Source organism: Aromatoleum buckelii (assembly GCF_012910785.2).
Lineage (GTDB): Bacteria > Pseudomonadota > Gammaproteobacteria > Burkholderiales > Rhodocyclaceae > Aromatoleum > Aromatoleum buckelii.
Genome location: NZ_WTVH02000001.1, coordinates 286,793 through 334,342, shown reverse-complemented (window position 1 = coordinate 334,342; position 47,550 = coordinate 286,793). Strand labels below are relative to the sequence as shown.

Annotated in this window: 33 protein-coding genes and 5 pseudogenes (1 of these 38 running past the window's edge); 22 read left to right on the top strand and 16 right to left on the bottom strand. The window is 63.7% G+C overall.

Translation table 11 applies throughout. The features are described from left to right. Positions 1 to 252: 252 nt before the first annotated feature. Entirely contained in the window at positions 253 to 1,251 is a 999-nt protein-coding gene (locus GO608_RS01525) for a UPF0149 family protein (RefSeq protein WP_211159606.1), read from the top strand. 292 nt (positions 1,252 to 1,543) lie between these two features. Here GO608_RS01525 and GO608_RS01520 read toward each other — a convergent pair whose 3' ends face one another. Together GO608_RS01520 and GO608_RS01515 are read right to left on the bottom strand one after the other, a co-directional pair. Continuing rightward, positions 1,544 to 1,918 carry a hypothetical protein gene (locus tag GO608_RS01520; protein ID WP_169200330.1) on the bottom strand — a complete coding sequence of 125 codons (375 nt, stop codon included), beginning with the start codon at positions 1,916 to 1,918 and terminating at the stop codon, positions 1,544 to 1,546. A 132-nt stretch (positions 1,919 to 2,050) separates the two neighbouring features. Further along, the gene (locus GO608_RS01515; protein ID WP_169200329.1) at positions 2,051 to 2,455 is read right to left on the bottom strand and encodes a nuclear transport factor 2 family protein; all 405 of its coding nucleotides are present in this window, start codon (positions 2,453 to 2,455) and stop codon (positions 2,051 to 2,053) included. 432 nt (positions 2,456 to 2,887) lie between these two features. Between GO608_RS01515 and GO608_RS01510 the strand changes: the two are divergent. Both GO608_RS01510 and GO608_RS01505 read left to right on the top strand, forming a co-directional pair. Further along, positions 2,888 to 3,112, top strand: a pseudogene (locus tag GO608_RS01510) (LysR substrate-binding domain-containing protein); the annotation flags it as partial. Between the two features lie 189 nt (positions 3,113 to 3,301). Further along, on the top strand, positions 3,302 to 7,054 hold the full coding sequence (locus GO608_RS01505; RefSeq protein ID WP_169200327.1) for an FAD-binding oxidoreductase: 3,753 nt from the start codon (positions 3,302 to 3,304) through the stop codon (positions 7,052 to 7,054). A 30-nt stretch (positions 7,055 to 7,084) separates the two neighbouring features. Here the strand turns inward: GO608_RS01505 and GO608_RS01500 are convergent, their stop codons facing one another. After that, on the bottom strand, positions 7,085 to 7,354 hold the full coding sequence (locus GO608_RS01500) for a DUF4197 family protein (RefSeq protein ID WP_169200326.1): 270 nt from the start codon (positions 7,352 to 7,354) through the stop codon (positions 7,085 to 7,087). Positions 7,355 to 7,786: 432 nt separating this feature from the next. On the opposite strand from GO608_RS01500, the gene GO608_RS01495 reads away from it, so the two are divergent. Together GO608_RS01495 and GO608_RS19650 are read left to right on the top strand one after the other, a co-directional pair. Then, entirely contained in the window at positions 7,787 to 10,900 is a 3,114-nt protein-coding gene (locus GO608_RS01495; protein WP_169200325.1) for a tetratricopeptide repeat-containing protein, read from the top strand. After that, positions 10,878 to 11,012: an SEC-C metal-binding domain-containing protein gene (locus tag GO608_RS19650; RefSeq protein WP_169200337.1), complete on the top strand. Its 135-nt coding sequence runs from the start codon at positions 10,878 to 10,880 to the stop codon at positions 11,010 to 11,012. The genes GO608_RS01495 and GO608_RS19650 overlap by 23 nt, the downstream gene beginning before the upstream one ends. A 381-nt stretch (positions 11,013 to 11,393) precedes the next feature. Here GO608_RS19650 and GO608_RS01490 read toward each other — a convergent pair whose 3' ends face one another. Further along, on the bottom strand, positions 11,394 to 12,305 hold the full coding sequence (locus GO608_RS01490; RefSeq protein WP_169200324.1) for a bifunctional GNAT family N-acetyltransferase/nucleoside diphosphate kinase regulator: 912 nt from the start codon (positions 12,303 to 12,305) through the stop codon (positions 11,394 to 11,396). A 51-nt stretch (positions 12,306 to 12,356) separates the two neighbouring features. Then, positions 12,357 to 13,229 (bottom strand): hypothetical protein, encoded by an 873-nt coding sequence (locus tag GO608_RS01485; RefSeq protein ID WP_169200323.1) that lies wholly within the window; start codon positions 13,227 to 13,229, stop codon positions 12,357 to 12,359. Positions 13,230 to 14,076: 847 nt separating this feature from the next. Here GO608_RS01485 and GO608_RS01480 point away from each other — a divergent pair. Together GO608_RS01480 and GO608_RS19645 are read left to right on the top strand one after the other, a co-directional pair. Continuing rightward, positions 14,077 to 14,886 (top strand): annotated as a pseudogene (locus GO608_RS01480) (IS5 family transposase); the annotation flags it as partial. Between the two features lie 14 nt (positions 14,887 to 14,900). Continuing rightward, complete coding sequence (locus tag GO608_RS19645; protein ID WP_425532289.1) at positions 14,901 to 15,104, top strand: transposase; 204 nt, start codon at positions 14,901 to 14,903, stop codon at positions 15,102 to 15,104. Between the two features lie 741 nt (positions 15,105 to 15,845). Here the strand turns inward: GO608_RS19645 and GO608_RS01475 are convergent. The 6 genes from GO608_RS01475 to GO608_RS01450 all read right to left on the bottom strand — a co-directional run bounded on the left by GO608_RS01475 (position 15,846) and on the right by GO608_RS01450 (position 23,302). Beyond that, a complete protein-coding gene (locus GO608_RS01475) occupies positions 15,846 to 17,297 on the bottom strand; it encodes an IS1182 family transposase (protein ID WP_247002689.1) in 1,452 nt (483 codons plus the stop codon). Positions 17,298 to 17,526: 229 nt separating this feature from the next. After that, on the bottom strand, positions 17,527 to 18,978 hold the full coding sequence (locus GO608_RS01470) for an IS1182 family transposase (RefSeq protein WP_247002686.1): 1,452 nt from the start codon (positions 18,976 to 18,978) through the stop codon (positions 17,527 to 17,529). Between the two features lie 180 nt (positions 18,979 to 19,158). Further along, positions 19,159 to 20,544, bottom strand: a complete 1,386-nt coding sequence (locus GO608_RS01465) for an FAD-binding oxidoreductase (RefSeq protein WP_169200374.1) — start codon at positions 20,542 to 20,544, stop codon at positions 19,159 to 19,161. 246 nt (positions 20,545 to 20,790) lie between these two features. Continuing rightward, the gene (locus GO608_RS01460; RefSeq protein ID WP_169200373.1) at positions 20,791 to 21,651 is read right to left on the bottom strand and encodes a class I SAM-dependent methyltransferase; all 861 of its coding nucleotides are present in this window, start codon (positions 21,649 to 21,651) and stop codon (positions 20,791 to 20,793) included. A gap of 76 nt (positions 21,652 to 21,727) precedes the next feature. Next, positions 21,728 to 22,264 (bottom strand): DUF3455 domain-containing protein, encoded by a 537-nt coding sequence (locus GO608_RS01455; RefSeq protein ID WP_169200372.1) that lies wholly within the window; start codon positions 22,262 to 22,264, stop codon positions 21,728 to 21,730. 102 nt (positions 22,265 to 22,366) lie between these two features. After that, positions 22,367 to 23,302 carry a hypothetical protein gene (locus GO608_RS01450; protein WP_169200371.1) on the bottom strand — a complete coding sequence of 312 codons (936 nt, stop codon included), beginning with the start codon at positions 23,300 to 23,302 and terminating at the stop codon, positions 22,367 to 22,369. A gap of 307 nt (positions 23,303 to 23,609) precedes the next feature. Here GO608_RS01450 and GO608_RS01445 point away from each other — a divergent pair, with 307 nt between their 5' ends. The 9 genes from GO608_RS01445 (at position 23,610) to GO608_RS01405 (ending at position 38,005) form a co-directional block, all read left to right on the top strand. Then, a complete protein-coding gene (locus GO608_RS01445) occupies positions 23,610 to 24,320 on the top strand; it encodes a response regulator (RefSeq protein ID WP_169200370.1) in 711 nt (236 codons plus the stop codon). 25 nt (positions 24,321 to 24,345) lie between these two features. After that, positions 24,346 to 25,308 carry an ABC transporter substrate-binding protein gene (locus tag GO608_RS01440; RefSeq protein WP_211159615.1) on the top strand — a complete coding sequence of 321 codons (963 nt, stop codon included), beginning with the start codon at positions 24,346 to 24,348 and terminating at the stop codon, positions 25,306 to 25,308. 416 nt (positions 25,309 to 25,724) lie between these two features. Then, on the top strand, positions 25,725 to 27,605 hold the full coding sequence (locus GO608_RS01435; RefSeq protein ID WP_247002684.1) for a hybrid sensor histidine kinase/response regulator: 1,881 nt from the start codon (positions 25,725 to 25,727) through the stop codon (positions 27,603 to 27,605). Positions 27,606 to 29,249: 1,644 nt separating this feature from the next. Continuing rightward, positions 29,250 to 31,250 (top strand): alkyl/aryl-sulfatase, encoded by a 2,001-nt coding sequence (locus GO608_RS01430; protein WP_211159614.1) that lies wholly within the window; start codon positions 29,250 to 29,252, stop codon positions 31,248 to 31,250. A 123-nt stretch (positions 31,251 to 31,373) separates the two neighbouring features. Next, positions 31,374 to 31,964 (top strand): twin-arginine translocation signal domain-containing protein, encoded by a 591-nt coding sequence (locus GO608_RS01425; protein WP_169200367.1) that lies wholly within the window; start codon positions 31,374 to 31,376, stop codon positions 31,962 to 31,964. 19 nt (positions 31,965 to 31,983) lie between these two features. Continuing rightward, positions 31,984 to 33,546, top strand: coding sequence for an FAD-dependent oxidoreductase (locus GO608_RS01420; RefSeq protein WP_169200366.1), 1,563 nt, complete (start codon positions 31,984 to 31,986; stop codon positions 33,544 to 33,546). A 20-nt stretch (positions 33,547 to 33,566) separates the two neighbouring features. Continuing rightward, complete coding sequence (locus GO608_RS01415; RefSeq protein WP_169200365.1) at positions 33,567 to 35,027, top strand: benzaldehyde dehydrogenase; 1,461 nt, start codon at positions 33,567 to 33,569, stop codon at positions 35,025 to 35,027. A 172-nt stretch (positions 35,028 to 35,199) separates the two neighbouring features. Then, positions 35,200 to 37,101, top strand: coding sequence for a sigma-54-dependent Fis family transcriptional regulator (locus GO608_RS01410; RefSeq protein ID WP_169200364.1), 1,902 nt, complete (start codon positions 35,200 to 35,202; stop codon positions 37,099 to 37,101). A gap of 487 nt (positions 37,102 to 37,588) precedes the next feature. Further along, positions 37,589 to 38,005: a cupin domain-containing protein gene (locus tag GO608_RS01405; RefSeq protein ID WP_169200363.1), complete on the top strand. Its 417-nt coding sequence runs from the start codon at positions 37,589 to 37,591 to the stop codon at positions 38,003 to 38,005. Positions 38,006 to 38,025: 20 nt separating this feature from the next. Here the strand turns inward: GO608_RS01405 and GO608_RS01400 are convergent, their stop codons facing one another. The 3 genes from GO608_RS01400 to GO608_RS01390 form a co-directional block, all read right to left on the bottom strand. Continuing rightward, a complete protein-coding gene (locus GO608_RS01400) occupies positions 38,026 to 39,057 on the bottom strand; it encodes an IS630-like element ISAzo33 family transposase (protein ID WP_247002681.1) in 1,032 nt (343 codons plus the stop codon). 273 nt (positions 39,058 to 39,330) lie between these two features. Continuing rightward, positions 39,331 to 39,771 carry a carboxymuconolactone decarboxylase family protein gene (locus tag GO608_RS01395; RefSeq protein WP_011239640.1) on the bottom strand — a complete coding sequence of 147 codons (441 nt, stop codon included), beginning with the start codon at positions 39,769 to 39,771 and terminating at the stop codon, positions 39,331 to 39,333. 65 nt (positions 39,772 to 39,836) lie between these two features. After that, complete coding sequence (locus tag GO608_RS01390) at positions 39,837 to 40,298, bottom strand: carboxymuconolactone decarboxylase family protein (RefSeq protein ID WP_169200543.1); 462 nt, start codon at positions 40,296 to 40,298, stop codon at positions 39,837 to 39,839. Between the two features lie 109 nt (positions 40,299 to 40,407). Here GO608_RS01390 and pdxR point away from each other — a divergent pair, with 109 nt between their 5' ends. After that, positions 40,408 to 41,814, top strand: a complete 1,407-nt coding sequence (gene pdxR / locus GO608_RS01385; RefSeq protein WP_169200542.1) for a MocR-like pyridoxine biosynthesis transcription factor PdxR — start codon at positions 40,408 to 40,410, stop codon at positions 41,812 to 41,814. Between the two features lie 133 nt (positions 41,815 to 41,947). Here the strand turns inward: pdxR and GO608_RS01380 are convergent, their stop codons facing one another. Continuing rightward, positions 41,948 to 42,592 carry a rhomboid family intramembrane serine protease gene (locus GO608_RS01380; RefSeq protein WP_169200541.1) on the bottom strand — a complete coding sequence of 215 codons (645 nt, stop codon included), beginning with the start codon at positions 42,590 to 42,592 and terminating at the stop codon, positions 41,948 to 41,950. Between the two features lie 258 nt (positions 42,593 to 42,850). On the opposite strand from GO608_RS01380, the pseudogene GO608_RS01375 reads away from it, so the two are divergent. The 4 genes and pseudogenes from GO608_RS01375 to GO608_RS01360 form a co-directional block, all read left to right on the top strand. Beyond that, a pseudogene (locus GO608_RS01375) lies at positions 42,851 to 43,021 on the top strand (dihydroxy-acid dehydratase); the annotation flags it as partial. Next, positions 43,019 to 43,446, top strand: a pseudogene (locus GO608_RS01370) (dihydroxy-acid dehydratase); the annotation flags it as partial. The pseudogenes GO608_RS01375 and GO608_RS01370, both read left to right, overlap by 3 nt. Before the next feature lie 356 nt (positions 43,447 to 43,802). After that, positions 43,803 to 44,954, top strand: a complete 1,152-nt coding sequence (locus GO608_RS01365) for a cytochrome P450 (RefSeq protein ID WP_169200540.1) — start codon at positions 43,803 to 43,805, stop codon at positions 44,952 to 44,954. 96 nt (positions 44,955 to 45,050) lie between these two features. Further along, a pseudogene (locus GO608_RS01360) lies at positions 45,051 to 45,285 on the top strand (VOC family protein); the annotation flags it as partial. 231 nt (positions 45,286 to 45,516) lie between these two features. Here the strand turns inward: GO608_RS01360 and GO608_RS01355 are convergent. Beyond that, positions 45,517 to 46,008 (bottom strand): flavodoxin family protein, encoded by a 492-nt coding sequence (locus GO608_RS01355; protein WP_169200539.1) that lies wholly within the window; start codon positions 46,006 to 46,008, stop codon positions 45,517 to 45,519. Between the two features lie 736 nt (positions 46,009 to 46,744). On the opposite strand from GO608_RS01355, the gene GO608_RS01350 reads away from it, so the two are divergent. Then, on the top strand, positions 46,745 to 47,550 hold the 5' portion of the coding sequence (locus tag GO608_RS01350) for an IS5 family transposase (protein ID WP_247002679.1). Its footprint extends 232 nt past the window's final position; 806 of the gene's 1,038 nt are visible here — the first part of the coding sequence; it begins with the start codon at positions 46,745 to 46,747; its stop codon lies off the right edge, out of view.

The following is a 47,550-nucleotide window of genomic DNA, read 5'->3' as shown; positions in this document are numbered from 1 at the left end:
GACAGACTTTCGAGGGGCTGGTTCGCCCCCAGACCTGCCGGATGCTGTACTTCAGCATCTCGGCCAATGCTGACGGCCAGCCTGCGCGGAATGAGCGGCAACAGTGTTGCGGAAAGCTCCCGCACCGCCTTCAGCGTTCTCGAACGGCCGGTCCGCGGTTATCCAAAAGCTTAGCGCCTCCATCCAGCCTGGTCCGCGAGTGATCGTCATCCCAACTGCTACCATGGCGACCTCACACAGGATGCGCACCCCATGTACGACGAACCTGACCTGATCCACTCCCCGCTGCAACGGCATTACACCGTCGGTACTCATACGGTCGAGATCTGCATCTACCGAATGCCGCATACCGCGTGGACACTGGAGGTCGTCGACGAACATGGCAACTCCACCGTTTGGGACGATCAGTTCGGAACTGATCAAGCCGCACTTGATGAAGTCATGCGAACCATTCGTGAGGACGGAATCGAGTCGCTGATTGGCGAACCTAGCCAGGCGGCAGGAAGCTCAGGCATGGGGAGCAACCCGCTACGACTTGCAACCCCTTTGTCGGACGGGGAGCTGGAAGAACTGGATGCCTTCTTGCTGTCTGATGCCACATCGGATGAAACGATGTTGCTCGATCACCTGGACGGCTATCTCACGGCAATCATCGTCGGTCCGACCAGCTTGAACATGAGTCAGTGGTACTCGGGCATATGGGGGAAGCGTGCAGAAGACGCGCCCCACTTCGAGACCATGGACGAGGCGCAGCGAGTCATGCAGATGATCATGCGTCACTACAATGGCATCATCTGGAGCCTTGAGTATGATGCGGACTCCCACGAACCGATCTTCGACATCTTCATTCCTGAAGACAAGTCCAAGGAATTCATCGATGCCGAGATGTGGGCCGCCGGTTTCATGGACGGGGTCGCGCTTTGTCGCGCCGATTGGCAGCCGCTATTTGATGATCCGCGGGGATATGAGTGGCTCAACCCGATTCGTCTGCTAGGCGGTGACGATCTCAGCGAGAACGAGCTGGCGCTCGCGGACAAACCGGCGCAGCGTGAGGATCTCGCCAAGCATATACAAGCATCCGTTGCGTCCATTTACCGTTTCTGGTTGCCTTATCGGCGGGCGATATATGAGCTCCAACAGGCCGGAACCGTCACACGCGAGCACCCGAAGGTTGGCCGTAACGACCCCTGTCCTTGCGGAAGCGGGAAGAAGTTCAAGAAGTGCTGTGGAGCAGCCTCGACACTTCATTGAATATTATGCTTTTGGCGTGACCTGCCGTTCGTCTGCCGCGCCCGATCACACGGCAATGGGCCGGTTACCTGGCGTTCAGCATTGCGCGGCCACGAACAGCAGAATTCCTATACAGCGAACGCGAACTGCCGACCCATTGTCGTCATCGAGGCTGGCGCGAAGTTGTCGTTCAACGTTCCGTACAGGGGCGCGCCGCTTGCGGCGCGTCCCCTGCAAGCGATGGTTGGGCGGCATGCTCGCTAAGCACAGATTGCGGCAGCATTATGGCTGAAGTAGGCGGAGCGCTTCATTCTCACCGAGCGAACCCTGCATAGAACTCATATACGGCAACCGTTCCTCTCCCCAGCATTCGTGCCTTCTGGTGCAGCCGCTCAAGCACCCCCTCGCTAACTCGCCCGTAGACTTCGATCTTCGATAGGTCGATGAGATGCGCGAATTTTCGGAACTCGCCGCTACCTACATCCATGTGGAATTCGAGCGATTCCGAGTTGGGATGAACGGCGACGACGGTCATCTGTGTTTGGGTCTCATCGAGGAAGAAGCCATACGACATTAGCTGCGGCACGTTCGCTTCCACGAACGCGGCCAAGCCTTTCATGGCCACCTTAAGTTCCTCGAGTTTCCCGTCGCGGATCGAGGAGGTGTCGATATAGACGATGGGGTGCATTCATGCTCCTTCGGCGCGCACAAGGCGCCGACGTTCGACTTGGGCGGCAGACGCAAGCAGGCGAAGCTTGCCGGCGGAAGACGTCCGTTCGATGGAAAGGTTGCGCGTCATGGGCTCGGCGCCCCCGCAGACTCAGCGCTTCGGGCTACCGAGAGGCGGACGGTTCTTGCGGTAGGAGTTCTTCAGCACGATCTTGCCGTCTCGAAAGGTGAACAGATCACAACCCTGTACTTCGACGCGAGTGCCGTCCGCCCGCGTTCCCGTGAACGTCCACTCGGACACTCCCCTGTCCGCGTGGACGAAATGGCGCGCGTTGCCCCAGTGAGCATCGGGGAAGGTTGCCCAGACTTCAGCGAAGCCAGCCCGCACTGCCTCACGGCCCGCGTAGCGGGTGCCGTAGATTTCCGGGCCTGCAGAGGCTTCGAAGACACATTCATCGCTCATGAACGACATGAGGGCCTCGGCATCATGGCGATTCCACGCCTCGGCAAAGGCTTGTAAGACCTCGATGGTGACCGCTGCCTTCACGTTCGGCATGACTTGACCTCCTTCGTCGCGCCCACCCACGATGATACTCCTGACGCCCAACGTTCGACTTGAGCGGCAGACGCAAGCAGGCGAAGCTTGCTTGTGGCGGTCCGCTCGATGGAGGGGTTGGACGTTACTCGCGCCAGCACTGGAATTTGCGCTTCGCTTGAGGCCGGGGAGGAAAGCAGACTGCGCGATAGCTCTGGACAGGCTCGGCCCCTCGCGAACACCCCCGGGGGTGGGTTTCCGACGCCGCCGACGGCTATCCACCCGCTCCAAGCAGTACCGTCGGTACGAGTGGCTGCTGCGACGGGTGAAGGCGGCGCAGTAGGTTGCGAGGGTGCCGTGGGTACCGGAGAGGATGATTGAGGCTGCGCGGTCGGCGGTTGCTGTGACGGGCCTTCGGTGTGAGAACCCGCCGCGGCCGCAGGGGACTCGGCCCCCACCTTGCGCGCACTGATCCGACACGGCGCCGCGATCTCCGGGCTGGATCAGTTCAGCGTCGAAGCCGATTTCGCGAGCGGCAACCTCGTTCGCCTGCTGCCGCAGTGGTTGCTCCCGACCGGCGGCGTGTATGCCGTGCACCCGCCCGGGCGGCGTACGCCGCGCAAGGTCAGGTCCTTCATCAAGTTCTGCCGGACGGTATGCGGCGTGAGGCGGGCCTGATTTGGCTCCCGGACCGTCGCTCGCTGTGCGGCTGTCGCGAACGACGGGTGTGTGTGTGGCGCGCGCGAGGTCGCTCCGCCAATCAGGGCGACCGGCCACTTGCCGGTCGCAGCTCATGGTCTATTTTTGGGGTACGTCATCGCGAAGGCGCCGGGACGAGCGCGCGGTGTGCCTTGGCAGGAGACCTTCATGACCGACCGCGACGTATCGAAAGGCATGCGCAGCGACGACTCCAGGGCGCAACGATCTTCTCCGGCTGGCAGGAGTCCGGTCAAACCTGCCCCTGCGTCGCGCGGCTCTGCCATCATTTCGCGCGACCGGCTGGTTGCGCTGGCCGCGCGGGTGCAAAACGTTCCCCTGCGCCACGCCCGCGCCCCGAAGGCTGTCACCACCGCCATCCACGAGTTGAATGCCATTGCGCGGCTCGCGGGCGATGTGCTGGGCGGGAGCAAGGATGCGGAACAGGCGTTGCGGGACGAGCTTGCGCGTCCTGTGCGGGGATTCCTCGGGCCGCTTTTCGCCTCGGCGACGGTCCCCGCAGGAGCCACTCCGGGTAGCACCGACGGCGCCGGTTCCGGTGCTGCGCCAAGAGGGGAAGGCGCGCTGCCGGGCGGCGGCCCGGGTGCGTCGGCCGGCGCCGCGCGCCGCTGCGGCGAGCTGCTGAGCGGCGCCCGCGACGTGCTGCAGGCGGGATTCCAGCTGGATGTGCGCGACGGGGCGAGAAAGCCGGTACACACCACGCAGGCTACGACCTATCTGCGGAACCGCATCGGGCTGGTGGCGCAGTTCGAGCGCGCCCTGTGGCAGGCGACGGGCGAGGGCGGCACGCCGCCCGGCGAGCCCGGTGGTGCGCCGAGTGGCGCGACCGGCGGAGATTTCGGCGGGTTCGGCGACCCAAGCGATCCGAGCGGCGGCTTCGGCGGCCCCTCGGAGCCCATCCTGCCCTCGGACGACGGCGGCCTGCCGCCCCCCGATATCCCGACGCCGCCCGTCTCGGGTGGCCCCGCTGAGCTGGAGCCGGGATGGTGCGAGAACTTGGCCGACCTGTGCGCCACACTCTACGAGGAAGCGGTGGCGGGCGTGCTGGGCGACCCCTATCTCGATCTGCTGGCCTCGGTCGAACCCGACTGCGTGTGCCATGACTACGATCCGAACCGGATCTTCATCGGACGCCCGGCAGCGGGGCGCGAATTTCCGGTGCCGCTGCCGGGCGAGGTGCGCCTGATCTTCCGCGGCCAGGACATCACTGCCGCGGTGGTCGGTGTGACCGCGCAGGAGCTCCGATTCCGTATTCCTGCCAACTCGCGCACCGGCAACGTTTTCCTGCGTGGGCCCTTCGCCACCGGCGGACGCGGCGCGGGCGGTAACCTGGAGCGGCTGTGCGGTTTCGATTTTCCCGATTTCCCGGGCGGCTCGGTGACCCCTGATACGCCCGTGCTGATCAACGTCATCCAGCCGCCGGTGATTGCCTCATTCACGGCAGATGGCGACCCTGGACCGGTGGTGGTGGCCGAGCCCTGCCGGCTGATCAACCTGTGCTGGGAGGTGCGACTGGACGACCCGATGCCCAGCGCGTCGCTTCCGGCTTGCGCGCGCATCGAGGTCGTGATCCGTAATGCCGCAGGCGACATCGTACGGCAGGACGGCGCGCAGGGTTGCGTGGCGCTCGATGCCGCGAGCGAAGAGACGTTTACGCTGGAAGCGCGCAGTCTTGCCGGTGCCCAAGCGTGCGGCCAGGCGGGCCCCTTGGCGCTGACCATTCAGCGCGTGGCGCGCCTCGATCTCATCCGCGACGTGCCGGCCGGCGACGAGCTGGTCGCAGGCAGCAACGGCCGCTTCGTGGTCGAGCTCTCCTGTCCTGCACCAGCCGGCGGGATCGAGGTAAGGCTGCTGTCGAGCCGCCCGGAGGCGCTGCAGGTGGCCGCCGCCGTCACGATCGCTCCGGGGCAGACGCGCATGCCGGTCGACTTTGCCACCGACGCGACGGCGCGCGGCCCGGTCGAGGTGCGCGCGATGGCCTCGGGCCATCTAGAAGGGCGGCTTTTCTTCGTGTTCTTCCAGTCGCCGGCCGAGCACTGCCAGGCCCTCGAGAACATGTCGGGCGCGTGGGCACGGGGCGACCAGCCGTGGAGCAACTGGGGCATCGTCGACTCCGACGAGACCTTCCTCGGCTTTCTGCCGGCCCCCACGCAGTATCGCCCGACGACGCAGTACGAACTCGCCAGCGCCATCCGCGACGCCGAGGCGCAGGGCAAGAGCGTGCGCGCGCTGGGCAGCGGCTGGGGCTTCTCGGAGACCGTGCTGCCGCAAGACACTCCGATGCAAGGCGCGATCCAGGCCGTGGCCGGACCGCTGCGACGGCTGGGGCTCGCCGGCGCGCTCAACGAGGCGCAGCTCCACAGCTTCGCGCGCAATTTCGAGGGCAATTTCGGTCACGCAGTCGAGACGACGACGCTCGACCGCAGCCTGCAGCCGCTTCTCTCCGCGGTGCTCGCCGACGGCCAGGACCCGGCCGGTTTCTTCTTCGTCGAAGCCGGCATGACCATCAACTTTCTCAACACCCTCCTCGACGAGCAGAGCCCTCGCCGCGCGCTGCGGACGATGGGCGGTTCGTCGGGCCAGACCATCGCCGGCGCCTTCTCGACCGGGACGCACGGCGGCGACTTCGATCGTCCGCCGCTCGCCGACGCGGTCCGCGCCATCTATCTGGTCGGCGCCGGCGGCGTGCATCACTGGATCGAACCGGCCGCGCACCTCACCGACCCGGCCCGCCTGCGGCGGGTCTACCCATGCCTTGCGGATACCATTCACTACGACGATGACATGTTCCGCGCGACCCTCGTGTCGATGGGGGCGATGGGCGTGATCTACGCGGTGATCCTCGAGGTCGTGCCGCAGTATTCGCTGCTGCAATGGAACAGGTGGTCGACTTGGGAGGCCTTCAATGCGGAAGCGTCGCCCAACGCGTTTGCCGACTTCTTCAACGGGACGTGGACCGGCATGCGCGACTTTCTGCGCGCCAATCCGAACCTGGGAAACCCCCCCAATCGCTTCGCCCAGGTGGTGGTGAATCCGATCCGCAATGCGGACGGCAGCCACAACTGCTACGCCAGCAACCGCGCCGAAGTGCCGCTCCAGGGCAAGCAGGGCGTGACACCGCTCGCCAACTCCACCGACGTCAGCGCCGACGATATCCGCAACGCGATCACCAACAGTCCTGAATTCGGCCATCACGAGGCGCTCAACTTCCACTTTCACGGCCCTTCGAGCGAAGGCAGCGTGCTCGACCAGCTGCATGCGTTGCTGGTTTTCTGCAAGGAGAACAATTACCCGTGGGCGGTGCGCGCCGTCACCGACCTGGTGATGCGCAAGACCTTTCCGCTGCCCGGCAACCCCGCGGATCCGACCATCGACGTGGGCTACAAGGTGATGGCCGGGGGCAGCACCGAGCGCGCGTTTCCGACGCTGGGCGGCACTTCGGTGGAAGCCGCCTTCAGCTTCTTCCCGCAGGTGCCGAGCCTCGACCAGCCCGGGCTGATGGTCGTGGTGCCCGATGCGGTTTCCTTTGTCGACACCGTGCTCGACGCCTTCGACCAGGGTGTCGCCAGCGACAGCAAGATGTTCCCCGCCGGCTGGCTCTCGCTGCGGGTCACCGGACGCACCAGCGCGTGGCTGGGCATGGAGCGCTTCGATCCGAGCGGCATGGTCGAGGTGTCGCTGATCGGCCGTCCCGACGGGCATGGGCTTGTGCGCCTGGTCGAGCAACTCACGCGCACCGAAGGCGGTGCGCTACATTGGGGGCAGAGCAACGGCATGCTGCGCTTCATCGATCTCGAGAGCACCTACGGCAATCCGCGCATCGACGCGTGGAAAGCTGTTCAGCGCGCGTTGGGGGGCGGAACCTTTACCAACATCTTCATGCGGCGCTGCGGTCTGGCGTGATGGTTCGATACGCCACGCCGCGCGCACGCCTTACACCACACGAACGCCGGGACGTACGCGATCGCAAGGCCTGTATTTTTCCGCCAGGCCGCCCCGGCCCGTCGCCCGAGTGTCGAGGGGCAGGAGTTTTTGGGTGAGTTGGTCGCTCGTAGTCCTGCGGAAATATTCTGCTGCCGCGGTTTCGCCGCCGCTCAGGATGCCTTTCGCATCCTGCATGCTCAGGTTCTCGATGGCAGGCGCGAGCAACGGTATTGCCTTGGTCCCAGCCTGTTTGGTCGCGCGGGTCATGGCACTGACCATTTCAAGCGTCCTGCGGACGCCACCCTGTCCCGTGCGCGGCAATAGCCACTACTGGGTGAAATCTCGACCGTCTCCTTCTGGCCGTTATGAACAACTATTCATAACGGCCATCAGCAGGCGTTCGTTCATTTCTGAAACCGGTTATCTGACTGCCGGCTCCCCTTTGGTAGCTACCGCTCGCTCGCGCCACCGAGGAGACATCAGCCTTACCTTGCGAAGCAGATCTCACCGGCCGTCACTTGTTTCGCACCTGTCCGAGAGAGTGCACAATCTCATCAGCACCTATCGGTTCCGAACCGGTCGTTTGCAATCGCCTGCCGGACCGAATTCAGCCCTGCGGAGGACTGGATGGCTCGAAGTAAGGGAATATTCCGCCCACCCCCGGGCCCAAGAGCAGCGGATGTCTTTACGGATCGCGAGGACTCGCGCAACGTGCTGCGTGCGTTCTTCATCGAACTGCTGGCGCGCCCGTTCATCCTGTCTAAGCCGATCAAGGTGTTCTATGGGGTCGGGGGAGCAGGCAAGACCGCTCTGCGAGAAAAATCGATCAACGATTTCCGAGCGGAGATGCAGGATCAAGGAGGCCCTCCGCTCGCCTTTGCGCAAGTCGATCTCGATTCCGACACGTTCACCCCCGAGTACCCGATCTTCGATTTCTTCTCTCGACACCTGCGGACCGCGCTGAAACATGCGGGCTGTTCGCTTCCTCTGTTCGACATCTACTGCCTTGCCTGGAAGGCGCGAATGGCAGAGTCCGCTGCCTTCAGCCGCGATGAAATCGAGGAATTTCTTGGAGCGCCCGAGAAGGTTTCTGAAGTCGTCGGATCGATTTGGGCCCAATTCACGGATCTTGCCACGTCGATCAAAGGGGTCAATCTGGCGCTCAAGGCTGCAATCGCGTTCCGAGACTCCCGGCGCGCGAAGCGCTATGCCGAGCGTTTTCCCAATCTCGAGCTTGCAGAACTCGCGAGCGCAGACTTCGAGAAGCATGCCCATGATGTCCTTGCCGGGGACCTCCTGGATTTCCTCGAGGCGCAGGGCGAGCGCAACAGTCATCCCTACGCTTTGTGCATTGCCGTCGATGGTTTCGAACGGATTCAGTCCACCACCAACGCCCGCAATTCGCAATGGGCGCTGCAAGCACTGTGCGACCGCCTGGCGACGCACGAACCGCAGCCTCGTTGCGGTTTCGTCTTTTTCGGCCGCAACAGGGTTCTGTGGCGAATCCTTTACGACCACCGGGACGATGCACCGGAGGAAACCTGGGACGCCCTGATTGAACAGCACTGCGTCGGCGGCTTGAGCTTGGAAGACGCACGCCTTTTTCTGGGCCAGGTGATGGACTGGTACACGGCGCACGCGACCGACTCTGTATGCGGGCAGATTCTTCAAATCATGGTCACAAACGGCGATGCGATTCTCGACGCCGCCGAGGAGAGCCCTGCGGAATCGACCGAACGCAGTTTTCACCCTTTCGCACTGGATCTGGCGATCAAACAGATCGGCACGCACCGTGACCACTTCGATTCGCGTGTGCATCTGGGCCATGGGCACAAGGATCTGCAGGAGCGCTTCCTGCGCTACATGCCTGCGTCCCAACTCAGTGCATTGCAATCTCTGGCGCTTGCGCTGGAGTTTGACGAGGGGGTATTTCAGGTGCTGGTCAGCCGGCATGTGATCAAGGGCATCCAGATTCAGGACTTTCACGACCTTGTCGGGCCGGACAACTCCCACGTTCTGCCCATCGGGCAAACCTACCGATTTCACAGCAAGATGCAGGAGGCCTTGCTCTCAAACCTGAAGGACCAACAAAACGGTCCGAAGAAGGCGGAGACGGTGATCAACGTACTCGTCGCGCACTATTCCGAGTTGCTGGCGCAAGGCGTTCGCCAACATGCGACGGGTGCCCTGCTAGCGGCTTTCACGCGAGCCTCCGACATCCTGTTGAGCCACGCCCAAACCGGATTGCTCGATGCCGAGGTATTCCGCTCGGCATTCTTCACCCTGGAAGACTCGCTCCCCATTGGACTCCTTGCGAGTGCCCGCAAGACAGCCTGGATTCGCGCAAGCGCGATACTGGCTGAGCGGCTTGATGCGGACAGCCCTTACGCCTTGGAGGCTCGTGCCAACATCGCTGCCTGGACCGGCCAAGCCGGCGACCCGGGCGCGGCGCTGGCCCTGTTCAAAGCCCTGCTGCCGGAACAGCAGCGTGTGCTGCGCCCCGACGATCCGGACACACTAAGGGCTCGCGGCCATATCGCTGCCTGGACGGGCCAGGCCGGCGACGCGGGCGCCGCGCTGGCCCTGTACAAGGGCCTGCTACCCGATCAGCAGCGTGTACTGGGCCCCGACCATCAGGACACGCTGACGACCCGCGGCAACATCGCGGCCTGGACGGGCCAAATCGGCGAGCCGGGCGCGGCGCTGGCCCTGTCCAAGACCCTGTTACCCGACCAGCAGCGTGTGCTGGGCCCCGACCATCCGAACACGCTGGCGACGCGTGGCAACATCGCTGCATGGACCGGCGCGGCTGGCGACGCGGACGCGGCGCTGGCCCTGTACAAGGCCCTGCTACCTGACCGGCAGCGTATGCTGAGCCCCGACCATCCGGATACGCTGGCGGGCCGCGGCCATATCGCTCACTGGACCGGACGGGCCGGCGACGCGGGTGCGGCGCTGGCCCTGTACAAGGCCCTGCTACCCGATCAGCAGCGTGTGCTGGGCCCCGACCACCCGGACACGCTGAGGACGCGCGGCAACATCGCTGCCTGGACCGGCCAGGCCGGTGACGTGGGCGCGGCGCTGGCGCTGTACAAGGCCCTGTTACCTGATCAGCAGCGTGTGCTGGGGCCCGACCATCCGGACGTGCTGACAACCCGCGGCAACATCGCTGCCTGGACCGGCCACGCCGGTGACGCGGGCGGGGCGCTGGCCCTGTCCAAGGCCCTGTTACCTGACCAGCAACGTGTGCTGGGCCCCGACCATCCGGACACGCTGACAACCCGCGGCAACATCGCTGCCTGGACCGGCCAGGCCGGTGACGCGGGCGCGGCGCTGGCCCTGTATAAGGCCCTGTTACCTGACCAGCAGCGTGTGCTGGACCTCGACCATCCGGACACGCAGGGGACTCGTGCCAACATCGCTGCCTGGACCGGCCATGCCGGCGACGCGTGCGCGGCGCTGGCCCTGTACAAGGCCCTGTTACCTGACCAGCAGCGGGTGCTGGGCCCCGACCATCCAGACACACTGAGGACCCGTGCCAACATCGCTGCCTGGACTGGCCAGGCCGGCGACGCGAGTGCAGCGCTGGCCCTGTCCATGACCCTGCTCCCTGACCAGCAGCGCGTGCTGGGCCCCGACCATCCGAACACGCTGACGAGCCGCGGCAACATCGCTCACTGGACCGGCCAGGCCGGCGACGCGGGCGCGGCGCTGGCCCTGTCCAAGGCCCTGCTAACTGACCAGCAGCGCGTGCTGGGCCCCGACCATCCGGAGACGCTCGGCACGCAAGATTGGATAGTCCATTTCGAGACGCAAAAGCGTTAAGACGGCGTGCCCGCGCAAGGTACTTGGCGAGGGTGCTTTACCGCCGCAAAACAGTCTCTGCCCCTGCGGGTCGGGAAAGCGATACAAACACTGCCATGGCAAGCTCGAGTAGGCGGTTCTTGCGGTATTGCGAGCGCTCGTTGCCGTCGCCAATGACCGTTTCGGCCAGCCCGTTGCATGCTCTTTCTGCCACCGCTGGTCCGTGGCCGGTCGGTCGAGGCAATTCGCAAATGGTCGCAATGAGGTTCAGGTGAAAGGCCAGTCAGACCGACGCTCTGCAGTCTGGTCTTCGCTTGCGGGCGGCAGGTCCACCCTGAAACCCGCCGTTTAGCCTTCGATGATTCGACTGGACCCAATGCAGACCTTAGTATCGCGCGGGATTGAAGATCAGCTTTCAGCAGCAACCGGTCGATTGTGGCGAGGAGCTACCGCCGAATCGCAGCCGGCCCGAGCGCTCACTGCGTGATCTGCGACGGTTGCGCAGCGTGCAGACCTACAGGTGGAAATCGCCCGCAGCTTCCGGTTGATAAAGCACTTTCCCAATCCGGATATGGCAGGTTCGGTTCGGAATCCGCCAGCTAAATGCATCGCCCTCCTTGTAGCCCAAGATCGCGGTGCCGATGCCGGAGCAAACCGATAGTTTTCCGGCGCGATCGTCCGCCTCCTCGGGGTAAACCAGCGCGACTTCCACTTCCTCGTCGTTCACCTGCAGCAAGGCCCGGGAGTTCATCGTGACAACATCCTCGGCCACTTTCCTGGGATCGACGACGATGGCTCGCTCGATCTCATGCTCGAGCTCGAAAATATCGGAGCCCTGTTCGAGGTCGATCAGACTCCTGAGCCGTGCCTTGTCGATCTCGGTGATGTAGATGTCGGCGGTGTGAACCGCAGGGCGTTCGCGCAAGAGCCGGAGATAGCGCCCCGAGCTCATGACCAGGGACTTCCTCGCCGGCGTTTCGCTTTCCGGCAAAAAGCCGCTACGCAGGAAAGCGTTCAGCGATCGCACGTTCTCCGGGTGGATTTTGGCGATGAGCTTCTCCGCGCGCATCTCGAAGAAGGCGAGCTTCATGCCTTCGCGGATGGCGCTGGCGCCGAACTTGCGACCCCAGTTGTCGCGGTCGCCGATGACCAGGACCATCTCGCAGTCCGGGCCCATCTTGACGAGACGCACGAAGCCCACTGGCACGTCGTGCTGATCATAGGCCATGAAGAACCGGCCGCCCTGGTTGAACAGATGGGTCAGGATGGGCAACTGGACCCGACCGATGACCTGCTCGATCGACCGGGAGACGTGGCGCGAATCGCTCAGAAAGCGGGTGACATCCTCGTCCTCCAGCCAGTCCATCAGCGTCAGCGCGTTTGCCCGGGTGATCTCGGGACACAGGGAAACGAAAGGTGTGTTCATTTTTAGAGACTCCTGCAGGGGTATGGGGAAGACAAGGACAAGCCGCGATGCTCAGGACGTGACCGGTGCATGCCAATGGCCGCTGAACAGCCGCTTCGGCAATTCCCGTGCGCGCACCCAGGCGCTGGCTTCCCATACCGCCACCGGCACGCTGAGGCCGGCGTAGATGCCGTAGCCTTCTCCGGCCTGGATGATTTCCTCTGCCGCCAGGCTCTCGCCCGCCTTGATTGCCCCGCCAGCGACGATGGATTTGCCGGAGACGATCCCCCAGGACGCTTCCAGATGCTCGCTGACATCGATACCCTGATTCACCTCGATGCCCTGCGCCGACCAGACGCTGCCACCGACCTTCAGAGCGCCCCGGACGCGGAGATTGCTCTGGCACTTCAGGGCGGCGCCCACCGCGACGTCACCGCCCACCGTCGTCTGGCCGCCAATCGTGCAATCCGTACCCACCTCGACATCCCAGCCGACGCGCAGGTCGCCGCCGCAGTCCAAGCGCTCCTCCACCAGCAGGTTCCAGTCGGCACGAACATCCCCCTCCACTTGCAGGCAGCCCAGCGAGCGGACATTTCCGGCCGCCCACAGGTCTTCACCAACCTGCAGGCTGCGACCGACCCGAATGCCGGACTCGGCTCGCAAGCCGCCCCCGATGCGCAGCACGGTGTCCACATCGATCGGGCCACGAACAAGCAGACTGCCGGCGAACACGACAGCGTCCGCTTCCAGCGCATCGACTTCAAGCACCGCCTTGGTCGGCCCGAACTGATCCATCAGCCAACAGGCATCAGAAATCCGCCCGGCTGCCACGAGCGCGTCGAGCAGGGGCTGGTAGTCGGAGCCTTCCTGAAAATGGCGCATGAACCAGCGGAAACCATCGGCACAGGGATTTTTCTGCCGGACAAATTGACGCGAGATATCCATCGCTCTCACTCCTTATCCGACCGCTTGATCACGGGGGGAGGCGGCATCGTCCGGCAATTGGACTACCGGGAAGATCAGTGCGGCACACACTAATTGCTGCAGCAATGCGCCGTGTCGGGCAGCAGGCGCCGGGTGGTTGAGGTTGCAGGCTCCCGGTGGCGGCCAGATGCTGTGGTTATGGACGTTCATAAAACTCCTGGATGGCAAGTGTTATCCCGCACCAGATGGGGCGGAAAAGGAATCGCGCTGCAGCCGCTGGCAATCGCTGAAGGATCAGGCGAATGGACGCGGCGTGCGGCACAAGCACGATGACGATGTGAAGCAGGGAAAAATGGCGAGTCCTGAAAGCGCGGCACCGACAACGGTCAGCCGCCAGCTCGCTTCAGTTGAGCCCGGCGATAGTTTTGTTGCGCTATTGGGGGAAAAGCGTATCGCCGGGCCTAGGAATCTGCGGCAATCGAGCAGACTCCTGGGCGTTCCGCGTGAAGCGACGCGGCACCACCACCCATCTTCGCGGCAGCACAGGGCGCGAAGACGATTGGGGCGGAGAGGGGGAACAGAGCCATGGGAGGACTATAGTTCGTCTCCAGAAACAGTGTCAAACCGACCCGCTGGGCCTGCCGAGGAATCCTCTGTTGGTTGACCAACGAATCTCATCACATCTAACCACGCCGTAGTCGTCCCAAGTGGCAGACGGCAGCTGACGTTCGTCGCAGAGCTGGCGCCAAGGACTGCTGACCGGCAGTTACCGCCACTCATGTGGCGCCGGTTGGGCGCCTCGAAAAACCTCGACTCGCCCGCCCTTGGTAAAATTACAGCGTCCTCAATCTCGCCATAGCCGACATCGATGAAACCGCGCAGCGCCATCAAGACCGACCTGTTCGCCGATGAACATCACCGCAAGAAGATCGACTCGCTGGTCGAGATCGAGTCGCACATCGACTTTGCGGCGCTGGCGGCCGAGGTTGACGCGAAAGCGCCGCGCCCGGGGAGTGCGCAGGGCGGGCGTCCGCCGTACCCGACCGAGACGATGGTGCGGATTCTGGTGTTGAAGCGCCTGTACAACCTCTCGGACGAGCAAATGGAGTACCAGTTGCTCGACCGCATGAGCTACAAGCGCTTCTGCGGGCTGTCGAACGCGACGAATGTTCCGGACCGCACCACGGTGTGGACCTTCGAGAATCGGATCGGCGAAGCGGGGGCGAAGGCCCTGTTTGACGGGGTCTCGGCGCAGCTGCTCAAGAAGGGTTTTATCGCGCGCGGCGGTCAGATCATCGACGCCACCTTGGTGCCGGCGCCCAAGCAGCACAACCGCCGGGGCGAGAAGGAACTGATCGAGCAAGGCGCAATGCCCGCCTCGTGGCGCCCGGCGAAGCGGCGCCAGAAGGATCTGGATGCGACCTGGACCAAGAAGCACGGCAAGAGCCACTTCGGCTACAAGCTGTCGATCAACGCAGACAAGAAGTACAAGATCATCCGCCGGATCGAGACCGATACTGCCAGCACGCACGACAGCCAGCACTTTGACAACGTCTTCGACACGAGCAACACGAGCCGCGACGTCTATGCCGATCGGGGCTACCCGTCCGAGCAGCGTGAAGCCAGGCTAAAGGAGAACGGCTTTCGCAACCAGATCCAGCGGAAGGGCAAGCGCAACAAGCCGCTGTCCGAGTGCCAGCAGCGACGCAACACACGCATCGCCAAGACGCGTGCGCGCGGGTCGAGCACGTGTTCGGGGCCATCGAGCAGATGGGCGGCAAGCTGCTGCGCACCATCGGTGAGAAGCGGGCGAACTTTGCGATGACGATGATGGCTGCCTGCTACAACCTGAAGCGGCTGGTGTATTTCAGGAAGGCCGGAATCAAGGCCTTCTGACGCCCGAAATGGGTCGAATCGCCGATGCCCGAGGCGATTCGAGGCAAAAACTGAGCGACACCGCGGGAAGAAGCGGTGATTTGCCGAAGGAACTGAACCGAATTCGGTCGCGGTCATCGTTGCGCGGCGGGATTTACTGAAAGCCTCGGGTTATTCGAGGTGCCCGGTTGTATGTCCGCAATGGCCGAGATGCACGTGTAGGCCGTCTGGCAGGTATCGGGGTGGAGCAGCAGTTCCAATGCTGTTCACAGGAAATACCGAATCTCGGCTTGTGGCCGGATGTTCGCTTTCGCGCGTCGTCGCCGTAAACGCCCGATCGCCAGCGATGCGACCTCCCCAACGTCTGGTCTTGACAGTACCCACGACCAAGAATTTACGACCAAGTGCTGCCGTTCTCTTATTCCAGCAAACGGCGATGCAAACGACCGCTGCACTTCGTAACCTGCCAGAAACGCAACTCACACAACTCGGCCTGAACGGCCGTTGGGTCGCCGCGCCCAATCAGGCATCAATGCGCCGGTTACCTGCCGCTCCGCCGTTCGTCACCGCGAACGACAGCTTTCCTATCCGGCGAATGCGACCTTCCGGTCGAGGCTGTGTGGAAACGCAATCGCAATGAACGCAGGCAGGTAGAGTTCAGTCGAGTTCGATAGGCGCGCGTTTTTCCGGCCGAAGGGGCGTGATCAGTGTCTACAGGGCGTCCGCAGGGCAATTCGGGCAGGGAATTGGGTCGGCTCTACATCAAGCTGCGGCCCACCGCAGCACATTCATTGCGCCTTTGGGGCCGTACAGGCTGATGATCCGGCGTAGGTTGTACGCCATCACATGCAAGCTCATCTCCGTCTGCACCCGTGGTCGGGTTTTCGTGAGGAAGTGCGTGGCACCCATCCAGGACTTCAGCGTCCCGAACACATGCTCAACCGTGCTGCGCCGCTGTCGCATCTTGCCGGGGCAGGCATCCAGCCGACGCTGCATGGACTCCAATACGGCCTCATGCTCCCAGCGCCGAACTCGGCGCTCTTTCTCCGCGGTCGTGCACCGCGCCTTGATGGGGCATTGCCTGCATGCACTCAGGTTGTAATAGGTGTGGATGACCAACCCCTGCTCGACAGACTGATGATGGCGTGGCAATAGCTGACCGCTGGGGCAGCGGTACGCATCCTGATCGGGTTGATAGACGAAGTCACGCTTGTCGAACAGGCCACGCGCCTTGTTGTCGCTGGTCATCGTCATGGGCACGAAGGGCGTAATGCCTGACTGCTCGCAGGCCAGAATTTCCGGCCCCTTGTAGTAGCCACGATCGGCAAGCACCTCCAGGGTTTCTTCATCTATCGCCACCTTGGCCTGCATGGCCATCGAGGCGAGTTGCGTACGATCATGGCCGAGATTCACGACATCGTGCGCGACGATCAGGTGATGCTCGGAATCGACCGCGACCTGCACGTTGTAACCGACCATCCCGGTGCCACGACCGCTGGTCGCCATGGAGCGCGCGTCCGGATCGGTCAGCGAGACCTGCTCATCGGGGGCCTGGCGCAGGCGCTCGCCCATCTCCTGCAGGTAACGCATCTGCTTTCTGAGCCGGACGAGTTTCTCTTTCAGGTTCTTCGTCTTGGCTTCCGTCTCCGCAGGCTGCGTGCGATCGGCGGTATCCAAGGCGTGCAGGTAGCGCTCGATGCTTTCCTCGATCTGCTTGATGCGCTGCTCCAGTTTGTGCGGCGTGAAGTTCTTATCCCGGTTGTTCACGGCCTTGAACTTGCTGCCATCGATGGCCACCACCGCATGGCTGAACAGGTCCAGCTCGCGGCACAACGCGATGAACTGCTTGCAGGCGTTGCGAATGCCGATGCCATTGTCTCGACGGAAATCGGCAATGGTCTTGAAGTCGGGCGCCAAGTGCCCCGTGAGCCACATGACTTCAACGTTGCGCTGGGCCTCCCGCTCAAGTCGGCGGCTGGACTGAACCCGATTCAGATAGCCGTAGATGTACAGCTTGAGCAACAAGCCCGGGTGGTAGCCCGGCCGTCCCGTGACGGCAGGCTGTGCAGACGCGAACCCCAGACCCGGCAAATCCAGTTCATCGACAAACAGGTCGATCACCCGCACCGGATTGTCTTCACCAATGAAGTCATCCAGTGATTCGGGCATCAACACCATCTGCGCCCGACTCTTCCCTTCGATGTATCGCTTCATCGCCCACCTCAAACCATGCTTTATGCATAGACAGAACCCTGGCGGGATGGTTCACGGTGTTTTCACACAGCCTCGACCGAGGCTGTGTGGAAACGCAATCGCAATGAACGCAGGCAGGTAGAGTTCAGTCGAGTTCGATAGGCGCGCGTTTTTCCGGCCGAAGGGGCGTGATCAGTGTCTACAGGGCGTCCGCAGGGCAATTCGGGCAGGGAATTGGGTCGGCTCTACATCAAGCTGCGGCCCACCGCAGCACATTCATTGCGCCTTTGGGGCCGTACAGGCTGATGATCCGGCGTAGGTTGTACGCCATCACATGCAAGCTCATCTCCGTCTGCACCCGTGGTCGGGTTTTCGTGAGGAAGTGCGTGGCACCCATCCAGGACTTCAGCGTCCCGAACACATGCTCAACCGTGCTGCGCCGCTGTCGCATCTTGCCGGGGCAGGCATCCAGCCGACGCTGCATGGACTCCAATACGGCCTCATGCTCCCAGCGCCGAACTCGGCGCTCTTTCTCCGCGGTCGTGCACCGCGCCTTGATGGGGCATTGCCTGCATGCACCCAGGTTGTAATAGGTGTGGATGACCAACCCCTGCTCGACAGACTGATGATGGCGTGGCAATAGCTGACCGCTGGGGCAGCGGTACGCATCCTGATCGGGTTGATAGACGAAGTCACGCTTGTCGAACAGGCCACGCGCCTTGTTGTCGCTGGTCATCGTCATGGGCACGAAGGGCGTAATGCCTGACTGCTCGCAGGCCAGAATTTCCGGCCCCTTGTAGTAGCCACGATCGGCAAGCACCTCCAGGGTTTCTTCATCTATCGCCACCTTGGCCTGCATGGCCATCGAGGCGAGTTGCGTACGATCATGGCCGAGATTCACGACATCGTGCGCGACGATCAGGTGATGCTCGGAATCGACCGCGACCTGCACGTTGTAACCGACCATCCCGGTGCCACGACCGCTGGTCGCCATGGAGCGCGCGTCCGGATCGGTCAGCGAGACCTGCTCATCGGGGGCCTGGCGCAGGCGCTCGCCCATCTCCTGCAGGTAACGCATCTGCTTTCTGAGCCGGACGAGTTTCTCTTTCAGGTTCTTCGTCTTGGCTTCCGTCTCCGCAGGCTGCGTGCGATCGGCGGTATCCAAGGCGTGCAGGTAGCGCTCGATGCTTTCCTCGATCTGCTTGATGCGCTGCTCCAGTTTGTGCGGCGTGAAGTTCTTATCCCGGTTGTTCACGGCCTTGAACTTGCTGCCATCGATGGCCACCACCGCATGGCTGAACAGGTCCAGCTCGCGGCACAACGCGATGAACTGCTTGCAGGCGTTGCGAATGCCGATGCCATTGTCTCGACGGAAATCGGCAATGGTCTTGAAGTCGGGCGTCAAGTGCCCCGTGAGCCACATGACTTCAACGTTGCGCTGGGCCTCCCGCTCAAGTCGGCGGCTGGACTGAACCCGATTCAGATAGCCGTAGATGTAAAGCTTGAGCAGCAAGCCAGGGTGGTAGCCCGGCCGTCCCGTGACGGCAGGCTGCGCAGACGCGAACCCCAGACCCGGCAAATCCAGTTCATCGACAAACAGGTCGATCACCCGCACCGGATTGTCTTCACCAATGAAGTCATCCAGTGATTCGGGCATCAACACCATCTGCGCCCGACTCTTCCCTTCGATGTATCGCTTCATCGCCCACCTCAAACCATGCTTTATGCATAGACAGAACACTGGCGGGATGGTTCACGGTGTTTTCACACAGCCTCGACCCAAAGCGGAAGTCGCACTTGCCCGAAAGCTGCCGTTGAGCGCTGCTGGCGGTGAGCAGCGCCGTCACGACGTCCGCTCCATTGTTTGGCGCATGACCTCCTCTCAAACCGGCTTGATGTTCTGGTTCATCCGGAAGAGGTTCGTCGGATCGTACTTCTTCTTGAGCTCCACCAGACGGTCGTACGTCGCACCGTAGGCGAACGCGATACGGTCTGTTTCGTCCTGAGTGAGGAAGTTGATGTACGCCCCGCCGCTGGCGAAGGGCTGTGATTTGGCGAAGAATTCGCGTGCCCAGCCGATGCAGCGTTCGTCCTCGGCGGCCGACTCCCAGCGGGCGTGCACGTTCATCACGTAGTTGGCGTCTCGACCCGAGTAGGCCATCGCCTCGGGCGCTACGCGCGCCGTCTGGCCGCCGATCGTGGCGACGAAGATCTCGCACTGTGGCGACGGCAGCCGGCCTGCGTATTCGATGATCGCGTCGATCGCGCCCGCGCTGAGCTGCGAGAAGTTATGCGACTTCCAGTAGTTGCGCGCACCGCGCGTCAACAGTGGATCGAAAGCCTGCTGCCAGGCGGTGTACGGCTGCACGCCGATGTGCTCGCCGAGCGTCGTGCCGAACCCGCGCAGCGGCTCGATCAGCTTCTCGCCCTCGACCGGGTCACCCGCATAGCATAGTGCGAGCACGACGATCTCTTTCCCGTGGACGTCTTCGGGCAGGAAGGGCAGCGGGGGCGCCTTGCGGGTGACCATCCAGACAGCGAGGTCGTCCGGCATCGTTTCCGTGAAGCGGGCGAACTGCGTAAGCACTGACTTCGCCTGGTCGAACGGGAATACGATGAGCCCGCTCAGCACGTCCGGCCCGACGGGATGGAGCTGGAACTCGAAGCTCGTGACAATACCGAAGTTCCCACCGCCACCGCGCAGCCCCCAGAAGAGGTCTTCGTTTTCCGTTTCGCTGGCGTGCACCGGGTTGCCATCGGCCGTGACGACGTCGGCGGAGAGCAGGTTGTCGACGGTCATGCCGTGCTTTCTGCTCAGCCAGCCGAAGCCGCCGCCGAGCGTCAGGCCGGCGACGCCGGTGGTCGAGTTGATGCCCAGCGGCGTCGCGAGGCCGTGCGCCTGCGCGGCAGCGTCGAAGTCGGCGAGGGTGCAGCCCGGCTCGACGCTCGCCCGACGGGCGTTCCGGTCGACCTGGACCTTCTTCATCAGCGAGAGGTCGATCATGAGACCGTCGTCGCAGACGGCGTTGCCGGCGATGTTGTGCCCGCCCCCTCGGATTGAGACGAGCAGGTTGTGTTTGCGCGCGAGCCTGACGGCCTGAACGACATCTTCAGGCGATACGCAGCGGGCTATCAGCCCGGGCCTTCGGTCCATCATCGCGTTCCATATCTGGCGTACCTCATCGTAGCGCGCGTCGTCAGGGAGAAGCACCTCCCCCTGGAAGTGCGCTTTGAAGTCCTCGATCTCCGTTTTTTGTAACCGATCCATGTCTTCCTCCGTTTCGCATAACGTGTTATGGCATTCAATTGCGATGCACATACCCGCCCATGAAATGTCGCACTAACCGCTTGTGACCTGCATGAACTAGCCGCTAGCTCATTTCTGTTCAGCGTAGACGTCCGCGATTGGCAAGCAAGGTGCTGCCCCCCAGCCTTCCCATGGCGTTACTCCTTGCATCCCGCTGGCCCGACCGGCGGCATGGGCAGATCGGCCAAGAGCCTCACGGGGGCCTCGTCAATGCTTGGTGATGACGACTTCGGCGTACTCGGCCGGCACGACAAGGGAAGCAGGTCCCGCCACGTTCAGGCGTTCCAGCAGTGCCGTAATGTCGGCCTCGAGCTTTGCCTGGCCTGCTTGATCGAGCGCTGCGAACGCCTTGTGCGTCGGCCCGTAGTAGTCGCGAAAGACCTGAATCCAGTGCGCCGCCGATGCGTAGCGGAAATTGAAGTGCTTGCGCTCGCAGCAGATTTCCACCGCCTGCGTACCGAACAATTCGGCCATATGCGGCTCGGTCCCCCACAACGCGGGAGAGCTCAGGCCCGCCGGCGGCGGGAGATGCGCGCCGATTACCTTGAACAACTGCCCGATGAACCCTTCCGGCGTCCAGTTCGCCAGGCCGATGCGGCCGCCGGGGCGAACGACACGCAGCATCTCGTTGGCCGTGCGGGCATGGCGCGGCGCGAACATCGCGCCGAAGGTCGACAGCACGACATCGAAGCTGGCATCGGCAAACGGCAGATCCTCGATATCCGCGACCCGGTAGGTCACGATGAGCCCCTCCGCCTTCGCGCGCGTGGCCCCTTTCGCCAGCAGTTCCGGCACGTAGTCGGTCGAGGTGACGTGCGCAAAGCGGCGCGCCGCCGCGAGTGTCGCGTTGCCATTGCCGGCAGCCACATCGAGGACGTGCTCGCCGGCCCTGACATCGACAGCTTCCGCGAGCGACTCGCCGACGATCTGCAGGGTGACGCCGATCACGGCAAAGTCGCCGCTCGCCCAGGTGGCCTGCTGCTTCGCCTTGATCGCGGCAAAGTCGGGTTGGGCGGGTGATGGGGCGGCAGTTGCAGTTTGCATCGGCATGGTTTCAACGATGGACATGATCTTCTCCAGAGTGAATCGACAGAGGCTTCGCTGGCCGATTGCGTCGGCGACGCGGCCGGTCGCGACCTCGCGGTTATGGCTTCGAGACGTAGAAGTAGTAGGTCGCGCTGTAGGGAATCCTCGATACTTGTCCCGCCTGCGCTTCGCCGCAGGTTTCGGCCGGTGAATTGCCGCCAGCGGTGTGCGCGCGCTGGATGCTGGTCGTCCGACTGAAGACGCCGCTTCCCGTCGTGGATTTGGCCTCCAGCAGCAGCCATGGAATGGCGCTGGAGTCCGGAGCGTTGTCCCGAGCCTTCACCGCGGCGGTCACTTTGCTTCCGTCATCGGATTCCCAGGTCGGGCCGGCATAGTGTTTGCCGATCCGGCGACCGGGCCTGTCGAACAGGTCGGCCTCCGGCGCCTTGAACGTCCACTCGAATCGCGTCGGCTCATCCGCGCGGGCTTTGCACTCGTAGATCTGCACCCCCTTCGCGGCAAGCTCGAGCGCCAGCATTTCGGTCGCCGGCGGACGAAGACTTTCGGGGATGGCGGGAAGCGTGCCGGCCTGGGACGTTGTGGAGCCCAGGACAAGCCCCGCAAGGGACAACCTCATTACCGTTCGGTCTTTCATCTCAGGATCCTGTCGATACGAAGGGTTGGAAGACGGGGCCGGCGATGCGCGCAAGCAGAAAGAGGCAATTGCCGGCCGCGAGCCCGGATTCGCAGCTCGCCGTCATTGCATGATCGGTGCGAGCGCCGTGCCGATGCGGTTGAACTGCGGCGCCGTGATCATGCCGCCCAGGATCTTCTGGAAGCGCTCGTCCGCGACGCCCGAAACGATGTACTGCCAGCGATAGGCCTGCAGCATCGTCTCGTGCAGTTGCTGCACCTGCGCATCGTCGAAGGTCCGGTCGCACACGCGCAGGAAATACTCGGTGTCGGCCTTCGCCTGCATCTGCAGGATGCCGTCGACCGCAGTGACCAGGTCGATGAGATCGGCGACGGCCGCATCGCGCTCTTCCGGCGTCAACTTGGCGTTCTCGCGCCGCCATTCGAGTTCGTCGAGAATCGCGTGCTGCGACTCCTCCTTCCAATGGAACAGGAAAACGTCCTTCCAAAGCTCGGACAGCGCGAGGTCCGGCTCGATGCTCTGGCGGTAGTGCGCCTGGGTGAAGAGCTCGATGTGGCAAGTTAATCCAAGCACTGCCCAGGTCGACTTGCTGAGCACGGCGGTCGCGACGTCGTTTGGCTTCGGCAGGAAGGTGTACCCGGGAGGCATGTCCGCGGCGATCATCGCCTCGATGCGGCGGAACAGTTCCTGATGCTTCAGTTCCTCATCGGTGAAGCGCACGAGCGCCTCGAGCGCGGTCTGGTCGCCGAGCGAATGCTCGCGGCTGATCTCGAGCATCTTGGCGCCGATGTAGCGTTCGACGAGCCCGAAAAGGTTGGCGTACGTACGCCCCTGGATCTGGCTCACCAGCCGTCTTTCGTCGGCATCGAGGAAAGACAGACGCTCGATCTTCGACAGTCCGTCGGGCAGGAACTTCTTCGAGAGGTCGAATTTGCGGCCGCGAATCACGTCGCGATCGATGTCCCAGCGGATGCGCTTCGATGCTTCGATGCACTTGGCGTAGCGATCGCTGCTGGCTGTGTGCTGCATGGCCTCCATGGTCTTCTCCTTGAGTTGCGTGGGCTCACCCTCCGATCGGCCTCCCGGGAACCGCGGGCGATGTCGCGGTGGATCGGCTGGCGTCTGGATTGAGGGCCAGTCTATTGAGCCGCCATGGCAGGCGAACTTCAGCGCGAGGCCGTTCTTGTTTCGTTTGTTTCAGGCCTTCGTTCCACCGCGCGTGCGTCCCGTCCAAGGGGCAATGAGTGATTGCATGTGCTAGCTTGGGGAATAAGGCCCGTGCAGCAGGCAGCCTCGAAACCGATCGTTGCCGTACCCGCAAGGCCAAAGGAGAGGGCGTGCTTCCATGAGCCCCAAAGCCACCATCCTGATCGTCGACGATGAGCCGGGCGTGCGCGAGGTGCTGGAGGAATACTTCGTCGCGCAGGGCTACGCGGCCCTGTGCGCGGCTAACGCCGGCGATGCGCGCGAGATCGCCGCCGGGAGTCCGGTTGACGTGGCGCTCGTAGACATCTCCATGCCCGGCGAGGATGGCCTGAGCCTGACGCGGCACCTGCGCGAGCACTACGCACGGATCGCGATCGTGATGCTGACTTCTGCCGGTACGGTCGTGGACCGCATCGTCGGGCTGGAGATGGGCGCAGACGACTACGTATCCAAGCCCTTCGACCCGCGCGAACTCCTCGCCCGCGTCAAGAGCGTGCTGCGCCGCACGTCGCTCGCCGCATGTGCCGATCTTGGCGCCGCCAGGGTTCGCGTCGGGCGGTGCGTGTTCGACCTCGGCGCACATCGGCTGACCGACGAGGCGGCCAATGACGTGCCGATGTCGCCGCTGGAGTTCGATCTGCTGAAGGCGCTGGTGGAAAACCCCAACCGGGCGCTGTCTCGCGAACGCATCCTGAATCTGAGCCAGCAGCGCGACATGGACCCGTTCGACCGCAGCGTCGACCTGCGCGTCATGCGCCTGCGCAAGAAGATCGAGCCCGACCCCGAGCATCCCCGGTTCATCAGGACCGTGCGCAATGCCGGTTATGTGTTCGTCCCGAGCGGAGAGTGAGGGCCAAGTGAAAACGTCGCTTTGGATGAGGAAACATTGGGCCGCTCTCGCGTGCGTCGCGCTCTTGCTCCCGCTTGCCGGGTGCGTGCGCGAACCGGAATCGGCGCTACGCATCGGCACCAACGTGTGGATCGGGAGCGAACCGCTCTATCTGGCGCGGGAGCTGGGTCACCTGGATCCCGATATCGTGCAACTCGTCGAATATCCGTCGGCGAGCGAAGTGCTGCGGGCGTTTCGCAACGAGGCCATCGACGGCATGGTGATCAGCCTCGACGAGCTTTTCGGGCTTGCCGTGGATGGGCTGCAACCCCGGATCATCCTGGTCGTGGACGTGTCTCATGGTGCAGATGTCGTCGTGGGCCGCCCCGGCATGCGCTCGATGACGGACCTCAAGGGCAAGCCGGTCGCGGTCGAAAGCGGTGCGCTGGGTGCCTACGTCTTGAGCCGGGCCCTGGCGCTCAACGGAATGCGGGCGAGCGACGTCAATGTCGTGCACCTCGAGTCGAACGAGCAACCCAGTGCTTTCGTGAAGGGCCAAGTGGATGGGGCCGTCACGTTCGACCCGTACCGCACGCAGTTGCTGCGCGCCGGCGCGACGACGCTGTTCGACAGCACGCAAATTCCCGGAGAGATCGTCGATCTCGTCGCGGTGCGAGCGACCGTACTCGAAAAACAGCCCAACGCCGTTCAGGCCCTGCTGACGGGCTGGTTCAGCGCGCTCGATTATCTGAAGCGCGAGCCCAGGGATGCGGCGCACCGCATGGGCATACGCCAGCAGACGACCGGCGAGCAGTTCCTCGACGCGCTGAAAGGTCTCCACATCCCGTCGCGCGAGGAAAACCTCAGGATGCTCGGCGGCCCGACACCCGAGCTTGCGGTCAGCGGGCGCCGACTCATGGCGTTGATGCAGGAAGAGAAGTTGCTGCGCGCTCCGATTGAAATCAATGAAGTGCTTGCACCGGGCCCGCTGGCGAGCTCGCCGCCGTGAGGATTCGCCTTCCGGCCTCGCTCAGGCTTACGGTCCCGCTCATCCTGCTGGTGTTTGCCGCGACGTTGAGTGCCTTCAATTTCGTCTACCACGTGCCGCGTGCCGAACTGGCGGCGGAGGAAGAGAGCCGCAAACGCCTCGCTCAGGAGATGTCGCGGCTGCAAAGCACGCTGGAGTACATGCTGCTCAAGGGCGACGAAGTGACCGCGCAACGCGAGATTGCGGTGCTCGCACACAACCACGACTACATCGTCGTCGTCCTCACGGATGACCGGCAATCGGTCATCGCGGCGACGCGTCGGGCGTGGCTGGGTCAGCCGGTCACCGACGTGCTGCCTCAGTTCGATCTCGAGCAGGCGGCCGGGGCGATTCGCGAACGCCGCGCGAGGGTCACCCACGATGACGCAGACAACGCATTGCTCGCCTACGCCGGAATCCTGATGGGAAGCGAGCGCGAAGAACTTCGTCCCTCGAGGGCCGGCAGCCTGTTCCTCGCCTACGATCTCAAGCGGTCCACAGCGGAGGCGCGCGCCCGGGTGCTACAGCAGTCGATCTACTGGGCCGGATGGGTGATCGCGCTTGCCCTGGCGATGTGGCTGGCGTTCCATTTCCTCCTGACGCGGCGCACGGCGCGATTGGTAGGCGCTGCCGAGCAACTCGCGGCCGGAAATCTCGCCGCCCGCAGCAAACTGCGTGGGCGCGACGAGCTCGGCCGGCTGAGTCGAGCTTTTGACGCGATGGCGGACGACGTGGCCGAGACGCAAACCCGCTTGCGTCAGGATATTGCCGAACGCGCCCGCGTGCAGCAGGCACTGGAGAATAGCGAAGAGCAGTATCGATCCATGTTCAATGCGTCGATTGACGGGCTGGCGCTGTGGAATGCCGCGGGGGAAATGGTCGATGCCAACCCGGCACTATGGAAGATCTACGGCTTCAGCGAAGCGGAGCACCGGGCTTCGCCGCTGAGCAAATTCGTCGGCCCGTCCTACCATCCGGATCTGCTGCGTTCGATTGCTGCGGGCGAGTCGTTGCACGTGCAGCTCACCGATTTGCGCAAGGACGGCTCCCCGATCGAAGTCGAGGTTCACGGCATCCCGATGCAGTATCAGGGAAAGCCGCATGTGCTGATGATCACGCGCGATATCACCGAAAAGAAGCGCTCCGAAGAGGAGCTGGCGCGCCATCGCGAAAGCCTGCATCAACGCGAGAAACTGGCTGCGCTCGGTTCGCTGCTCGCCGGCGTCGCTCACGAACTCAACAACCCGCTTTCCGTGGTCGTGGCGCGGGCGGTCATGCTGGAGGAACAAGGGGATTCGACGACCCAGGCCGCTGCAGCAAAAATCCGTACTGCCGCGGAGCGATGCGCGCGCATCGTGCGAACCTTCCTCGCTATGGCTCGGCAGCAACAACCCGAGCGCGTTCCGGTGGCGATCAACGAGGTCGTGTCGGCAGCGCTAGACATCACCGGCTACGCTGTTCGTACCAGTGGAATCGACGTGTCGCTCGATCTTGCCGACAATCTCCCGGCCGTGTCCGCCGACACCGACCAGCTCCACCAGGTGTTCCTCAACTTGATCATCAATGCGCAGCAAGCTCTGCAAGATCAGCCGGGGCCGCGCCGAATTCGCTTGACCAGCCGTTACGACCCGGCCAGCGACGTGATCCGCATCATCGTCGCCGACAACGGACCGGGCATTCCGGCGGGTCTTCGTGCACGGGTCTTCGAGCCTTATTTCACCACCAAGCCGGTGGGCGTCGGCACCGGCGTCGGGCTGGCGGTGAGTCTCGGCATCGTCGAAGCCCATGGCGGCACGCTTACCGTCGATTGTCCGGTCGAAGGCGGTGCCGAGTTCGCGATCACGCTGCCCGTGGGCAATGCCGACGCAGGGGGTACCGCTGCCCCGCCGCCTGTGAAGAAGAGCCCGAGCGCGCGCGCGATACTCGTCGTCGACGACGAAGCGGAAATTCGCGAAACACTGGCCGAGATTCTGACCGACGCGAGGCATCGGGTCGTCACCGCCAGTTCCGGGCGAGAAGCGTTGGAGCGCATGGCCGCCGAGCGCTACGACGTGATCCTCACGGACATCCGCATGCCCGATCTCGACGGGCGCGCCCTGTATCAGGAGGTCGAGCGACGCTGGCCCGAGCAGGCCGGGCGCGTGGTCTTCGTGACCGGGGATACCTTGACCGATGCCTTGCGCGAGTTTGCCGCCGCGAGCGGCCGTCCGGTGATCGAAAAACCCTTCCTGCCAGGCGATCTGCGTGGGGTCGTTGCCGCAATTGCCGGCCCTCCGTGAGCCAGCCTCGTCCGCTGCAGCGGGTCGACTGCGTAGGGCAGCCGGGGGTTGAAGTGCGTGACGATCGTCGTCCAGCCAGGCTGAGCTTTTAGCCAGCCGACGACCGGCTCCCGACAACAAGCTCAATCTCGAGTTGGCGCGCGACGGCTCAGGCACGCGCGTGTCGGGCCATTACTGCGTCACGACCGACGATCCGGCAGGGTGGCAGGATCTGCCACCCCAGGTTCTTTCGAGTCTCAACAACACATTCTGACCCGGGAGACTCCCGATGTTCGAAGATGAACGTCCCTGCCCGTACTGTCGCGGCGCCCGCGAAAACAAGACGAACATCGAGCGGCCTTGCCGGGTCTGCGGCGGCTGCGCGCGTGAGCAGGGCTCACACGACGACGTTTGCCGGGCGTGCAACGGCCGGGGGATGGAGTCGACGTGGGAGGACCAGCCCTGCTCCGCGTGCCACGGCCGGGGCTACCTGTGAACGTGCTTCGCCCCACACTTAGGCAGTGCCGTCCCGGCCTGCAGCCGCGCCGCAGGCAAGGGTTGCGCACACCTTATCCACAGAGCTGTCCCAGGCTAGCTGTGGATAAGTCTGCTCAAATCGCGGTGCATGCCTGATCTGCTGGCGGCGGACTTCCGCAAGCTAGCCGTTGATGGCCGCTGTCATAGGGGTTCCGATGAGAACGACGGCGGCGCTAGGGCGGCCATCCCTGCCTGCCCTACCGGTAAAGCGCGGACATCGTCTACATCACCGTGGCCCGGCGCATGGCATACGTTTCGCGCCCATCCGGCAATCGTCCAGCCACTCATCGGCAATAAGGCCCTCCGGATCGAGGGGTGCCCTGGTTCCGACAACTGAGCGCCCCGCCCTTCGTCCCCGACCCGGACTGCGCAGTCGGTTGGCAACTTCACAAGAGTAGCTGACGTTCGCCAACCTACTGCCCTCGTCGCATCGCCGGCTTGAACTGCCGGTCAGCATACCGTTCGGCGGCTTGCCAACGTCAAGTTTACGGTGCCCCCTCAGAATCACACTTCCGGCCAAAAGCCGCCACCGAGGGCCAGCGCTCGTTAGCGGTCATCCGGCATGGGCCCGCGGTATGCTGCGCACGCGACCCGGATGAATATCGCGGGGCTGATCCTCAAGGAAGCCTCCGACCTCGGATCGTCCACCTAATCGATTCACGCTCTCACGTTGGTCTCAATTTGCGCCTGCCTTGTCTCACCACGAGACGCAGGATCTTCGCGACCTAATTCGGAAGAGTGCTCAGTCGTTTGTTCTTAAAGGAATATCGCGTGCCAGGGCGGAATCAATTAGTTGGCGCGCCCCTTGCATAACGGAGCTAGGACCAAGAAGCCCGGTTCCGTAACGACAACACGAAAAGTGAGGAGACATCAGCCACTCGCTACAACGAATTGAAGGCCCTGCAGAACGGTAAATCATGGGGCGGCCTGCTCCACTTCGACAGGGAGGAGCCTTCTGGTAACCGTCAAGCAAACCAGAAACGGAACGGAACAGCCGCTCTGCCAAGTTGCGTTCGCGCGTCCTGAGGCTACCGATTGGCGCACGGTAGCGACATTATTGTTGTGCGGCGAATCCCCGAAAGGAAATAAAGGATACGAGCCCCCATCGGCGGGCTAAGGAGACAAAACGTGCTGAAGATAACCATGGCCAACACCCTTCGTCGCTCACTTTGCGTAACAGCTGCAATCGTAGTTTGCGCATCAGGGAGTTTGATCACGCCGCCCCGTGCGGTAGCGAGCGAACCGCTGGAAGCCACCCCTCATACCGTATCGGTCAATAGCAAGACACTCAGTCAGCTTCCGTTTTCTGATCGTTCGGACTACGAAGACGCCGCCCGCGGGAGAATCGCCGGCCTGCCCCAGAGCGAGGTGAAGACCGCCGATGGAAGAAGGGCTTGGAACCCCGGTGCCTTCGGCTTTATCGAATCGCCGGATTCGCCTCCCACCGTAAATCCCAGCCTTTGGCGGCAGTCCCAACTGAACGGCATCACGGGCCTGTTCAAGGTCGCCGACAGGATCTATCAGGTCCGCGGCGCGGACCTGGCGAACGTGTCGATCATCGAAGGCGATACGGGAATCATCGTGATCGACGCCCTCATGTCCGAGGAAACCGCGAAGAACGCGCTGAAGCTATATTTCGAGCACCGTCCGCAGAAGCCGATCGTCGGCTTCATCTACAGTCATAACCACGTGGATCACTTCGGAGGCGCCAGAGGCGTTGTCGACCGGGCCTCGGTCGCAGGGGGGCAGACCCAGGTCATCGCCCCGAAGGGGTTCATGGAGACCCTGGTTGCCGAGAACGTCATTGCCGGCCCCGCAATGAACCGACGAATTCAGTACCAGTTCGGTACGGCCGTACCGGTCGGTGCCAAGGGCCGCGTAGACGGGGGCTTGGGCCAGACGATTTCCACCGGAACCGTGACGGTCGTGCCGCCCACGATCGAGATCAGCGAACGGCGACAGAAGATCACTGTTGACGGCATCGAAATCGAATTCCTGCTGACGCTCCATGCGGAGGCGCCGTCGGAAATGGTCATGTACTTTCCGCAGTTCAAGGCTCTCAACACCGCGGAAATCGTGACGCCGCTGCTCCATAACCTCTACGCGATCCGGGGGGCATCGGTGCGCAGCGGCGCGGAATGGTCCCGCTATATCGCTGAGATGATGCACGAATTCCCTCAAGCAGAACTCGTATTCGCCCAGCACCATTGGCCGAAATGGGGCACGGAAAAGGTGAAGAGCTACCTCTCCCAGCAAAGAGACCTGTACAAGTTCATCCACGACCAGTCCGTGCGACTGATGAACAAGGGCTACACGCCGAACGAGATCTCGGCGCAATTGGAACTGCCGCCCACGTTAGCCCAAAGCTGGTGGACCCGCGGCTATTACGGAACCGTGAGCCACAATGCAAAGGCGCAGTATCAACTCTATCTCGGGTGGTACGACGGCAATCCCGCGAGCCTGAATCCGCTGCCTCCGGCGGAAAGCGCCGCGAAGTTCGTAGCCTACATGGGGGGCGAGGGCAATGTGATCGCCCAGGCCAAGAAGGACCTCGAAGCGGGCAATTACCGTTGGGTTGCAGAGGTGACGAAGCACGTCGTGTTCGCCAACCCGGACAATCGCGAAGCTCGCGAACTGCAGGCCCGAGCATTCGAGCAACTCGGCTATCAGAGCGAATCGGCGATCTGGCGCAATGCATACCTTCAGGGCGCATACGAGTTGCGCAACGGCGTGAAGGCCGGTTCCGGAGCCAGGATCGTCAGCCCGGACCTCATTGCCGCGATGCCGACATCCCTCTACTTCGACTATCTCGGCGTCAATCTCGACCCGAGCCGAGCCGACAAGGAAAAGATGGTGCTGCAGTGGAAATTCGAGGACAGCGGGGAGTCGTACGTGGTCAACGTCGAAAACGCCACGCTCACTTACCTTCCCGGCGGTTCTCAGGGTACGCCCGACGCTACCGTCGCGCTCAATCGCGGCGTGCTGGACGACCTGATGATGCGCAAGACGACCTTCGACGAAGCCCTTCGCTCGGCACGCATCAAGGTCACAGGCAATGAAGGGAAGTTTGTCGCCTTCACCAAGCTTTTCGATACCGGCACCCCGGGCTTCGACATGATCGAGCCTTAACCACCGGGCGCGGCAGGCGAGCTCGACGCCTACCGCTCCAAGCGACACATTACAAAAGCAAGTCGTGGCAGCGCCCGCGTCGCTTCGGCGCCGGACCAAGCCCAACAACGACAGGAGACGAAGATGTCAGACCTTAACCGCAAGGTCCACGAAGCGCTCGCGCAGATCGGGCGAATGACCCGCCGCGACTTCATCCGTTTCGGCGCCGCAGTGACGAGCGCAGCCACGCTCGGCAGCCTGGGCGTAGCGAACGCCGCCCTCGCCGCCCTGCCCGAGGGCGTGCACGTCATGACCGAGTCCGAGCATGCGGTGTTCGCCCGGCTGCTCGCGGTGATGCTGCCCACCGAAGGAAGCCGGCTGGTGCCCACCACCCAGGTGCCAGTGATGCAGACACTGGACGCGGCGCTGCTGGCCACCATGCCGCCCCACCTCCTGGAAGGCCTCAAGGGGGGTGTGAAGTATTTCGATGAGGGCCCCATTCCACGCTACGGCAAGCGCTTCACCGAACTCGACGACGCCGCCGCGGCGCGCTTCTGCGACGAGTGGGCGAACGCGCCGGAGGCGCCGCACCGCGCACTGGCGATGGGGCTGAAGAAGCTGGTGGGCCTGGCCTACTGGGCCAATCCCCCAACCTGGGTGCCCCTCGGCTACGACGGCCCGGTCACCAGGAAGTGGGGCCTGAAGTCCCTCGGCAACGCTCCAATGCCCAAGTGATCCCCGGGAGAGAACGCACATGACCCAGAAAATGATCGCGCAGGTCCCACGCCACGGCCTCAAGCTCACCCAAGCGGCCGACGTCAAGCAGCCTAGCATCCACCTGGCGGCCGACGCGGTGATCGTCGGCTCGGGCGCGGGCGGCGCCATCGCCGCCTACGAACTCGCCGCCAAGGGCAAGACGGTGGTGGTGCTCGAAGCCGGCCCCTACGTGCCCTCGGAGAAATTCACCGAAATGCTGGCCATCGCCATGGGCACGCTGTACCAGGACCACGGGGGCCAGTCCAACACCGAAGGCGACATCAGCATCCTTCAGGGTGCCTGCGTCGGCGGCTCCACGGTGGTAAACGCCGCACTCTGTTTCCGTACGCCGGACTACTACCTCCAGCAGTGGGCGCAGGAGTTCGGGCTCACCAATCTCACTCCAGAAGTGATGGCGCCCTATTTCGACAAGGTCGAGGCCAATCTGCATATTCGCCAGAATGCCCCCCACGAAACCAGCCCCGGCGCCGAGCTGATCAATGCGGGGCTGAAAAAGCTCGGCATCCCACCCGGCATCGCCAAGCGCAACATCAAGGAATGCGGTCTCACCGGCTTCTGCTTCGCGGGTTGCGTGTCGGATCGCAAGCAGTCGATGCTGGTGACCTACCTCCCTTGGGCGGTCGCAAAGGGGGCCCAGCTTTTTGCCGATACCCGTGTCACCAAAGTGCTGGCGGACGAGGGGAATGCCCGGGGCGTGGAGGCCGAAGTCGTCGACCCGGCGACCGGGCGCAAGAAGGCGGATCTGCGCATCGATGCCCCCATCGTGGTGCTCGCCGCCGGGCCGGTACAGACCCCGCTGCTGCTGTTGAAGAGCGGGCTCGCGAACAGCAGCGGCCAGGTCGGCAAGAATTTCGCCTGCCACCCGACGATGTCGCTCACCGCCGAGTTCGACAAGCCGGTGGACGACTTCCACGGCGCCACCCATTCGCTCTACGTCGACAAATACACGCTGCCGGAAGAAGGCGGCTACCTGCTGCTGAACGCGGTGCAGGATCCGGTGGAGGCGAGCTTCCAGGTCGAGCCCGGCACCGGTAAGCCCTATGTCTCGTACATGAGCCGCTACCGCAATACCATCCGCCTGATCACCCTGATCCATGACAAGAATGTCGGCGAGGTGGGCTGGACGGACGGCGCGAAGGCCATCCGGTACACGGTCGACGACGCCGACTTCGAATCGATGAAGGCCGGCCTCAAGACCAACGCCCGGGTGCTGTTCGCCGCCGGCGCGAAGCGCATCCACTTGCCGACCTCGCACGCGCTGGCCATCGAGGGCCCAGCCGAGATCCACCGGGTGATAGACGGGCTGAGAAACGAGCCCTCACGCTATCGCTACACCTCGTTTCATCCGCAGGGCACCTGCCGCATGGGCGCCGATCCGGCGCGGACGGTGGTGAACCCGAAGGGCGAAACCCACGACGTGCGCAGGCTCTACGTCGTAGACGCCAGCCTGTTGCCAACGTCCATCGGCTACAACCCTTCGGAAACGGTGTATGCGCTCGCGCACTACATCGCCGACCAGATCAATGCTCCGCAAGCCTGAGCCAGCGAGGACAAACGACCATGAACCAGGACACTTCCCCCCGCTGGCAGCAGCGCATCTTCTTCGGCGAATGGGCAGCCGGACGCGGCGACGCAGTGCCGGTCATCGAACCCGCTACCGGCGACACCCTGACAATGCTCGCCACTGCCAGTGCCGAGGACGTCGCCCAAGCGGCCCGCCTCGCAACCGAGGCCCAGTCCGCCTGGGCCGCACTGCCCTTTGACCGCCGCGCCGCCGTGCTGCGCAAGGTCGCCCAGTTGCTGGAAGCGCGCGCCGGCGAGATCAACCAGTGGAACATCCGCGAATGCGGGTCGATTCCGCCCAAGGCCGAATGGGAACTGGCCGCCACCGTCGAGCAGGCCCACATGGCGGCGGCGATGCCCATGCAGGCGATCGGCGAGATCTTCCCCTCCTCCATGCCCGGCCGGCGCAACTACTGGCAGCGGGTGCCGATCGGCGTGGTCGGCGTCATCGCGCCGTGGAACTTCCCCATCCTGCTCGGCCTGCGCTCGGTGCTGCCGGCCCTCGCCATGGGCAATGCAGTCATTCTCAAGCCCGACGTGCAGAGCGCGATCTGCGGCGGCCTGCTGCTCGCCGAGCTGTTCGAGGACGCCGGACTGCCCAAGGGCGTGCTCCACGTGCTGCCCGGCGGCCCCGCCACCGGCGACGCCCTGGTGCGCCATCCGGCGGTGAAAATGATCTCCTTCACCGGCTCCACTGCCGTCGGCCGCCAGATCGGCGAGACCTGCGGGCGCATGCTGAAGAAGGTGGCGCTGGAGCTCGGCGGCAACAACGCCATGGTGATCCTCGACGACGCCGACCTCGAATCCGCCGCCTCCTGCGCCGCCTGGGGCGCCTTCCTCCACCAGGGCCAGATCTGCATGCAGGCCGGCCGCCACATCGTCCACCGCAAGATTGCCGGACGCTACGCGGACCTGCTGGCCGCGCGCGCGGAAGCGCTGGTGGTCGGCAACCCCGCTACCGGCCCGGTTCACCTCGGCCCGCTCATCAACGACCGCCAGGCAACGCGTGTCGCCGAGGTGGTGGAGCGCTCGGTGGCACAGGGCGCCCGCGTCCTCGCCGGCGGCAAGCGCGACGGCCGCTTCTACCCGGCCACCGTGCTCGCCGACGTGACCCCAGAGATGCCCGCATGGGACGAAGAGATCTTCGGGCCGGTTGCGCCGATCACGGTGTTCGACACGGACGAAGAGGCGGTGGCGCTGGTCAACAGCTCCGACTACGGCTTGTCCGCCGCGGTGCATAGCGCGTCGATATCACGCGCGCTGGCGCTGGCGGCCCGGCTCAAGGCCGGCATGGTCCACATCAACGACCAGACCGTGAACAATGAATTCCAGGTGCCTTTCGGCGGCATGGGCATATCGGGCAACGGCAGCCGCTTCGGTGGCCCGGCCAGCTTCGAGGAATTCTGCCAGACCCAGTGGGTTAGCGTCATGGATCGCGGGATCCAGTATCCCTTCTGACACGGCGCCCTGCAGCCGCATCTTCGGTCGCAGGCGGGCGGGCGTTGGTGCGGTGCACCATCACGGACGGTACCATGACATGGCTTATCCGCGTATAAATAGGGCTTTGGTAATAGCGGCCGACGCCTCGCCGCCGCCCGGCGGCGAGGCGTCGGCCCCTCAGCTGCCCGCTATGAACGCCACACCGATTCCGTCCCTGGAAAGCGCCGTCGCTGCCCGACGGGCCTATTTCGAGCACGGCCTCAGCCCGAGCGATCTGATCGACGATGCGATCTTCCGCTCATGGACGCGCTGTACGGCGGCCGACCGCAGGGAGCGCGAAGCAGTCGAGTTCCAGCCAGTTGGCCACGCGCAGCTGCGCCAGTTGCGCGATCGCAGCAACGACTTGCTTCGCGCTGCGCGCGAACCGCTGGAGCGGCTGGCGCGCGCTGTTTCCGGCGCAGGCTATGCGGTACTGATGACGGACCACCGGGGGTACGCCCTGTCCGTGGCGGGAGCCATTGACCAACGTCCGCACCCGATGCGGCTCGCCTTCCGGCCAGGGGTCGATCTTTCCGAGTATGCGATCGGCACGTCGGCGATGTCGTGCGCATTGACCGAGCGCCGCCCGGTACGGGTGTTCGGGCCCGAGCACTTCTTCTCGGCCATCCGCGGCTTCCACTGCGCGGCCGCGCCGATCATCGCGCCCGACGGCACCCTCGCCGGCGTGATCGATATCACCCGCGATTCGCCGCTGGCCGATCCCGGTGCGCTCGCGCTGGTTCACCAGTCCGCGCAAGCCATCGAACGCGAGCTCTTCCGCGCCCTGCCCGCCGCACTCACCCTCGCGCTCGGCTGGCATCCGGCGCCGACGGTGGGGGAACTGACGCTATTGGTCGCCTTCGGCGCCGAGGGCGAACTTCTCGCAGTCAACGAGCCCGCACGGCGCTTCATCGGTGCCGACGCCCTGTCCGCCGCGAGCCGTTTCGAGGATCTGGTCGACGGCCGTTTCGGCGACTGTGCGGCGGCCTTTCTCCGTGGCGCCGAGGCGCTGCCGCTACGGCTGCGCTCCGGCCTGCAGCTCTACGCCACGCTCGCCGATCCGCCCGCACGCCCCACCCCGGTGACCCGGCCGACTTCGCACGCGGCTCCAGTTACCGGCTCACTGGAGTTCGGCGACCCGGCGATCAGCGTCCGGCTCGACGCCGGCTGTCGCGCACTCGCCAACGGCCTGCCGCTGCTTGTGCTGGGCGAAACCGGCAGCGGAAAGGAAATGGTGGCGCAAACCCTGCATGCCCGTAGTCGCTATGGCGACGGTCCGCTTGTGGCGCTCAACTGTGCGGCCATCCCGGAAACTCTGATCGAAAGCGAGCTTTTCGGCCACGTCGAGGGCGCTTACACCGGCGCCCGGCGCGGTGGCATGCCCGGCAAGATCGAGCAGGCCGACGGGGGGACGCTCTTTCTTGACGAGATCGGCGACATGCCGCTGCACCTGCAGGCGCGGTTGCTGCGTGTACTGGAAACACGTGAGGTTAGTCGACTTGGCAGCGTGACCAACCGCAAAGTGGATTGCCAACTGATTTGTGCCACTCATCAGGACATCCCACGCGCAGTCCGGGAAGGTCGCTTCCGCGCCGATCTCTATTACCGCATCAACGGATTCTCCTTGCGGTTGCCACCGTTGCGTGAGCGGAGCGACTTACGGGCACTGATACACGCCCTACTAACGGGTATTGGCAACGGCTCTAGGCAGTTGTCGAGTGACTCCATGCAACTGCTACTGTCCCATCCCTGGTTCGGCAACACGCGCGAACTGAAACACGCGCTTTGCTATGCCGATGCAATGGCCGACCCTGACGACGCACTGTTGCCGGCGCACTTCCCCGAATTCTCAGCGCCCGACGCTTTGCCAGGCTGCAGTCCCATGGGTGGGTTGCTGCTAACACTCGAGGAGGACGCCATCACCCGCAGCTTGCAGGCCACCAATGGAGACGTCCGCATGGCCGCCAAGATGCTGGGCATCAGTCGCGCCACGCTCTACCGCAGGCTGCGCAAACGGGCCACAACTGAGGCCGTGTCGCGATCAGTTCAGTGACAGCGCCGCCGGAACCGACGCGGGGGATAGGAGTGATTCGCTCGCGCATCGCTTTCGCAAGCCCCCCCAAGGACAGCTTTGGGTCGCTATGCAGAGGTCTACATAGCGACCCTTACCTGTCCGTCGCGGTTTTCCGAAGCAGCCATTCCGCAAAACAGTGCCGGTGCCAGCTTCAGACGTTGCAGGAGCCGCAGCACGCCCTCGTCGAAAAAGATCGAAATGAGGACGACATGCTACGAGTGCTCGCTCACGGATCGAGCAGAATCCACCAATCAGCCCATCGCCCGCGGCACATCCTGCTCAGTGGTCGTTTATTATTGGTCGAATTTGCCCATTCATGGAGGTTTGTGACGCTTGCTTGATCGCGATTGGAAGCCGGGAAGACATGCGTGGTGCATCAATTGAGAGCTCTTCTGGTTCACGACTTTGCACCGAGCACTAGGCACAATACCTGTGCAATCGCTTCTCAAACAGGAGTAACCCTGACATGAACTTCCGTATCACGATCAATGCGCTGGGTTCCGCCGCACTGCTTGCGTGGGCCGCTCCCTCCTTGGCGGATGGGCCCGGCGACAAGATCACGCCCAACTTCGAGCAAGGTATTCCCAACATCCCTGGCAAGTCGCTGGTGGCTGTGGAGGTTGATTACCCACCGGGCGGGACATCACTTCCGCACGTTCACGCCAAGTCCGCATTCATCTACGCCTATGTCGTGTCCGGCTCGATCGAGTCGAAGGTCAACAACGGCGAGAGCCGTATCTACAAGGCTGGGCAGAGTTGGTCGGAGCCGCCGGGCGCCAGTCATCCAGTGAGCCGCAACGCGAGCAAAACCGAACCCGCAAAGCTGCTTGCAATCTTTGTAGTGGATACCGACGACAAAGAACTGACAACGTTCAAGTACTAACTTTTCAATAAGTAGTGTCACTATAGAGCGTATTGACACTCTGGTTGCCGGAAGAATGACTTCACGAGCTCGGGGAGTTTCTGAATGCTGCGCAGGGCCCCGAGTGCGAGGCGCTTCATGTCCTCCTTGCTCTCGACCCCCTGGCGCGAAACCTTGCGCTTCACATGCGCCCAGACCGTTTCGTCCGGGTTCAGGTGCGGCGAATACGGCGGCAGGTAGAACAGCTTCAGCCGGCCGCCGAGGCTGTCGACATAGGTCTTGATCAACTTTGCCTTGTGGATCGGATGACCATCGACGATGACGAACACCGGCTTCTGAGCGCCGATCATCAAGCGCTTGAGGAACTCCAGAAAGACCTTCGCACCGACCGAGCCTTCATGCAGCATGAACCGAAACTCGCCCTGCGCGCTCACCGCCGAGATCATGTTCAGCGAAAAGCGCCGGCCGGTGGCCGTCACCACCGGCGTCTGGCCCTGCGGCGCCCAGGGGGTGCCGGTATGGTAGTCGGAACGGATGCCCGACTCGTCGGCAAAGTAGATCGTTGCGCCCGTCGCACGCGCTTCGGCGCGAATGGCGGGATAGGTCTCGGTCTCCCAGGTCCGCACCAGCACGGGATCCTGCTGCCAGGCCTGATAGAGCGGTTTCTGGGCGCTGAAGCCCAGGATCTTCATGAGCCGGTGGACCGAGGAAACCGACAGTTCCTTCTTGAGCTGACGATTGATCAGGTGACGGATCAGCGTCAGCGTCCACAGCCCGAACTCGAACTTGAACTGCTGCGGGGTGTGGTCGCGGACCGCGCGGGCGAGCCAGGCCATCTCCTCGGCGCTGAGCCTGGGCGGACGTCCCGGGATCGGCTTGGCGAGCAGGGCGTTCTGGCCGCCGTTGGCGAAGTCGGCCAGCCAGCGGAAGACGCTGCGAGGATTCACGCCGAACGAGGCGGCGACGCTCTGCACGGTCTGCCCCTCACGCACCGCTTTGATGGCCTGCTGCCGCATCACCTGCAAGGTGTGATGATCGTGGGCGCGGCCGTCGGAAGTTCGCTTGCATTTCATGCCGCATATTATCGCCTATATGGCATTACTTTCGGGAAAGTTAGTAACCAACTTGATCAGGTGGTCCCAGGTCTTGGGCGCCGCCGGCATAGTGAAATTGTGGGCCGAGGTCGAGCCCTGAGCCCACACCCGACCGGTGCCGTGATCGCCGACAGCAGGGGGAACCCGAACTCGCTGCTCTTCGCCTTGTCGCCGCGAGGGCTGGATTCGAAGAACGGTAGTCTGGTCGCACTCACTGCGAATCCTTTCTGAAACGATCGAGCGACGCCGTCCTTACAGCGCTGGCGGCGTGCGCGACGCAATCATGAGGCGATTCCAGGTGTTGATCTCACCAATGCACAGCGTGAGGTTGGCAATCTCCTCGGGGCTGAACTCGGCCTTCACTTGTTCATAGACCGTATCCGGCACCTCCTGTCCGGCAAGTGCTGTCACCGCATCGGCCCAAGCCAGTGCCGCCCGCTCGCGAACACTGAAGACCGGCGATTCCTTCCAGGTGGCGACAAGATTGATCTGATGTTCGGTGATGCCGTACTTTCGCGCGAGCGGAATATGCATGGCGACGCAGAAGCCGCAACCGTTCGTCTGCGACACGCGTAGGCGCACCAGTTCGAGCAGGCCGAGATCGAGACCGGCGCCCTGCACGTAGGTGTGCAGCGCGTACATGGTTTTATAGCCCTCGGGGATAAGTTTGGTGATGTCGAATCGCTGTTCCATGTGTTCAACCTGTAATTGAAGCGACGCGAACTGCCGTCGTCGGGTAGAAAAAATTCGAATCCTTTTCAGGACTTGGCTGCAAACACCGCTTCTGGTGTGCGACGGAAGCTGATCGCGAGGCGGTTGTAGGCGTTCATCAAGCCGATGGCCATCGTCAGGTCGGCCAGTTCCTTCTCGTTGAAGATGCGCCTGGCGGCTTCGAACTCGGCATCCGGAACGCCGGTCTGCGCCACCCGGGTCACCGTTTCCGCCCACGCCAGGGCTGCCCGTTCGCGATCGCTGAACAGTTCCCCGGCCTCCTGCCACACCTGCACGAGCGCCAACTTCTCGACCTTCACCCCTTTCTTGACGAGGTCGCGAGTGTGCATGTCCAGGCAATAGGCACATCCATTGATCTGGCTCACGCGCAGATAGACCAGGTCGACCAGCACGTCATCGAGCCCGGATTGCATGACGTAGCCGTAGACGCTGCCGAAGGCTTTCACGCCAGCGGGCGAGGTTCGCGTGTAATCCAGTCTTTCACTCATTTCAAAAAACCTATTTCTCAGGAGCACAGGATCGTGTGGACAGGAGTATGTAGTCGCCGAGGTTCATTAAAAAGAACCAAAAAAGTATATTCAGGATGTACCATGTAGCATGGCGAAGATCCTCGATCTCAAGCTCGATCGAACGGCCGCGGCCTCCCTGGCCGAACAGATCCGCATCGGCGTCACGGCAGCGATCGACAGCGGAGTGCTCGCGCCCGGAGCACGACTGCCCTCGTGGCTGGATCTCGCCGCACAACTGGGTGTCGCACGCGGCACCGTCAAGACGGCTTACGAGCGATTGGCGGATAAGCAGCTCATCGTCTCGTCGCGTTCCGGCGGCACTCGGGTGGCGGACCGTCCGGCGAAGCGCGCAGCGCCGGACTCGTCCAGGACGGCGGATGCGTTGCCGCAGCTGTACCAGGACTTCCTTAGCGGAACATCCGTGTTCCAAAACGGCGTGCCCGCCTCGGACAGCTTTCCGGTCGCGCTCTTCGCCCGATTGCGCGCCCAGGCCGCCCGTGCCGAAGTCGCCGCTCCGCTCATTTATCCGGACCCGCGCGGCGAGCCTGAGCTCAGACGCGAGATTGCGGCGCATCTGGCACTTTCGCGGGGTATCGAATGCCGTCCGTCCCAGATCTTCATCACGGCGGGTTTTTCCGGCGCACTCGGCGTCGCGCTCAGGGTCCTCCAGCCGGAAGGGCGATCCGCCTGGGTGGAGAATCCCGGTTTTCCTCCCAGCCGCAAAGCGCTTGAAATCGCTCGGCTCGCCCCGGTCCCGATCCCCGTTGACGATGAGGGGATCGACGTTGCTTACGGCATGCAGCATGCGCCCGATGCTGCCTTGGCACTGGTGACGCCAGGCCAACAGGCTCCAAGCGGAGTTCCTCTGTCGCTCGCTCGGCGTGTGCAACTAATCGAATGGGCGACGCGCGCCGACGCGTGGATCATCGAGGACGACTATCTCGGTGAGCTCCAGCTGAAGCGCCGGGCGGCCCCCGCGCTGGCATCACTGGACAGCAGCGGACGTGTGGTCCACATCGGCTCGTTCAGCAAGACGATCAGTCCCACGCTGCGGCTCGGCTTCGTCGTCGTGCCTCCTGCGCTGGGTCCGCGGTTTGCCGAAGCGGCCCTGTGTCTCGCTCCCGCTCCCGGTCCCGCGGTGCAGTGGGCAACGGCGGAGTTCATGCGCGACGGGCACTACATGCGGCATCTGCGTCGCATGAAGCGCGTATATGCCGGTCGCAGCAATGCGCTCCTTGCAATGGTGCAGTCCATGGGATATCTCGCCCGTCCGGCAGGCCTCGGCGTACTGCTATGGCTACCCGAAGGGGCGCGCGACAGCGTTATCGCCCGAGAAGCACTGGCCTTCGGGTTGGCGCCGTCTCCACTGTCTGCGTGGTTCAGTCCCGCCGGAATTCAACGCCCGGGGCTTCTTCTCGGTGTTGCCACCACACCCGAAGCTCATCTCCCCGCCGCCTGCGATCGTCTACGTCAACTCATCCAGACGTTCTCCTGACGCAACGTCGTGTTGCCGTGGATGCGAGTGGGGGCGATCCATCGCGGCGGCGCGGCGGCAGAAATGAGCGCAAGGGACGCTCGCGGGGCGCTTCACGCTCGGGCGGCCGGTTTTCGTCGCGCCATGCAATGGATCAATCGCGCTCGCCTTCTTCGTCCTCCCAGGCATAGCGGCGGCGAGGCGGGATATCGAGACGCCGCAACGCTATCGCTGACAGCGCGCCGATCAGGCCACCTGCCAGGTGAGTTTCCCACGACAGCCCCTGCTGAATTGGTAGGACTCCCCAGGCCAGACTGCCGTAGAGAAAGTACACGAGCAGGGACGCGGCGATCGCGCGCCGATCGCGCCGAATCACGCCGGCCAGGAAAATGTGGGCAACCAGGCCGTAGACCACCCCGCTCGCACCGACGTGGACCGATGCGCGGCCGAGCAGCCACACTGCGGCGCCGGGGCCGAGGAAGATCGCCGGGAGTGCCCGGACGGCCGAGCCCGGATAGAGGTGCAGCATCGCCGTAAGCAACACCAGCAGCGGCGCCGTGTTGGCGATCAGGTGGCCGAAGCTGCCGTGCAGCAGCGGCGCCAGTACGATGCCGGGCAGTCCGCTCAACTCGCGGGGGCGCACGCCGAACCGCTCGAGGCCCAGGTCGAGCGCCGTGTTCACCGCCTGGACCAGCCACAGGAAAGCGACCAGGCAGAGCGCGATCCTGAACGCAAGGCGGAAGCTCGCGCGGGCGCGCTCGGAACTCGTGTACGCCGGGTCGGGAATGTCTACGTCCATCGTCCTTGCCGCATCGGCCGACTTCGGCCCGCTATGTGCGCGTCTTGCTTCATTCTAGGCTCGCTCGCGACTTGGGTGGGCCGCGTAGCCGGCCAGTGCGGCCGAGGGCGCCCCGACCTATGATTCTCAGGAAACGTCGGGGCGCGGCCGATGCCCTGAAGCCGGGGATGCGAACCGCTACCAGCAAGGAGACGATATGTCCGGCCCATCCGTCCAGCCCCGATCGGTGAACGTTCGCGCAACGTGACCGAAGGCGTGATGCGCGCGCCCAATCGATCGATGTACTACGCGATGGGCTATCGGGAGACGGATTTCGGCAAGCCGATGGTCGGCGTGGCGAGCGCACATTCGACAATCACGCCCTGCAACAGCCGGCTGCAACCGCTGGCCGATACCGTGGTCGCGGCCTTGAAGGAGGCCGGTGCCAATCCGCTGTACGCGAAGGCCATCTCGGAATCCTCAGGGGCAATCTATCGCCGGAAGGCTGCGTGGCGAAGATTTCGGGAAGAACCCCGCCATCACCGGCCCGGCGCGCGTCTTCGACTCCGAGGACGGCGCGATGAGGGCGATCATGGCGCCCCAAGTTCTCGGGAGGCACCTGGGGCATGGTCGTCGGCCACGTTTCCCCCGAAGCGTTTGTCGGTGGCCCGATTGCGCTGGTCCGCGACGGAGACTCGGTCACGATCGACGCGCACCGGCAGCTCGTCGAGCTGAATGTCGGTGATGAAGAGCTCGCGCGGCGAGCCGCCAACTGGACGCCGCCGTCCCCGCGCTACACCCGCGGCGTGCTGGCGAAGTTTGCAAAACTCGCCAGTTCCGCGAGCAAGGGTGCGGGTACCGATCTGGACTTGTAGGTGTCGACGCGGGAGACCCGGCCGGAGGCCGCGGGATCGGGGCTGGCAAAGCCCAACTTGCGCAGATCGCGAGAAGCCGCAACAGGCGTTCTCACGCCGGTCGGTGACAGGCGGTCTCGAATTGTTGCCGCCGGGAATCTAACGCCGGAGCGCGCTTCCATCAGCCACACAGTCTCGGTGCCGGGCCGAGTCCTGTCCAGGACTGCCCGGTACAGCAACCGTCACCGACGGGATGCCCGCGCCGGTGCTGCTTGGCGAATCGCCTTTTGGTGGCGCCACCCCAGTGGCACCGGCGATTTGTTCTGGTAACCCGGGCATCGACCGCCGTCTGCGTGGAACGCATGGAGGGGATAGGGATGACCGACCACATGCCTGATGACCTGTCTGCCACTGGCAGGGACCTGAGGGCCTACACCGACGAGCTGCGTCCCCGGCACGGCGTCGTGCGCAACGTCCATGGCGAGTGGGTGTTGCTGAGACACGAACTGGTCGTGCAGGCTGCGCTGAGCGATGACCGGTTTTCCAGCGCGGTGTCGAGCCATCTCCACGTCCCGAACGGCATGGACTCGGCCGAGCACACGGCATACCGGGAGGCCCTGGACGGCTTCCTCACCCCGGAGGCGCTCGCGCCCTTCCGTGAGCGATTCCGTCGGGTGGCGACCGGCTTGGTCGCGTCGCTGCCCAGGGGCGTTGCCGTCGACGCCGTGTCCCAAGTGGGCGTCCGGCTTGCGGTCCGGGCGCAAAGCGCGTGGCTGGGCTGGCCGGCCGATCTCGAAGATCACCTCGTGGACTGGGTTGCCGAGAACCATGCCGCGACGCGCTCGGGCGATCGGTCGTGGACGCAGCGGGTGGCGGAGTCGTTCGACGACCTGATCCGCTCCGTGCTCGAGCCGCGCCGCGGCACTGCGCGCGAGGACGGCGCGGACGATGTCACCGCCGGGCTCATGCGGACCGAAGTGAACGGCCGGCCGCTGACCGACGCGGAGATCGTGTCGGTTCTGCGTAACTGGACGGGTGGGGACCTGGGCTCCATCGCACAGTGTATCGGCGTGCTGGTCCATTACTTGGCGACGCACCCAGCTGTGCAGGATCATCTGCGCTCGGGCGTACCTGACGCCGAGATCGATGCCATCATCGATGAGATCCTTCGGATCGACGACCCGTTCGTGTCCAATCGCCGCGTGACGACGTGCCCTGTCACGATCGGTGGCGCGGAACTGCCGCAAGGCGCACGCGTGAAACTGAACTGGACGTCCGCGAACCGGGACGAGGTGGTCTTCGGCGACCCGGACGCCATGGATCCGGAGCGCAACGCCGACCGAAACCTGGTGTACGGCATCGGAAGGCACGCGTGCCCCGGACGCTTGCTGGCGACGCTGGAAATGCGCATCGCGATGCAAGAACTCCTCGCCGCGACGTCGTCGATTGCACTCGACTCGCAGCGGCCAGCCGAGCGGGCCGTGTCTCCAGTTGGCGGCTGGGCCATGGTACCGATCGTGCTGGCGTAACCCCGTTCGCCTTGGCGCATGAGTTGGATGCTGGCACGTGCCACCTACCATTAACTCGACGCCCGCAGATGCTGTTGCCGTGGGATTTCAGGTTGGACCAACGACCAGACTGAAACGGACCGCCTGTGGAATGTGACTGTAGGAAATGACGGACAGGAAAGCGCATGCGGCGAGTGCAAAGACAAGTGGGGACTGTTGTGGCAAATCAGGCCACGCGCCCTGACAGCCGCTATCACCGATCCTGATTTAGCTGCGGCTCAGCGCGTTCGAAGCCATGATGGGGATGAGAAAGATTGATATCGCTGCGATCGAGCCCGCTCGGCGCGGCTGACGCCGATGCCGTGCCAGCGACGAACGGCAGGTCGCGGTGCTCGCCGAGCGAGAAATTCCGCCTGCTGCCGGCCGGTCACCTTCTCTCGACAACGGACTTTCGAATGGCTGTTCCGCTCCGAAACCTGCCGAATGACGGAATTCAGCATCTCGGCCTGAACGGTCGTTGGGGCTCCGTGTCCCCAATGACCGCAACGCATCCGTCAGCAGGCGTAGGGCCTGGAAGTCGGCCTCAAAAGATCCCCATCGCCAGACCGGCTGCCATCGCGGCTCCGAGCTCTCCGCAGCGTCGAAGATCCTCCATGGCGATTTGCTTGGGCCGAAGGATCGCCTCGGTAGTTTGGGCATGCGTGCAGACGATCAGTGGGGGTGCGATCCGTCTCAGCCGCCAACCGGTGGCGATGCGATCAATCTGTCGGGCCGCGTTGGCGCCGTCGCTGCCTGCGCAGACAAGGGTCGCATAAGGACGCCCATTGATACAGTCCAGCACAGGGTAGTAACTACGATCGAAGAAGTCCTTCATCTGCCCGGAGATGGCAGCCAAGTTCTCAGGGGTTGCAAAGATGTACCCATCCGCATCCAGGACATCCTGAGGGCCGGCCTCCCGGGCATGGAAGAGCTGCACTGCCACCGTTCCATCCGCAGAGGCACCGGCCGCCGCGGAGCGTGCCATCTGCATCGTACCCCCGGTCATGGTGTGGTAGACGATTAACAGCGTTCTCATTAAGAGAGCCTACACCGGAACCACCCTTGCGCTCGGCACTATCCGCGTCATTTTCGCTTGCCTGCAATAAGTTGGTGATACCTCAAGCGATGGGTGAGGTGAGCGACGAATCGTCGTATCAGCATCTAGTCGGCGTAACACCGTCAGCTTCCCAGCACGATGGGCGAACCGGGGCTATCGGCCCAGTGCTGCCGTTCTGTTCTTCCAGCAAGCGGCGATGCAAACGACCGCTGCACTTCGTAACCTGCCCGAAACGCAACTCACACAACTCAGCCGTGGCGGACGGCCAGCCTGCGCCGATTGAGCGGCGGCAGTGTTGCGGAAATCCGTCGCACCGCGCTCAGCACCGTCGAACGGCGGGTCTCTGGTTCATCGAACGGGTCTTATCGACCCAAACTTGCCGGTCGAGCTTTGTCGAAGCGGCCATTCGCTCCAACAACCGACGCGACGGATGCGGCCGTTCGATACGCCGAAGCGTCTTTGGCTACCTGGGCGCAGGTTTGAGGGCGAACCGGTCAGTAAGGGTAGGAAGGCGCTGGTCGGTCACCGGCCACAACCAGACTGTCACTTTTTCAAAAAATCTGACGTACAAGGGTCCGCTCCGCTCAGAAAGCCGCCTGATCGTCGATACGGCATTGCGGCCCAAGCTGACCTTGAACCGGGCGCCTCGAAAAACCTCGACTCGCCCACCCTTGGTAAAATTACAGCGTCCTCAATCTCGCCACAGCCGACATCGATGAAACCGCGCAGCGCCATCAAGACCGACCTGTTTGCCTTTGATGCCCACTGCAAGAAGATCGACACGCTGGGTGACCCGCTGGTCGAGATCGAATCGCATATCGATTTTCCCGCGCTGGCGGCCGAGGTCGATATGATTGCGCCGCGACTCGTGAGTGCGCAGGGCGGGCGCCCGCCATACCCGACCGAGACGATGGTGCGCATCCTGGTGTTGAAGCGTCTGTACAACCTGTCCGATGAGCAGATGGAGTACCAGTTGCTCGACCGCATGAGCTACAAGCGCTTCTGCGGACTGGCGAATGCGACGAACGTTCCGGATCGCACCACGGTGTGGACCTTCGAGAACCGGATTGGTGAAGCGGGGGCGAAGGCCTTGTTCGACGGGGTCTCGACGCAGCTGCTCAAGAAGGGGTTCATCGCGCGCGGCGGTCAGATCATCGACGCGACGCTGGTGCCGGCGCCCAAGCAGCACAACCGCCGCGGCGAGAAGGAACTGATCGAGCAAGGCGCAATGCCCGCCTCGTGGCGCCCGGCGAAGCGGCGCCAGAAGGATACTGAGGCGACCTGGACCAGGAAGCACGGCAAGAGCTACTTCGGCTACAAGCTGTCGATCAACATCGACAAGAAGTACAAGATCATCCGCCGAATCGAGACCGATACTGCCAGCACGCACGACAGCCAGCACTTTGACAACGTCTTCGACACGCGCAACACGAGCCGCGATGTCTATGCCGATCGGGGCTACCCGTCCGAGCAGCGTGAAGCCAGGCTCAAGGAGAACGGCTTTCGCAACCAGATCCAGCG

Coding starts and splice junctions, on each gene's coding strand:
- GO608_RS01410 (WP_169200364.1), top strand. CDS start 35,200: ATGAACGCCACACCGATTCCGTCCCTGGAAAGCGCCGTCGCTGCCCGA.
- GO608_RS01465 (WP_169200374.1), bottom strand. CDS start 20,544: ATGGATCGGTTACAAAAAACGGAGATCGAGGACTTCAAAGCGCACTTC.
- GO608_RS01415 (WP_169200365.1), top strand. CDS start 33,567: ATGAACCAGGACACTTCCCCCCGCTGGCAGCAGCGCATCTTCTTCGGC.
- GO608_RS01420 (WP_169200366.1), top strand. CDS start 31,984: ATGACCCAGAAAATGATCGCGCAGGTCCCACGCCACGGCCTCAAGCTC.
- GO608_RS01460 (WP_169200373.1), bottom strand. CDS start 21,651: ATGTCCATCGTTGAAACCATGCCGATGCAAACTGCAACTGCCGCCCCA.
- GO608_RS01505 (WP_169200327.1), top strand. CDS start 3,302: ATGACCGACCGCGACGTATCGAAAGGCATGCGCAGCGACGACTCCAGG.
- GO608_RS01390 (WP_169200543.1), bottom strand. CDS start 40,298: ATGAGTGAAAGACTGGATTACACGCGAACCTCGCCCGCTGGCGTGAAA.
- GO608_RS01490 (WP_169200324.1), bottom strand. CDS start 12,305: ATGAACACACCTTTCGTTTCCCTGTGTCCCGAGATCACCCGGGCAAAC.
- GO608_RS01475 (WP_247002689.1), bottom strand. CDS start 17,297: ATGAAGCGATACATCGAAGGGAAGAGTCGGGCGCAGATGGTGTTGATG.
- GO608_RS01515 (WP_169200329.1), bottom strand. CDS start 2,455: ATGCCGAACGTGAAGGCAGCGGTCACCATCGAGGTCTTACAAGCCTTT.
- GO608_RS01485 (WP_169200323.1), bottom strand. CDS start 13,229: ATGGATATCTCGCGTCAATTTGTCCGGCAGAAAAATCCCTGTGCCGAT.
- pdxR (WP_169200542.1), top strand. CDS start 40,408: ATGGCGAAGATCCTCGATCTCAAGCTCGATCGAACGGCCGCGGCCTCC.
- GO608_RS01425 (WP_169200367.1), top strand. CDS start 31,374: ATGTCAGACCTTAACCGCAAGGTCCACGAAGCGCTCGCGCAGATCGGG.
- GO608_RS01520 (WP_169200330.1), bottom strand. CDS start 1,918: ATGCACCCCATCGTCTATATCGACACCTCCTCGATCCGCGACGGGAAA.
- GO608_RS01380 (WP_169200541.1), bottom strand. CDS start 42,592: ATGGACGTAGACATTCCCGACCCGGCGTACACGAGTTCCGAGCGCGCC.
- GO608_RS01500 (WP_169200326.1), bottom strand. CDS start 7,354: ATGGTCAGTGCCATGACCCGCGCGACCAAACAGGCTGGGACCAAGGCA.
- GO608_RS01450 (WP_169200371.1), bottom strand. CDS start 23,302: ATGGAGGCCATGCAGCACACAGCCAGCAGCGATCGCTACGCCAAGTGC.
- GO608_RS01440 (WP_211159615.1), top strand. CDS start 24,346: ATGAGGAAACATTGGGCCGCTCTCGCGTGCGTCGCGCTCTTGCTCCCG.
- GO608_RS01365 (WP_169200540.1), top strand. CDS start 43,803: ATGACCGACCACATGCCTGATGACCTGTCTGCCACTGGCAGGGACCTG.
- GO608_RS01355 (WP_169200539.1), bottom strand. CDS start 46,008: ATGAGAACGCTGTTAATCGTCTACCACACCATGACCGGGGGTACGATG.
- GO608_RS01395 (WP_011239640.1), bottom strand. CDS start 39,771: ATGGAACAGCGATTCGACATCACCAAACTTATCCCCGAGGGCTATAAA.
- GO608_RS01405 (WP_169200363.1), top strand. CDS start 37,589: ATGAACTTCCGTATCACGATCAATGCGCTGGGTTCCGCCGCACTGCTT.
- GO608_RS01470 (WP_247002686.1), bottom strand. CDS start 18,978: ATGAAGCGATACATCGAAGGGAAGAGTCGGGCGCAGATGGTGTTGATG.
- GO608_RS01400 (WP_247002681.1), bottom strand. CDS start 39,057: ATGAAATGCAAGCGAACTTCCGACGGCCGCGCCCACGATCATCACACC.
- GO608_RS01445 (WP_169200370.1), top strand. CDS start 23,610: ATGAGCCCCAAAGCCACCATCCTGATCGTCGACGATGAGCCGGGCGTG.
- GO608_RS01455 (WP_169200372.1), bottom strand. CDS start 22,264: ATGAAAGACCGAACGGTAATGAGGTTGTCCCTTGCGGGGCTTGTCCTG.
- GO608_RS01525 (WP_211159606.1), top strand. CDS start 253: ATGTACGACGAACCTGACCTGATCCACTCCCCGCTGCAACGGCATTAC.